Origin of the sequence: Kitasatospora sp. NPDC057223 (genome assembly GCF_042669755.1) — a bacterium.
In the GTDB taxonomy this organism is placed as follows: Bacteria; Actinomycetota; Actinomycetes; order Streptomycetales; family Streptomycetaceae; genus Kitasatospora.
Genome location: NZ_JBHUWW010000075.1, coordinates 1 through 43,520 on the forward strand (window position 1 = coordinate 1; position 43,520 = coordinate 43,520).

At 73.7% G+C, this 43,520-nt stretch carries 41 protein-coding genes; 22 read left to right on the forward strand and 19 right to left on the reverse strand.

Going from position 1 to position 43,520, the window contains the following annotated elements:
- Positions 1 to 368 precede the first annotated feature (368 nt).
- The gene (locus ACFUK0_RS24350; RefSeq protein ID WP_380253610.1) at positions 369 to 1,781 is read left to right on the forward strand and encodes a pyridoxal-phosphate dependent enzyme; all 1,413 of its coding nucleotides are present in this window, start codon (positions 369 to 371) and stop codon (positions 1,779 to 1,781) included.
- 26 nt (positions 1,782 to 1,807) lie between these two features.
- Here ACFUK0_RS24350 and ACFUK0_RS24355 read toward each other — a convergent pair whose 3' ends face one another.
- Entirely contained in the window at positions 1,808 to 2,668 is an 861-nt protein-coding gene (locus ACFUK0_RS24355) for an alpha/beta fold hydrolase (protein WP_380253612.1), read from the reverse strand.
- Positions 2,669 to 2,759: 91 nt separating this feature from the next.
- Between ACFUK0_RS24355 and ACFUK0_RS24360 the strand changes: the two genes are divergently transcribed.
- A complete protein-coding gene (locus ACFUK0_RS24360; protein WP_380253614.1) occupies positions 2,760 to 3,233 on the forward strand; it encodes a MarR family transcriptional regulator in 474 nt (157 codons plus the stop codon).
- A 45-nt stretch (positions 3,234 to 3,278) separates the two neighbouring features.
- On the opposite strand, the gene ACFUK0_RS24365 is transcribed toward ACFUK0_RS24360, so the two are convergent.
- Positions 3,279 to 3,716, reverse strand: a complete 438-nt coding sequence (locus ACFUK0_RS24365) for a winged helix-turn-helix transcriptional regulator (protein WP_380253616.1) — start codon at positions 3,714 to 3,716, stop codon at positions 3,279 to 3,281.
- Between the two features lie 79 nt (positions 3,717 to 3,795).
- Here ACFUK0_RS24365 and ACFUK0_RS24370 point away from each other — a divergent pair, with 79 nt between their 5' ends.
- The gene (locus tag ACFUK0_RS24370) at positions 3,796 to 4,653 is read left to right on the forward strand and encodes an NAD(P)H-binding protein (RefSeq protein ID WP_380253618.1); all 858 of its coding nucleotides are present in this window, start codon (positions 3,796 to 3,798) and stop codon (positions 4,651 to 4,653) included.
- A 12-nt stretch (positions 4,654 to 4,665) separates the two neighbouring features.
- Here ACFUK0_RS24370 and ACFUK0_RS24375 read toward each other — a convergent pair whose 3' ends face one another.
- Positions 4,666 to 6,234: an APC family permease gene (locus ACFUK0_RS24375; RefSeq protein WP_380253620.1), complete on the reverse strand. Its 1,569-nt coding sequence runs from the start codon at positions 6,232 to 6,234 to the stop codon at positions 4,666 to 4,668.
- 361 nt (positions 6,235 to 6,595) lie between these two features.
- Between ACFUK0_RS24375 and ACFUK0_RS24380 the strand changes: the two genes are divergently transcribed.
- The 3 genes from ACFUK0_RS24380 to ACFUK0_RS24390 all read left to right on the forward strand — a co-directional run bounded on the left by ACFUK0_RS24380 (position 6,596) and on the right by ACFUK0_RS24390 (position 9,894).
- Positions 6,596 to 7,696: a substrate-binding domain-containing protein gene (locus tag ACFUK0_RS24380; protein ID WP_380253686.1), complete on the forward strand. Its 1,101-nt coding sequence runs from the start codon at positions 6,596 to 6,598 to the stop codon at positions 7,694 to 7,696.
- An 81-nt stretch (positions 7,697 to 7,777) separates the two neighbouring features.
- Positions 7,778 to 8,557 carry an ATP-binding cassette domain-containing protein gene (locus tag ACFUK0_RS24385; RefSeq protein WP_380253622.1) on the forward strand — a complete coding sequence of 260 codons (780 nt, stop codon included), beginning with the start codon at positions 7,778 to 7,780 and terminating at the stop codon, positions 8,555 to 8,557.
- Positions 8,558 to 8,625: 68 nt separating this feature from the next.
- The gene (locus ACFUK0_RS24390) at positions 8,626 to 9,894 is read left to right on the forward strand and encodes a sugar ABC transporter permease (RefSeq protein WP_380253688.1); all 1,269 of its coding nucleotides are present in this window, start codon (positions 8,626 to 8,628) and stop codon (positions 9,892 to 9,894) included.
- A gap of 79 nt (positions 9,895 to 9,973) precedes the next feature.
- Here ACFUK0_RS24390 and ACFUK0_RS24395 read toward each other — a convergent pair whose 3' ends face one another.
- Genes ACFUK0_RS24395 through ACFUK0_RS24405 form a run of 3 tightly spaced genes read right to left on the reverse strand, consistent with a single transcriptional unit; the run spans position 9,974 to position 12,503 of the window.
- A complete protein-coding gene (locus ACFUK0_RS24395; protein ID WP_380253624.1) occupies positions 9,974 to 10,963 on the reverse strand; it encodes an NADPH:quinone oxidoreductase family protein in 990 nt (329 codons plus the stop codon).
- Positions 10,960 to 11,742 carry an SDR family NAD(P)-dependent oxidoreductase gene (locus ACFUK0_RS24400; RefSeq protein WP_380253690.1) on the reverse strand — a complete coding sequence of 261 codons (783 nt, stop codon included), beginning with the start codon at positions 11,740 to 11,742 and terminating at the stop codon, positions 10,960 to 10,962. Before ACFUK0_RS24400 ends, ACFUK0_RS24395 begins: the two co-directional genes overlap by 4 nt.
- A gap of 5 nt (positions 11,743 to 11,747) precedes the next feature.
- The gene (locus ACFUK0_RS24405) at positions 11,748 to 12,503 is read right to left on the reverse strand and encodes an SDR family oxidoreductase (RefSeq protein ID WP_380253626.1); all 756 of its coding nucleotides are present in this window, start codon (positions 12,501 to 12,503) and stop codon (positions 11,748 to 11,750) included.
- A gap of 180 nt (positions 12,504 to 12,683) precedes the next feature.
- Between ACFUK0_RS24405 and ACFUK0_RS24410 the strand changes: the two genes are divergently transcribed.
- Positions 12,684 to 13,313 carry a TetR/AcrR family transcriptional regulator gene (locus ACFUK0_RS24410; RefSeq protein WP_380253628.1) on the forward strand — a complete coding sequence of 210 codons (630 nt, stop codon included), beginning with the start codon at positions 12,684 to 12,686 and terminating at the stop codon, positions 13,311 to 13,313.
- Between the two features lie 67 nt (positions 13,314 to 13,380).
- On the opposite strand, the gene ACFUK0_RS24415 is transcribed toward ACFUK0_RS24410, so the two are convergent.
- Positions 13,381 to 13,755 carry a winged helix-turn-helix transcriptional regulator gene (locus ACFUK0_RS24415; protein WP_380253630.1) on the reverse strand — a complete coding sequence of 125 codons (375 nt, stop codon included), beginning with the start codon at positions 13,753 to 13,755 and terminating at the stop codon, positions 13,381 to 13,383.
- A 65-nt stretch (positions 13,756 to 13,820) separates the two neighbouring features.
- Between ACFUK0_RS24415 and ACFUK0_RS24420 the strand changes: the two genes are divergently transcribed.
- A complete protein-coding gene (locus ACFUK0_RS24420) occupies positions 13,821 to 14,756 on the forward strand; it encodes an NAD(P)-dependent oxidoreductase (protein WP_380253632.1) in 936 nt (311 codons plus the stop codon).
- Between the two features lie 33 nt (positions 14,757 to 14,789).
- Here the strand turns inward: ACFUK0_RS24420 and ACFUK0_RS24425 are convergent, their stop codons facing one another.
- Positions 14,790 to 15,611, reverse strand: a complete 822-nt coding sequence (locus tag ACFUK0_RS24425; protein WP_380253634.1) for a lysozyme — start codon at positions 15,609 to 15,611, stop codon at positions 14,790 to 14,792.
- A 308-nt stretch (positions 15,612 to 15,919) separates the two neighbouring features.
- Positions 15,920 to 16,804 (reverse strand): lysozyme, encoded by an 885-nt coding sequence (locus ACFUK0_RS24430; RefSeq protein WP_380253636.1) that lies wholly within the window; start codon positions 16,802 to 16,804, stop codon positions 15,920 to 15,922.
- Positions 16,805 to 17,075: 271 nt separating this feature from the next.
- Between ACFUK0_RS24430 and ACFUK0_RS24435 the strand changes: the two genes are divergently transcribed.
- The 3 genes from ACFUK0_RS24435 (at position 17,076) to ACFUK0_RS24445 (ending at position 21,728) form a co-directional block, all read left to right on the forward strand.
- Positions 17,076 to 17,618: a GNAT family N-acetyltransferase gene (locus tag ACFUK0_RS24435; protein ID WP_380253638.1), complete on the forward strand. Its 543-nt coding sequence runs from the start codon at positions 17,076 to 17,078 to the stop codon at positions 17,616 to 17,618.
- Positions 17,619 to 17,790: 172 nt separating this feature from the next.
- Positions 17,791 to 19,533: a glycosyltransferase family 2 protein gene (locus tag ACFUK0_RS24440; RefSeq protein ID WP_380253640.1), complete on the forward strand. Its 1,743-nt coding sequence runs from the start codon at positions 17,791 to 17,793 to the stop codon at positions 19,531 to 19,533.
- 119 nt (positions 19,534 to 19,652) lie between these two features.
- Positions 19,653 to 21,728 (forward strand): acyltransferase family protein, encoded by a 2,076-nt coding sequence (locus tag ACFUK0_RS24445; RefSeq protein ID WP_380253642.1) that lies wholly within the window; start codon positions 19,653 to 19,655, stop codon positions 21,726 to 21,728.
- A gap of 38 nt (positions 21,729 to 21,766) precedes the next feature.
- On the opposite strand, the gene ACFUK0_RS24450 is transcribed toward ACFUK0_RS24445, so the two are convergent.
- Positions 21,767 to 22,360, reverse strand: a complete 594-nt coding sequence (locus ACFUK0_RS24450) for a hypothetical protein (RefSeq protein WP_380253644.1) — start codon at positions 22,358 to 22,360, stop codon at positions 21,767 to 21,769.
- Positions 22,361 to 22,567: 207 nt separating this feature from the next.
- Here ACFUK0_RS24450 and ACFUK0_RS24455 point away from each other — a divergent pair, with 207 nt between their 5' ends.
- From ACFUK0_RS24455 to efeU, 6 genes are all read left to right on the forward strand, one after another.
- The gene (locus tag ACFUK0_RS24455; protein WP_380253646.1) at positions 22,568 to 22,945 is read left to right on the forward strand and encodes a YrdB family protein; all 378 of its coding nucleotides are present in this window, start codon (positions 22,568 to 22,570) and stop codon (positions 22,943 to 22,945) included.
- 142 nt (positions 22,946 to 23,087) lie between these two features.
- Positions 23,088 to 23,729 carry a class I SAM-dependent methyltransferase gene (locus ACFUK0_RS24460; protein WP_380253648.1) on the forward strand — a complete coding sequence of 214 codons (642 nt, stop codon included), beginning with the start codon at positions 23,088 to 23,090 and terminating at the stop codon, positions 23,727 to 23,729.
- Positions 23,730 to 23,957: 228 nt separating this feature from the next.
- A complete protein-coding gene (locus tag ACFUK0_RS24465) occupies positions 23,958 to 24,809 on the forward strand; it encodes an ABC transporter ATP-binding protein (RefSeq protein ID WP_380253650.1) in 852 nt (283 codons plus the stop codon).
- A 207-nt stretch (positions 24,810 to 25,016) separates the two neighbouring features.
- A complete protein-coding gene (gene efeO, locus ACFUK0_RS24470; RefSeq protein ID WP_380253652.1) occupies positions 25,017 to 26,153 on the forward strand; it encodes an iron uptake system protein EfeO in 1,137 nt (378 codons plus the stop codon).
- A gap of 118 nt (positions 26,154 to 26,271) precedes the next feature.
- Positions 26,272 to 27,594 carry an iron uptake transporter deferrochelatase/peroxidase subunit gene (efeB, locus tag ACFUK0_RS24475; RefSeq protein ID WP_380253654.1) on the forward strand — a complete coding sequence of 441 codons (1,323 nt, stop codon included), beginning with the start codon at positions 26,272 to 26,274 and terminating at the stop codon, positions 27,592 to 27,594.
- 54 nt (positions 27,595 to 27,648) lie between these two features.
- Positions 27,649 to 28,527: an iron uptake transporter permease EfeU gene (efeU, locus tag ACFUK0_RS24480; protein ID WP_380253656.1), complete on the forward strand. Its 879-nt coding sequence runs from the start codon at positions 27,649 to 27,651 to the stop codon at positions 28,525 to 28,527.
- Positions 28,528 to 28,619: 92 nt separating this feature from the next.
- On the opposite strand, the gene ACFUK0_RS24485 is transcribed toward efeU, so the two are convergent.
- Together ACFUK0_RS24485 and sigJ are read right to left on the reverse strand one after the other, a co-directional pair.
- Positions 28,620 to 29,825, reverse strand: a complete 1,206-nt coding sequence (locus ACFUK0_RS24485) for an NAD(P)/FAD-dependent oxidoreductase (RefSeq protein ID WP_380253658.1) — start codon at positions 29,823 to 29,825, stop codon at positions 28,620 to 28,622.
- 112 nt (positions 29,826 to 29,937) lie between these two features.
- Positions 29,938 to 30,879 carry an RNA polymerase sigma factor SigJ gene (sigJ, locus tag ACFUK0_RS24490; RefSeq protein ID WP_380253660.1) on the reverse strand — a complete coding sequence of 314 codons (942 nt, stop codon included), beginning with the start codon at positions 30,877 to 30,879 and terminating at the stop codon, positions 29,938 to 29,940.
- A 203-nt stretch (positions 30,880 to 31,082) separates the two neighbouring features.
- On the opposite strand from sigJ, the gene ACFUK0_RS24495 reads away from it, so the two are divergent.
- Complete coding sequence (locus tag ACFUK0_RS24495) at positions 31,083 to 31,850, forward strand: hypothetical protein (protein ID WP_380253662.1); 768 nt, start codon at positions 31,083 to 31,085, stop codon at positions 31,848 to 31,850.
- A 114-nt stretch (positions 31,851 to 31,964) separates the two neighbouring features.
- On the opposite strand, the gene ACFUK0_RS24500 is transcribed toward ACFUK0_RS24495, so the two are convergent.
- Positions 31,965 to 32,801, reverse strand: coding sequence for an enoyl-CoA hydratase/isomerase family protein (locus ACFUK0_RS24500; protein WP_380253664.1), 837 nt, complete (start codon positions 32,799 to 32,801; stop codon positions 31,965 to 31,967).
- Positions 32,802 to 32,885: 84 nt separating this feature from the next.
- Between ACFUK0_RS24500 and ACFUK0_RS24505 the strand changes: the two genes are divergently transcribed.
- On the forward strand, positions 32,886 to 33,359 hold the full coding sequence (locus tag ACFUK0_RS24505) for a winged helix-turn-helix transcriptional regulator (RefSeq protein WP_380253666.1): 474 nt from the start codon (positions 32,886 to 32,888) through the stop codon (positions 33,357 to 33,359).
- Positions 33,360 to 33,558: 199 nt separating this feature from the next.
- The gene (locus tag ACFUK0_RS24510; protein ID WP_380253668.1) at positions 33,559 to 34,206 is read left to right on the forward strand and encodes a DUF1524 domain-containing protein; all 648 of its coding nucleotides are present in this window, start codon (positions 33,559 to 33,561) and stop codon (positions 34,204 to 34,206) included.
- A gap of 72 nt (positions 34,207 to 34,278) precedes the next feature.
- Here ACFUK0_RS24510 and ACFUK0_RS24515 read toward each other — a convergent pair whose 3' ends face one another.
- Positions 34,279 to 36,414, reverse strand: coding sequence for a restriction endonuclease (locus tag ACFUK0_RS24515; protein WP_380253670.1), 2,136 nt, complete (start codon positions 36,412 to 36,414; stop codon positions 34,279 to 34,281).
- 326 nt (positions 36,415 to 36,740) lie between these two features.
- Between ACFUK0_RS24515 and ACFUK0_RS24520 the strand changes: the two genes are divergently transcribed.
- Positions 36,741 to 37,463, forward strand: a complete 723-nt coding sequence (locus ACFUK0_RS24520) for a hypothetical protein (protein WP_380253672.1) — start codon at positions 36,741 to 36,743, stop codon at positions 37,461 to 37,463.
- Between the two features lie 76 nt (positions 37,464 to 37,539).
- Here ACFUK0_RS24520 and ACFUK0_RS24525 read toward each other — a convergent pair whose 3' ends face one another.
- From ACFUK0_RS24525 to ACFUK0_RS24540, 4 genes are all read right to left on the reverse strand, one after another.
- Positions 37,540 to 38,280 (reverse strand): DUF4232 domain-containing protein, encoded by a 741-nt coding sequence (locus ACFUK0_RS24525; protein ID WP_380253674.1) that lies wholly within the window; start codon positions 38,278 to 38,280, stop codon positions 37,540 to 37,542.
- Between the two features lie 157 nt (positions 38,281 to 38,437).
- Positions 38,438 to 39,172, reverse strand: coding sequence for a succinate dehydrogenase/fumarate reductase iron-sulfur subunit (locus tag ACFUK0_RS24530; RefSeq protein ID WP_380253676.1), 735 nt, complete (start codon positions 39,170 to 39,172; stop codon positions 38,438 to 38,440).
- Positions 39,169 to 41,124 carry a fumarate reductase/succinate dehydrogenase flavoprotein subunit gene (locus ACFUK0_RS24535; protein ID WP_380253678.1) on the reverse strand — a complete coding sequence of 652 codons (1,956 nt, stop codon included), beginning with the start codon at positions 41,122 to 41,124 and terminating at the stop codon, positions 39,169 to 39,171. Before ACFUK0_RS24535 ends, ACFUK0_RS24530 begins: the two co-directional genes overlap by 4 nt.
- Positions 41,121 to 41,822 (reverse strand): succinate dehydrogenase cytochrome b subunit, encoded by a 702-nt coding sequence (locus tag ACFUK0_RS24540; RefSeq protein WP_380253680.1) that lies wholly within the window; start codon positions 41,820 to 41,822, stop codon positions 41,121 to 41,123. Before ACFUK0_RS24540 ends, ACFUK0_RS24535 begins: the two co-directional genes overlap by 4 nt.
- An 83-nt stretch (positions 41,823 to 41,905) precedes the next feature.
- On the opposite strand from ACFUK0_RS24540, the gene ACFUK0_RS24545 reads away from it, so the two are divergent.
- The gene (locus ACFUK0_RS24545) at positions 41,906 to 42,835 is read left to right on the forward strand and encodes a LysR family transcriptional regulator (RefSeq protein ID WP_380253682.1); all 930 of its coding nucleotides are present in this window, start codon (positions 41,906 to 41,908) and stop codon (positions 42,833 to 42,835) included.
- 113 nt (positions 42,836 to 42,948) lie between these two features.
- Here ACFUK0_RS24545 and ACFUK0_RS24550 read toward each other — a convergent pair whose 3' ends face one another.
- Positions 42,949 to 43,437, reverse strand: a complete 489-nt coding sequence (locus tag ACFUK0_RS24550) for a glutathione peroxidase (protein WP_380253684.1) — start codon at positions 43,435 to 43,437, stop codon at positions 42,949 to 42,951.
- Positions 43,438 to 43,520 lie beyond the last annotated feature (83 nt).

Sequence of the window (43,520 nt, forward strand, 5' to 3'; positions counted from 1 at the left end):
GGCCCCGTGACCGACGGGGCCCGGGGGCGCCTCCGCCCCTCGACGGCGCGCACCGCTCCGGACGCCCGCGATGATCGCCCCTTGCGCCGGGCGGCCGCTCCGGGAGAGGCTTCGGTGGAACGGACGGCGGGGGAGGGGTGACAGTGCGGCTGCGAGTGGCGAGACCGGTACCGGGCCCCGTGGATCCGCGTCGCGCGCCCGGCGCGCGCTGTCCGGCCTGACCGCCCCCGTACGGGCGTGGCGTCGACGCCGCCCGCGGGCACCCCTTGCGTACGGTGTTGCACACCGGCTGCCGTCACTGCGACGCGCCCGCCGGTGGGGCACCGCAGCTGTGCCAACTCCTCCGTATCGCTGGGAAGGAGGCCGCGATGGCGGTCTACGAATCGGTCACCGACGCCATCGGGCAGACGCCCCTGTTCCGGCTCACCCGCCTCGGGGAGGGAATCGCCGCACCGGTGTACGCGAAGGCGGAGTTCCTGAACATCGGCGGGAGCGTGAAGGACCGTGCCGCCCGCTCGATGATCCTGGCGGCGGAGCGCGACGGCCACCTGCGGCCGGGCGGCACGATCATCGAGGCGACCTCCGGGAACACCGGCATCGGACTGACCATCGTCGGCCGGCAGCGCGGCTACCGGGTGATCGCCTGTGTCTCGGACCGCTCCGCGCCGGAGAAGTCGGACATCCTGCGGGCCTACGGCGCCGAGGTCGTGCTCGCACCGACGACCCTTCCGGCGGAGCACCCGGACCACCTGTTCAACGTGGTCCGGCGGCTGACCGAGGAGATCCCCGGCGCCTGGCTCGCGAACCAGTACGACAACCCGGCCAACCCCGAGGCGCACGTGCACACCACCGGCCCGGAGATCTGGGAGCAGACCGGCGGCCGGATCACCCACTTCGTCGCGGGAGTCGGCACCGGCGGCACCATCAGCGGCACCGGCGGCTACCTCAAGAAGGTCTCCGGTTCGGCCGTCACCGTGGTGGGCGCCGACCCGGAGGCGTCGACCTACGGCGGCGGGGACGGCAGCCCGTGGTTCGTCGAGAGCATCGGCCACTTCGTCCACCCGGAGACCGTCGAGGACCTCTGGCCGGAGTCCTACCACCGGGACGTGGTGGACGCCTTCGAGCGGATCCCCGACCGGGAGTCGCTGCTCACCGCCCGGCGTCTCGCCCGCGAGGAGGGGCTGCTGGCCGGCCCGTCCTCGGGCACGGCCGTGGCGGCGGCCCTGCGGGTGGCCCGCCGGCTCGGCCCGGACGACCTCGTCGTCGTCCTGCTGCCCGACTCCGGCCGCTCCTACCTCTCCAAGCTGTTCAACGACGACTGGATGCGCGCCTGGGGCTTCCTGGAGGAGCCGCGCACCCCGCAGGACGACGAGCCGACCGTGCGCACCGTCCTGCGCACGCACCAGCTGGTCACCGTGCCCTCCGACGCCTCCCTCGCCGACGCCCTGGCCGTGCTGCGCACCGCGCCCGGCGGTGTCGCCCCGGTGGTCGTCGCCCGCCCGGCCCGCCCGTACGGCGTCGTGGCCGGCGAGATCGTCGGTTCGCTCTCCGCGGCCGCCGTGGAGAGCGCGATCGCCGCCGGCCGGGCCCGCCCGGGCGATCCCGTCACCGGCGAACTCGCCGCGCCGCTGCCGACGGTGGGCGTCGGGCAGCCGCTGTCCTCCGCGCACGGGGCGCTGGGCACCGAGCACGACGCCGCCCTGGTCCTGCTCGACGGCCGGGCGGTCTCCCTCGTCCACCGCGCGGAGCTGGACCCTGCCGCCGCAGGCGGCGGCCGCTGACGCCGGGCGGCGTCACTCGTCGGGCGTCACTCGTCCGGCGCTGCGAGGAACTCCAGGACGAGGCGGTCGAGTTCGGCGGCACCGGTGAACGGCAGTGCGTGGTGCGAGACGTCCGGGAGGACGGCTGTCCGGGCGTGCGGCAGGGCCTGCCGTGCCGCCGCCTCCACCCGGCGGCTGTCGTGCGCCCGGCTTTCGCCGGCGAGCAGCACCAGCGTGGGTACGGCCGACTCCCGCAGCAGCCGGGCGGCCGGGCGCCGGCCGATGACCACCGTGCCGCGCGGGAGCGCGGCACCCAGCGCGTACACCTCCAGCCAGCCCGGATCGACGGCGGCCGCGCTCCCACCGGTCTCCCAGCGGAGGAAGGCGCGGGCCCGCGCGGCGCTCGGGCGCAGCAGCACCGGCAGCGCGCGCAGCAGGTACCCGGCCCGGAAGCCGGCGAAGCACTGGGTGGGGTCGAGCAGGACGAGCCTGCGTACGCGCCGCGGTGCGTGCAGGGCGTAGGTGAGCGCCGTCCAGGCGCCGTAGGAGTGCCCGCAGAGGTCGGTGCGGTCCAGCTGCAGGCCGTCGAGGACGCCGCTGAGCCAGTCGTGCAGGTCGGCGACGGAGCGCGGGGGCCGCTCGCCGGGCCGGCTGCGGCCGGGTTCGCCGATCCGGTCGACGGCGTAGACGCGCCGGGTGCGGCCGAGTTCGGCGACGTTGGCGAACCAGACGGCGGCGGTGGCGCCGCCTCCGTGCAGCAGCACCAGGGGTTCGCCGTCGGCGGGGCCGCAGGCGGTGACCCGGGTGGTGCCGTGGGGCGAGACCAGGTCGATGCGTTCGACGGGCAGGGGCCAGCGGTCGACCAGGGCGTCGTACGCGGCGAGGAATCGGGCCGGCTCTTCGGTCATGGAACGCCCCCGGGATTCAGGTTGCCCAGCAAGTATCTCGTTCAACGAGATACTATGCCCGCCGAAGCGGATCGTGGAAAGGTGCGGCGGTATGGACGAGGCGGATCCCGGTCTCCAGGCGGTGCACCAGTTGCGCGCGATCACCGTCGAACTCGACCTGATGGGAGCTGAGTTCGCTCAGCAGAACGGCTTGCACCCGACCGACCTGCGGGCGCTGGTCCGTCTGCTGGACGCGGCGCGCGCGGGCACCCCCGCCACGCCCGGGTGGCTCGGCGGGCAGCTCGGCCTGAACTCCGCCGGCACCACGGCCGTGCTCGACCGGCTGGAGAAGCTCGGCCAGGTGCGGCGGGTGCGCGACACCCGGGACCGGCGCCGGGTGCTGCTGGAGGTCACCGAGCAGGCCGTCGCGCTCGGCCGGTCGTTCTTCGGCCCGCTGATCGGCGACGTCGTCACCGAACTGGGCACCTACTCCGATGCCGAGCTGGCGACCGTCCGGCGCTTCCTCGGCGAGGTGGGCCGGGCGGTCGCGGCGCGCCGCGCCCTCCGTCGCGGCGCAGGAGCGTGAGACCGCGCAGGCCTGTGGCAGAACCTGACGGGCGGTGCGGCCCGGTCAGTGGATCCCGGAGTCCGGGTTGGCCTCGTCCCAGGCGTGGCGGGAGCCGGCGATGGCCGCGCGGTGTTCGGCCGACCACTCGGTGAGCGCCCGCAGCAGGTGGGTGAGGCTGTGCCCCATGGCGGTCAGCTCGTAGTCGACCTGCGGCGGCACGGTGGCGTGGACGGTGCGGGTGACCAGGCCGTCCCGCTCCAGCCGGCGGACGGTCAGCGTCAGCATGCGCTGCGAGATGCCGTGCACCGCCCGCTGCAGCTCGCGGAACCGCCTGACGCCCTGGGCGAGTTCGACCACGACCAGGACGGACCACTTGTCGCCGATCCGGTCCAGGACGTCGCGGATACCGCAGTCGTCCTCGTAGCCCTCCGCGCCGCAGGCGGTGACGACGGGTCCGGTGACGACCGGTCCGGTGGTTACCGCGGTGTGCCCCACTGACATCGATGTGCCTCCTTACGCCGGGTGCCCAGGTTACCGAAGATGGTGCCAGTTACCGGAAAGAACCACCTGGAGGTCCATCATGCTTCTCGTCACCGGCGCCGGCGGCGGCCTGTCCCGCCTCGTCCTCGCCCGGCTGGCCGGCCGCGCCGACCTGGTCGCGGGCTCGCGCGACCCGGAGCGGGCCACGGCCGGTCCCGGCGCGCGCCGGGTCGACTTCGACGACCCGGCCTCGCTGCCGGCCGCCTTCGCCGGGGTGAGCACGCTGCTGCTGGTCTCGGCCGGCTACGGCGAGGACGACGTGGTGACCGCCCGTCACGGCGCGGCGATCGCGGCGGCGGAGCAGGCCGGCGTGCGGCACATCGTCTACACCAGCCTCACCGCGGCCGGCGACCACCTGGCGTACGCGGCGGCCCACCGCTGGACGGAGCGCAGGCTGCGGGAGTCCACCACCCGGTGGACCGTCCTGCGCAACGGCCTGTACGCCGAGCTGCTGGGTTTCCTGGCGGCTCCCGGCGCGGACGGCCGGATCACCGCCCCGCTGGGCACGGGCGGCCTCGCCGCCGTCGCGCGGACCGACCTCGCGGACGTCGCGGCGAAGGTCGCCGCGGAGGTGGCGGACGGCGTCACCCGGCATACCGGGCGGACGTACGAGCTGGTCGGCGACCGCGCGATCGGCGGAGCCGACCTGGCCCGCGCGCTCACCGCCGCGGGCATCGGCGAGGTGCGCTACGAACCGGGCACACTGGCCGGGGCCCGGGCGGACTTCGCGGCGTCCGGCGCGCAGGCGTTCCAGGTCCCCATGCTGGTGAGCACGTACGCCGCCGTCGCCGCGGGATTCCTCGACGGGGCGGGCGGCGACCTGGCGGGCCTGCTCGGACGCCCGGCGGCGTCCGCCCTGGACGTCATCGTGCGGGACGCGGTCGCCACCCGGGGGTGACGAGGCGCCGTCCTACGGAGCGTCCGCCGGGTCGGCGACGCTCACCGGGACGTCCGGGGCGCGGAACCACGAGCCCTGGACGGCCCACTGGACGGTCATCAGCACCGCGCCGATCAGCAGCGCCCCGATGCCGATCACCGTCACGCCGCCGGTCTCGCCGAACAGCGGCAGGTCGATCGTGGTGGTGCCGTAGTCCGGCTGGGCGTAGACGTCGAAGGCCGCGTAGCAGAAGAAGTAGAGCAGCATCAGCCCGCCGAGCGCCGGGAAGAGGCCCTTGAACACGAAGTCCTTCGCACTGCGGGTGAGCACCCGGCGGTAGTACCAGACACAGGCGAAGCCGGTGAGGCCGTAGTAGAACGCGATGCCCAGGCCCACCGACGCGATCGAGTCGGACAGCACGTTGTCGCTGATCAGCGTCAGCAGCACGTAGAACGCGATGGAGGCGATGCCCATGCCGACGGTCGACCAGGTCGGGGTGAGGTGCCTGGGGTGCACCCGGGCGAACTGGCGCGGGATCGCCTTGTGCGCGGCCATCGAGAAGGTGGTGCGGGCGGTCGGCAGGATGGTGGTCTGGGTGGAGGCGGCGGAGGAGGTCAGCACCATGAAGATCAGCAGTTTGGTGAGGAACCAGCCCACGCCCTGGTCGCCGAAGACGGCGCCGCCCAGCCCCGAGAGCACGTCCCCCTCGTTGTCCGGGTTGCCGAGCCCGATGCCGTCGGTGCCGACGCCCGCGAAGGCCTGCGCGGAGGTCGAGACCAGCGCGTAGATGGCGAGCAGCAGCACGGTGGAGATCACCGCCGCACGCCCCGGCGTGCGGGCGCTGTCGGCGGTCTCCTCGTTGACCGACACGGCGGTGTCCCAGCCCCAGTAGATGAAGACGGCGGCGAGGATGCCGGCGGTGAAGGCCCCGGTGGAGGTGACGCTGAACGGGTTGAACCAGGAGCCCGAGACGTGGAGCGCGGTGGCGGGGGGATTCGACCCGTACACCTTCACCAGTGCGGTGACCGAGAGGACCACGAGCATCACGACCTCGATGGTCAGCAGCCAGCGCTGGAGCGCGGCCGAGATCTCGATGCCGATGTAGCAGATGGCGGTCATCACGATGATCCAGGCGACGCCGGCCAGCGTGGTCCAGGTCTTGTTCTCCGCCAGCGAGTCGAGCCCGAACAGGCGGAAGCCGTAGATGCCGGCGATCTGGGCCAGGTTGGCCATCACGATGATGTCCGCGACGACGATGCCCCAGCCGCCCATCCACCCCGTCCGCGGGCCGAAGGCGCGGGCGGCCCAGGTGAAGGTGGTGCCGCAGTCCGGGTCGGAGGCGTTGAGCTCCTTGTAGGCGTAGGCGATCAGCAGCATCGGGACGAAGCCGAGGATGGTGATGATCGGTGCCTGGAGGCCCACTCCGGCCACGATGATGCCGAGCGTGGCGGCGAGGCTGTAGGCCGGTGCGGTGGAGGCCAGGCCGATCGCCACCGAGGAGACGAGGCCGAGGGCGCCGCCCTTGAGGCCCTTCTCACCCGCTCCCGAGCCGGTGACGAGGGGCGCTGCCGGGGGGCTGGGCCTGCCGGCGGGAGTGGACACGATCCCCACCTTCTTCACTCGTCGGGATCCCCGCGGAGCGCAGGGCTGGGCGGGGCGCCAGGATGTGGCAGGGGACGCTCCGACCGCGCTGCGCGCGGCGTCGCGTCCGTGCTGCGGCCCCGGCGGGCGGGACGAGGAGTCGGGCGCACCGGCGCCCCACAAGTTTCCCACCAGCACGCCGAAGGCTGCCAGAGCCAGGCGCGGGAGTGCGCCATCCACCGCCCGAAAGCGCCGGGCCTCACCCGGACGGACGCGCTTGGAGCGCATTCGGCCGACCTGGATAGCAGGGCGGAGCGGGCGGTCACAGACTCGGAGACCGGGGGTGTACTCGAGTCTGAGAGGCGTTCCAGTGAAGCCAGCCCTGTCCCGCATCGCCATCGCCGCCACGGCGGCAACCCTGACGTTCGCCCTCGCCTCCTGCGGCAGTGCGAAGCAGTCCACCGGATCTTCCTCGGGCGGTGGCGCCTCGGGCAGCGCCGGGGGTGCGATCAAGATCGGGCTGCTGCTGCCCGAGACCAAGACCACGCGCTACGAGCAGTTCGACCGTCCGCTGCTGGAGCAGAAGATCAAGGCGATCGCGCCGAACGCGCAGATCGACTACTACAACGCCAACCAGGACGCGACCACCCAGCAGACCCAGGTGGACACCGCCCTCACCAAGGGCAACCAGGTCCTGATCCTGGACGCGGTGGACGCCAAGTCGATCCAGTCCTCGGTGCAGAAGGCCCACGACGCGGGCGTGAAGGTGGTGGCGTACGACCGGCTGGCCCAGGGCCCGGTCGACGCGTACGTCTCGTTCGACAACCACAAGGTCGGTGAGCTGCAGGGCACCGCGCTGGTCGAGGCGGTCGGGGACAAGGCCTCGGCCGGCAAGATCATCATGATCAACGGCTCGCCGACCGACCCGAACGCCGCCGAGTTCAAGGCGGGCGCGCACGCCGCCATGGACGGCAAGCTCACCATCGGCAAGGAGTACGACACCCCGAACTGGGACCCGAACAACGCCAACCAGGAGGCCGCCGCCGCGATCACCGCGCTCGGCGCGCAGAACGTGGTCGGCGTCTACTCCGCCAACGACGGCATGGCGGCCGGTATCGCCACCGCCCTGAAGGCCGCCAACCTGTCCGTCCCGCTCACCGGCCAGGACGCCCAGCTGGACGCGGTGCAGCGGATCCTCGTCAACACCCAGACGATGTCGATCTACAAGCCGTACAAGCCGGAGGCCGAGGCGGCCGCCGTCATCGCGGTCGCGCTCGCCCAGGGCCAGGGCGTGCCCAGCGCCTCGGCGACGGCGACGTCCACCAGCGGCAGCGGCCACAAGGTGCCCTCGGTGCTGATCACCCCGATCGTCCTGGTCAAGGACAACATCAAGAGCACCGTGGTCGCCGACGGCCTCTACACCGTCGCGCAGATCTGCACCCCCGACTACGCCGCGGCCTGCACGGAGGTCGGCCTCACCTGACCGGGCCCCGGCCGGCCCCGCCCGGCCGGCGCAGGTCGTACGACAACAGGCGCGCGGTGCGAGACAAGGGAGTTGGTACCAGTGGCAGGTGAGCCCGTACTCGCGTTGCGCGGGGTCTCCAAACGGTTCGGCGCCGTGCAGGCGCTCACCGAGGTCGAGCTGGAGGTGTGTCCGGGGGAGGTGGTCGCCCTGGTGGGTGACAACGGCGCGGGCAAGTCCACGCTGGTCAAGACCATCGCCGGGGTGAACCAGCCGGACGAGGGGGTGATCGAGTGGGAGCACCGGCCGGTGTCCATCAACCGGCCGCAGGACGCCCAGCACCTCGGCATCGCGACCGTCTACCAGGACCTCGCGCTCTGCGACAACCTGGACGTGGTCGGCAACCTCTTCCTCGGCCGGGAGCTCCGGCGCTTCGCCGTGCTCGACGAAGTCGGTATGGAGAAGAAGTCCCGGGAGCTGCTCAGCACCCTGTCGATCCGCATCCCCAGCGTGCGGATCCCGATCGCCTCGCTCTCCGGCGGCCAGCGCCAGACCGTCGCGATCGCCCGCGCGCTGATCGGCGAACCCAAGGTCGTGATCCTCGACGAGCCCACCGCGGCGCTCGGCGTCGAGCAGACGGCGCAGGTCCTCGACCTGGTCGAGCGGCTCCGCGACCGCGGCCTCGGCGTCATCCTGATCAGCCACAACATGGCCGACGTGATGGCCGTGGCCGACCGGGTCGCGGTGCTGCGCCTGGGGCGCAACAACGGTTTCTTCGACCGCCGCTACACCACCAAGGAAGAGATCATCTCCGCCATCACCGGCGCCACGGACAACGCCGTGACCCGCCGTCAGGCCCGTGGCACGGAGGGTCAACAGTGACCGACGACAACAACCCGAACCCGGGCGGCGACGGCGAGTTCCACCGAAAGCCGCTGCCCGAGGACAGCATGCCCAAGGGCGGCGTGAACGCCGCCGTCCCGGTCGCGCCGGGAGCGGCGCCCGTCATCGACCCCCGCCTGATCGTCCGGGAACAGGGCGTGACCGGCTACCTCGGCGAGTTCAAACGACGGATCACCAGCGGCGAACTCGGCTCGCTGCCGGTGGTACTGGCCCTGATCATCATCTGGGCCGTCTTCGGCAGCCTGAACAGCACCTTCCTCTCCGCCCAGAACCTGTCGAACCTCTCCCAGCAGATCGTCGGCACCGGCATGATCGCCATCGGCGTCGTGTTCGTCCTGCTGCTCGGCGAGATCGACCTCTCGGTCGGCTCGGTCAGCGGACTCTGCGCGGCCATCTTCGCCGTCATGAACGTCACGCACGGCGTCAACCAGTGGGTCGCGCTGCTCTCCGCCATCGTCGGCGGCGCGCTCGTCGGCCTCATCCAGGGCCTCTTCTTCGCCAAGGTGGGCGTGCCGGCCTTCGTCGTCACCCTCGCCGGCAACCTGGCCTGGAACGGCCTGATGCTGCAGATCCTGGGCTCCTCCGGCACCGTCAACCTCTCCGGGAAGGACATCGTCTCCCGGCTGTACACCACGATCTACAGTCAGACCATCGCCGCCTACCTCGTCGCAGCGGTGGCCGTCCTGCTCTTCCTCGCCTCCAACGTGTTCGACGCCAGGCGCCGCAAGGCGGCCGGGGTGCCGTTCCGGCCACCGGCCGACATCGCGCTGCGCACGGTGGCACTCGCCGTCGTCGCCTTCGTGGTGGCCTACACGCTCAACCAGTACAAGGGCCTGCCGCTGGCGCTGCTGATCTTCCTGATCTTCCTGGTGGTGCTGGACTTCGTGCTGCGGCGCACCACCTACGGCCGGCAGATCTTCGCGCTCGGCGGGAACATCGAGGGCGCCCGCCGGGCCGGCATCAACGTCTCGTGGATCCGGATCTCGGTCTTCATGATCTGCTCCACGATGGCCGCGGTCGGCGGCCTGTTCCTCGCCGCCCAGATCCAGTCCGCCAGCCAGACCTCCGGCAGTGGCAACCTGCTGATGAACTGCATCGCCGCCGCCGTCATCGGCGGCACCAGCCTCTTCGGCGGACGCGGCAAGACCTGGTCCGCCCTGCTCGGTGCACTGGTGATCGGCTCGATCCAGTCCGGCATGAACATCATGGGCGTGAGCAACGCCATCCAGTTCATGATCACCGGCGCGGTGCTGCTCGCCGCGGTCGTCGTCGACTCGCTCTCCCGGCGCACCCAGAAGGCGGCCGGCCGCGCCTGACGCCGACCCGGGGGCCGACGGCTGCGGCCGTCGGCCCCCGGGGCGTGTGCGGGGCGGTCCGCCGTCCGCCCCCGAACGGCTACTCGCCGAGGACGACGACGCGGCCGGTGCTGCGGCCGTCGGCGACCAGCTGGACCCCGCCCGCCGCGTCGGCGAGCGGCAGCCTGGCACTCACCAGCGGGCGGACGACGCCCTGCTCGGCGAGCTTGGACAGCTCCTCGTGGGCGGCCCGGACGGCCTGCGGGTCGAGGGTGTTGTAGAGGCCCCAGTGCAGCCCGAGGATGCTGTAGTTCTTCACCAGCGCGTGGTTGAGGGCGGGCGCGGGGATCTGGCCGGCGGCGAAACCCACCACCACGATGCGGCCCTCGAAGGCGACGCACTTGGTGGAGCCGGTGTAGGCGTCGCCGCCGACCGGGTCGAACACGACGTCCGCACCGCGCCCGGCCGTGGCCTCCTTGACGGCGGCGACGAAGTCCCCGGCCGTCCGGTCGACCACCAGGTCCGCGCCGAGCCGCCGGGCCACCGCCGCCTTGTCGGCGCCGCCGACCACCCCGATCACCCGGGCGCCGGCCGCCTTCCCGAGCTGGACGGCCGCGCTGCCGACCCCGCCCGCCGCCGCGTGCACCAGCAGCGTCTCGCCGGGGCGCAGCACGGCCCGGCGGTGCAGGGCGAACCAGGCGGTCTGGTAGCCGATGTGCAGGGCCGCCGCCTCGGCGTCGTCCAGCGCGTCCGGCGCGCGGAACACCGCCGACGCCTCCAGCAGGGCGTACTCGGCGAACGCGCCACCCGGCAGCACCGGGTTGCCGATCACCCGCTCGCCCACCGCCCGGCCGTCCACGCCGTCGCCGAGGCCCTCGACCACGCCGCAGAGTTCGACGCCGGGCGTGAACGGCAGCGGCGGGCGGACCTGGTAGTGGCCGCGCACCATCAGCGCGTCCGGGAAGTTCACCGCGGCGGCCCGGACCCGTACGAGCACCTGGCCCGGTCCGGGCTCCGGCTGCGGCAGTCCGTCGCGCAGCCGCATCACCTCGGCGGGCTCACCGAGTTCGTCGACCTGCCAGGCCCTCATGCGCCACCGTCCTTCTCCAGTCCGCGCTGCAGCTTGTTCATTCCGGCGATCCAGCGGTCCGGGTCGGTCGCGCGGACGGCGTAGTAGTCGGCGACCTCGGGGTGCGGCAGGATCAGGAACCGCTCCTCGCGCAGCCCGGCGAGCACTGCCTCGGCGACCTCCCCGGCCTCGATCGCGCCCGGTGCGAGCAGGAGTTCGCCCATCCGGCCGGCCGAGGTGAGCATGTCGGTGCGCACCCCCTGCGGGCAGACGGCGTGCACCCGCAGGCCACGGTGCCGGTAGGTGGCGGACAGCCACTCGGCGAACGCGTACGCACCGTGCTTGGACACCGCGTACGGCGCGGAGCCGAGGCTGGTGAGCAGCCCGGCGGCGGAGACCGTGGCGACGAACCGGCCGCTGCCGCGCTCCAGCCAGCGGGGGAGCAGCAGGTCGGCGGCCCGGACGTGCGCCAGCACGTTGACCTCCCAGGCGAGCGCCCAGGCGGCGGCCGGCGCGTCGGCGCCGCCGCCGGGGGCGACGCCGGCGTTGGCGCACCACACGTCGATCTCGCCGAGCGCCGCGCGGGCCTGCGCCACCAGCGCGGCCAGGCCCTGCTCGCTCGCGGCGTCGCCCGGTACGGCGGTGCCTGCGCACTCCTCGGCGACGGCCTTCGCGGCGTCCGCGTCGAGGTCGTTGACGACCACCCGGGCGCCCGCGGCGGCGAAGGCCCGGGCCATCGCGGCGCCGATGCCGCGGCCGGCCCCGGTGACCACCACGCCCTGCCCGGCGAGGTCGTCCACGGGGCTCACAGGCCGCCGCCGAGGGTGACGCCGCCGTCGACGACCAGGGTCTGCCCGGTGATCCAGGCGGCGTCGGCGGACAGCAGGAAGGCGACGGCGCCCGCGACGTCCTCGGGCATCCCGAGCCGGCCGAGCGGGTAGGCGGCGGCGACCTGCTCCTCGCGGCCCTCGTACAGCGCCTCGGCGAACTTCGTCTTCACCACGGCGGGCGCGACGGCGTTGACCCGGATGCCGGGGCCGAGTTCGGCGGCCAGCTCCACGGTCAGGCGCATCAGCGCGGCCTTGCTGACGCCGTACATGCCGATGCCCCGGGAGGCCCGGATACCCGCGATCGAGGCGACGTTGACCACCGAGCCGCCGTGCTCGCCCATCCAGGCGGCGTGGGCACGGCGGGTCCAGGCGAGCGGGGCGAGCACGTTGACCGCGAGGATCTTCGCCGCGATGCCCTCCTCGGTGTCGAGCACCGGGCCGTATGCCGGGTTGATGCCGGTGTTGTTGACCAGGTGGTCGAGCCGTCCGAAGGCCTCGACGGTGCGGGCGACGGCCTCCTCCTGGTGGGCGGGGTCGTCGGCCTTGCCGGCCACGGCGATGGCGACCTCGGGCCCGCCGAGGTCCTGTACGGCCTCGGCGAGAGCCTCGGCGCCCCGGGCGGTGATGCAGACCTTGGCGCCCCGGGCGACCAGCTCCCGTGCGATGCCGAGGCCGATGCCGCGGCTGGCTCCGGTGACGACGGCCACCTGGCCCTTGAACGAGTGCACCACTGGGGGTCCTTTCGCGTCCGGCGGGCCGGGGGGTTTCGGCGCCCGCAGGGGTCGTTGCGGTGTGGAACAGGAGTGACTAAGCGCTTGCTTAGCATGGTGTCGGTGCGGGACGCTGTCAACAGTCCCGGTGGCTCGTGGGTGGGCCGCCGGTTCGCACGACCGTTCTGGGAGGATGGCGCCATGACCAGCACGCCGATCGCCGACCTCTGGACCACGCTGCCCGGCGGGGCCAACGCCCGCCCCGAGGCCGCGTACCGGCTGTTGGAGGCCGCCGTCGAGGCGTTCGCCGAGCGGGGCTACCACGCCACCACGACCCGCGACATCGCCACCGCCGCGGGGATGAGCCCCGCCGCGCTCTACATCCACTACCCGTCCAAGGCGGCGCTGCTCGCCGAGATCAGCCGGGGCGGCCACGCCGCCACCCTGGCACTCGTGCGCAAGGCCGCCGGCGGCGGCACCGACCCGGTCGCCCGGATGCGCCGCCTGGTCGAGGACTTCACCCGCTGGCACGCCCGGGGCAGCACGGTGGGCCGGGTCGTCAACTACGAACTGCACGCCCTGCGGCCGGAGGACTACGCGGTGGTGGCGGGCCTGCGGCTGGACATCGAGCGGGCGGTGAGCGAGATCATCGCCGACGGGCTCGCGGCCGGGGTCTTCGAGGTCGCGGAGGTGAAGACCGCCGCGCGCGCGGTCACCTCGCTGGGGATCGACGTGTCCCGCTGGTACACCGACCGCAGCAGCGAGTCACCGGAGGAGCTCGGCCGCCGCTACGGCGAGCTGGTGCTGCGGATGCTGGGCGCGCGGATCTGACCCCGGCCCCGGCGCCGCCGGGGCGACCGGCCTGCGGGTGACCACCCACTTCCAGGTACGTACTTGATCAGACCGCGGCCGGGGCCGAGTCTGGTGGAGGCGCGCCAAGCCCTCCGACCGACACCGATCCGACCTCCAGATGACGCCGGCCCCAGGCGTCCAGCAGCTCCAGCGCCTCGAAGAGCGACCGGCCCTTCGAGGTCAGGGAGTACTCGACCCTGGGCGGCACCTCCTCGAAGGCCTCGCGGTGGACGACCCCGTCCGCCTCCAGCTCGCGCAGCTGCTGGGTCAGCACCTTCTCGCTGATCCCCGGCAGCAGCCGTCTCGCCTCGCCGAAGCGGCGCGGGCCGTCTGCGAGCGTCCAGAGGATGAAGGTCTTCCACTTGCCCTCGATGACGTCCACCGCCGCGCCGACCCCGCAGACGTGTGAGTTCCGCTGCACGTTTCGACTCCTCGGCTCCGCGGCGGACCGTCGGCTGATCCCCAGTCACTCAACGGGAGTACCTGATGAGCCGTTCCCCTGCCCTTTCGCCCGCCGCCCCCACTGCCCCTGCGCCTTCCCTTTCGGGCACGCTTTCGTCCGTCACCGTGCTCGGCCTCGGCCCGATGGGCCGGGCGCTGGCCGCCGCCCTCCTGCGGGCGGGCCGTCCGACGACGGTCTGGAACCGGACGCCCGGAAAGGCCGCCGAGCTGGTCGCCCGGGGCGCCGTGCTCGCCGCCACGGCCGCCGAGGCGGTGGCGGCGAGCCCGCTCACCCTCGTCTGCGTCCTGGACTACGACGCCGTGCACGCCGTCGTCGGCCCGGCCGCCGAGGCCCTGCGGGGCCGGACGCTGGTCAACCTCACCGCGGGCTCGCCCGCCCGGGCCCGCGCGGCGGCGCTCCGGGCCGCCGAGCTCGGCATCGACTACCTCGACGGCGCGATCATGGTGCCGGTCGCCGCGATCGGCGGGCCCGCGGCCCTCGTCCTCTACAGCGGGCCGCAGGCCGTCTACGAGGCGCACCGGGGGGCACTGGCCCAGCTGGGCGGTACGGCCGTCCACCTGGGGGCCGATCCCGGCCGGGCGGCCGGCCACGAGGTGGCGCTGCTCGACATCTTCTGGACGGCGATGAGCGGCATCGTGCACGGTTTCGCGCTGGCCGCCGCCGAGGGCGTCACCGCCCCGGACCTCCTCCCGTACGCCCGGGGGATCGGCGGCCTGCTGCCCGGCATCATCGACGGGTTCGCCGGGCAGATCGCCGCCGGGCGGTACCCGGGCGAGGACTCCAGCCTGCTCTCGGCCGCCACCGCGATGGCCCACGTCCTCGACGCCGCGGCCCAGCACGGGCTGGACACCGGTGTGCTGACGGCCGCTCACGCCCTGGCCCGGCGTGCGGTGGACGCGGGCCACGGGGGAGACGGCTTCGCCCGCCTGGCCGAGGTGATCGGCGAGCGGGCGGCGTAGCCGGGGCCGGCGGCTGCCGGCCCCGGCCCGGGGTCAGCCGTTGGCGAGTGCCTGGACGCGGTCGTAGGCGCCGTTGAAGTAGTTCTGGTCGCCCGGCAGGGTGCCGGAGTCGGAGTACTGCCAGATGGTCTGGTAGCTCCAGCCGGCCGGCAGGGTGCCGACGGCGCTCGCGTAGCGGGCCACCCAGAGCGGGTTGGTGGCGCCGAAGCCGGCGTTGTTGCCGGTGCAGGTGGTCCACCAGTCGGTGGTGGTGTAGATGGTCGGATAGCGGCCCGTCCGGGTGTGGACGGTGTTGCTGAAGTCGCGGATCCAGCTGACCATCGCACTCTGGCCGAGGCCGTAGCAGGTGGCCCCGTACGGGTTGTACTCGATGTCGAGCGCGGGCGGGAGAGTGCGGCCGTCGCGGGACCAGCCGCCGCCGTGGCCGACGAACCAGTTGGCCTGGGCCGCGCCGGAGGAGACGTTCGGGAGCGCGAAGTGGTAGGCGCCGCGGATCAGTCCGGCGTTGTAGGAGCCGTTGTACTGCTGCGCGAAGTACGGGTTCGTGTAGGTGGTGCCCTCGGTCGCCTTGACGTAGGAGAACCGGGCGCCGTTCGCCGCCGCGGTGGTCCAGTTGACGTTGCCCTGGTAGCTGGAGACGTCCATGCCCCTGGTCTGGGCGGCCAGTGGGTGGGTGTCCGGGAGGCCCGACCTGCCCTCGTGCGCCGCGACGGTGGATCCGGCGAAGTCCTGCTCGGGGTGGAGCGGCGGTCCGGGCCGGGCGGCCTGGGCGGGGGCGGCGGCGGCACCCGTCAGGAGGGCGCCGGCCGCGAGTGCGGTGGCGGCGAGGCGGGCGGCGCGGGAAGTGCTGTGCATGAACACTCCTCTGGTCCTGCGGGCAGGATGCCGGGCGGGATCCGGGCATGGCGGGGTACGCCCCGCGCGGGCCCGCCCGGTCGGCTGGTTCGAGAGTAGCCATGTACCCGCCAGATCGTGAGGCTTCTGCCGACACTGCCGAACGATCGTCACGACCGGCCGCCCGGCCCCGTGACGTCCGAGGCCGCGAGCGGTCTACGGGCGTAGGCCGCGGCCGTGTTCGCGGTGCTGCTCACGGCCCTGCCCACGGCCCCGCAGGATCCTGCTCGCGGCCCCGGTCCGGTGCCGGGGAGGCCTCGCCGTTCGGCTCAGGCCCTGGCCAGTTCCTGCAGCCGGTCGTACGGACCGTTGAAGTAGTCCTGGTCCCCCGGCAGGGCGCCCGAGTCCGCGTACTGCCAGATGGTCTGGAAACTCCAGCCGGCCGGCAGGGCGCCGACGCTGCTCGCGTAGCGGGCCACCCAGAGCGGGTTGGTGGTGCCGAAGCCGGCGTTGTTGCCGGTGCAGGTGGTCCACCACGCGGTGGTGGTGTAGATGGCCGGGTAGCGCCCCGTCCGGTCGTGCACGGTGTCGCTGAACTCCCTGATCCAGTCGACCATCGCGCTCTGGCTCAGGCCGTAGCAGGACGCGCCGTACGGGTTGTACTCGATGTCCAGTGCGGGCGGCAGGGTGAGGCCGTCGGGTGTCCAGCCGCCGCCGTGGTCGACGAACCAGTTCGCCTGAGCGGTGCCGCCGGAGGTGTTCGGCAGGGCGAAGTGGTAGGCGCCACGGATCACGCCGGCCTCGAACGAGCCGCCGCTCTGCGACCAGAAGTACGGATTGGTGTAGGTCGTCCCCTCGGTGGCCTTCAGGTAGGCGAACCGGGCCCCGTTGGACACGGCCGCACCCCAGTCGACGTCGCCCTGGTAGGCGGAGACGTCCATGCCCTGGACCTGGGCGCCGCGCGGGCGGTGGCCGCCCATGCCCGACCTGCCCTCGTGGACGGCGACGGTCGAACCCGCGTAGTCCAGCTCCGGGTGCGGGATGATCGGCAGCGGCCGGGTCGTCCGCGCCTGCGCCGGCGCGACGGCGCAGGCGAGCAGCGCGGCGGCGGCGAGGGCGGTGGCGGTCGCCCGGCGCAGGCGCCGTGGGCGCGCGGGGCGGGCGGCCGGTGGTTCGGTGGTGGTTGCGCGGGCGGCACGGGACGTGCGGCGCATGAACACTCCTCTGGGGGGCAGGGGCCACGCGTCGTGCGCGCGGCCGGCTCGAAAGTGAGCTGGGAACGTTCCCGCCGGGAGCGCGAGGTACCCGGGGGCCCACCTGAACGGCGGCGAGGTACGCCCGCCCGGCGCAGTGGCCGCCGGCGGGCCGGCCCGGGTCCGCCCTGCTCAGGGCGCTGCCCCTGGCCCCGGCCGGGCCTGTGGCACGATGCCGGGAGGGGCGTGCCACCGCCGGCCCGAACGCGACGACGAGAGGACCGCAGTGTCCGTGGAACCCCAGCACCCCGACGACCGCACCGCCTACCGGGCGGCCACCGCGGCCGACGTCCCGGCGGTGGTCGAGCTGGTCGAGTCCGCCTACCGCGGTGACGCGAGCCGGGCCGGCTGGACCACCGAGGCCGACCTGCTCGACGGCCGGCGCACCGACGAGGCCCACGTCGCCGAGGTGATCGGCCAGCCGGACGGCGTCCTGCTGGTGGCCGAGCGGGGCGGCGAGATCCTCGCCTGCTGCCAGCTCGAACACCGGGGCGACCGCGCCTACTTCGGGATGTTCTCGGTCCGCCCCGGGCTGCAGGGCGGCGGGATCGGCCGCAGTGTGCTCGCCGAGGCGGAGCGCGTCGCCCGCGAGGAGTGGGGGGTCGGCGCGCTGGAGATGACGGTGATCGAGCAGCGGACCGACCTGATCGCCTGGTACGAGCGACGGGGATTCCACCGGACGGGCGTCCACTCGCCGTTCCCCTACGGCGACGGGCGATTCGGCATTCCGCGCCGGCCGGACCTGCGCTTCGAGACGCTGACGAAGACCCTCTGAACCCTTCCCCACCTGGTGACCGTCCGTCAAATCCGGTCGTGCGGGGGCGACCGGCATTCATGGGACGTTCATGAATGGTCTAGGCCAATATGAGATGGTGGGCGGGCAACGGCTCAGATCCGTCCATGCCCAGGGGGGCCACGTCCGCATGCCCGTTCACCATGGCACCGCCATGCCCGCGACCGACTCCGGCCGGGACACCGCACTCCGCACCGCGCTCGACACCGTGCCCCGCGGGGCACCCGGCACCACCGGCGGGGGGCCGTCCGTCCGGCTGCCCGCCCCGCCCGACGACCAGGAGCTCTACTGGTACTTCGGCCCGCAGCGACGCTGGGTCCCGCTGCTCGCGACCCTCTCGTACGCCGGCGCCACCGCGACCCTCGGCCTCTTCGCCCTCGGCCACCCGCTGCTCTGGCCCTTCCTGCTGCTGCTCGTGCTCAACGCCGCCACCTGGGCCCTCTCGCTGGGCGACGGCCAGCGCCAGCGCCGCTACACCCGCGACTCGCACGAACTCCTGCTGCGCGCCCGGACCGCACACCACCCGGGCGTCGACATCCTGCTGCCCACCTGCGGTGAACCCCTCACCGTGCTCGACAACGCCTACCGCCACACCGCCGCCGTCCGCTGGCCCGGCGCGCTCGCCGTCCTCGTGCTCGACGACGCCGACCGCCCGGAGGTGCGCCTGCTCGCCGAGTCCTACGGGTTCCGGTACCTGACCAGGCCCGACCGGGGCCGGTTCAAGAAGGCCGGCAACCTCAACCACGGCCTCGCGGCCGGCGAGGGCGACATCGTCGCCGTCCTCGACGCGGACTTCTGCCCCCGCGCCGACTTCCTGCACCACCTGGTGCCCTACCTGGACGCCCCCGACGTCGGCATCGTGCAGAGCCCGCAGTGCTTCGACACCGACGCCTCGATGTCCTGGCTGGAGCGCGCGGCCGGCGCCACCCAGGAGATCTTCTACCGCTGGATCCAGCCCTCCCGCGACGCCCAGGACGGTACCGTCTGCTGCGGTACCAACGCGCTCTACCGGCGCAGCGCCCTGGAGCGCACCGGCGGCTTCGCCGAGTACGACCACAGTGAGGACCTCTACACCGGCCTCGCCCTCGCCCGGCAGGGCTTCAGCACCCGCTACGTGCCGGTACTGGTCGCCAAGGGCATGTCGCCCACCGGCCTGCCCGCCTTCATCAGCCAGCAGTACCGCTGGTGCCTCGGCTCGCTCGCCCTGCTGCGCGATCCCGCGTTCCGGAGCGGTCCGCTGCCGCGCTCCGCCCGGCTCTGCTTCTGGAACGGCATCCTCGGCTACCTCAGCAGCGCCGTGAACGTCTTCGCGGTCCCGCTGCCCGCCCTCATCATGCTGTTCTTCGCCCCCGGCCAGATCGCCCCCTGGCAGATCCTGCCGTTCCTCCCGCCGCTCTGGGTCACCCTCGTCCTGCTGCCCGCCGCCTCGCGCACCCGCTGGCGCTTCGAGGTCACCAGGGTCCAACTCCTGGGCGGGCTCTGCCACGTGGTCGCCCTCGCGCACGCGCTGCGCCGCCGCAGCGCCGACTGGGTGCCCACCGGCGCGGTCTCCGGCAGCACCGCCCTGGCCCGGACGGTCGCCCGGATCGGCGTCGGCTGGCTCAGCCTCTGCCTGCTCGCCGCCGCCGTCGGCCTCGGCCGGGCCGTCGCCGCCCACGGCTGGCAGCCGTACTGGGCACTGGCCGGCCTGCTCGGCCTCACCGCGTACACCGTGGTGCCGCTGATCCGCGCCCTGCGGCCGCTCGTCCGGGCCACCGGCGCCGACAGCGGCGAGGTCGCCGCTCCCGCCCGCCGGCCCGCCGGGAGCAGCTTCGGCCGGCCGGAGGCCGTCGCCGTCAGCGCCGTCCTCACGCTCGGTGGCCTGCTCGCCTCCGGCTGGGCCAACCCGCTCTTCTGACAACACAGTTCACCTCTCCGCTTCCCTGCGCGTCGCCCCACCGGCGCGGCCCACGCCGCCAGGCCCCCCACGGCCCGGGCGGCCGTCCGACCGCTGCCAGCCCTGCAAGGAGCACCGCCGTGTCCACGGCCGTACCACCCAGCCCTGCCCGCACTCCAGCCCGCACGCCCGCCGGCACCGCCGTCCGCACCGAGGGCGCGACACCGGCCCCGGCGCCGGCCTTCCGGCCCGACATCGAGGGCCTGCGCGGCGTCGCCGTGCTCGCCGTCCTCGGCTTCCACGCCGCGATACCGCGACTGACCGGCGGATACGTCGGCGTCGACGTCTTCTTCGTCATCTCCGGCTTCCTGATCACCGGCCTCCTCCTCTCCCGGGACATCGGCCTGCTCGACTTCGCCGCCCGCCGGGCCCGGCGGATCCTCCCCGCCGCCGCCGTCGTACTGGTCGCCACCGCCCTCGCCGGCGGCCTGCTGCTCGACCCGCTGCGCGGCACCGACCTGGCCCGCGACCTGCTGGCCGCCGCCGGCCAGTACGCCAACTGGCGCTTCGTCGGCGAGCAGACCGACTACCTCGCCGCCGGGCGGGACCCGAGCGCCGTCCAGCACTTCTGGTCACTCGGCGTGGAGAACCAGTTCTACCTCCTGTGGGGCGTCCTGCTGCTCGGCCTCGGCCGCCTGCTGCCGCGCCACCGACCCCTGGTGGCCGGGCTGGTCGCGGCGGCCGTCGGCGCCGGCTCGCTGGCGCTCTGCCTGCGCTGGACGGCGCAGTCCGCAGCACTCGGCTACTTCTCCACCGCGACCCGGCTCTGGGAGTTCGCCGTCGGCGCGGCCGTCGCACTCGCCGCGAAGCGGCTGGCCGGCCGCCGCGGATCGGCGCTGACCACCGGGGCGCTGCGCGTCCTGGGCTGGGCCGGCGGCGCCGCCGTGCTGACCGCCGTCCTGCGCTACGACCGGAGCACGCCCTTCCCCGGCGCCGCCGCGCTGCTCCCCGTCCTGGGAGCGGCGGCCGTCCTGCTCGCCGCCTCGCACGGACGCCCGCCCGGCGTGCTCGACTCGGGCCGCCTGCTCGCCACCCGCCCGCTGCGGGCGGCCGGACGCCTCTCGTACAGCTGGTACCTCTGGCACTGGCCCGTCCTGACGATCGCCCAGGCCAGGTACGGCCCGCTGCCGTGGACGACCGCGCTGGCCCTGACCGCCGCCGCCGCGCTGCCGGCCTGGCTGACCGGGCGCCTGGTGGAGAACCCGCTGCGCCGCGGCTCCGCGGCGCCCCGCCGGGGCCTGGCGATCGCCGCCGCCGCACTGACCATCCCGCTGATCGCCGGGCTGACGCTCGGCGGCGGCACCGTCCGCGCCCTGGGCAGTGCCGAGGCGGGCGTCACCCCGGCCGGCGCACCGGCCGGCCCCGAGCTGCTGGCCCCCGGCAGCCGGGTGCTGACGCTGACGCCCTCGCTCGCCCGGGCCAGGACGGACTTCCCGCCCGGCCGGGACTGCGAGATCCCGCTCGCCGCGGAGAACAGCCCGCGCTGCCTGTTCGGCGACCAGGAGAGCCGCGACCGGGTCGTCCTGATCGGCGACTCGCACGCCGGCCAGTGGATCGCCGGGCTGCTGCCACTGGTCGAGCACCGGCACTGGGCCCTGGAGGTGCTGGTCAAGCCGGGCTGCCCGCTGCCGGGTCTGACCGTCCGCAACGACGTCCTCGGCCGTGTCTACACCGAGTGCGACCGCTGGCGGGAGAACACCCTGGCCCGGATCGCGGCCGGCCCGGCGCCCCGCCTGATCGTGATGGCGGGCCTCAACCGCTACGGCGGCCAGGAGGAGCGGTCCGAGGGCTGGGTCCGCACGCTGGACGCGCTGCGCGCGGTGGGAGCACCGCTCGCCTACCTGGCCGACACCCCGATGCCCGGCAAGGACATCCCGACCTGCCTGGCCGCCTCCGACGGGCGCTCCGACGCCTGCTTCTTCCCCCGCGCGTCCGCCTTCGAGCCGGACCCGCTGACCGACGGCGGCCTCGCCGACCGGTACGGCGTGCGGGTGCTGGACCTCGGGCCGCTGCTCTGCCCCGGCACCGGCCCGGACTGCCCGGCCGTCCTGGACGGCGTACTGCTCTACCGGGACAGCGGGCACATCACGAACACCCTGGCGACGGTCCTGGCACCCAGGCTGGAGTACGGGCTGGCGCCGAGCCTGCGGAAGTAGCCGCCCACCGCAGGCGCCCGGCACTGGCGGCCGCTGCCTCAGCCGTGGACGCGGTGGCAGAGGTCGGACTCCGTGGAGCCGGCCGACCACTGGCCGAGCCGCTCGGCCCGTTCGCAGAGCGAGCCGGCGGTCAGCGGCGGGCCGGCCTCCTCGGCCGGTGCCGGTGCCGGTGCGGGTGCGGGCGGCCGGGCCGGAGCAGGTGCGGGAGTCCGGGCCGGCCGGGGGCGGGTCTTCTGCTGCTGCGGCCGGTGCTCCTGCGCCTCCTGCTCCTCGTCGGGGCCGGCTTCGTCGGGGCCGGCCGCCGCCTCGGCCGGGGCCGCCGTGGGCGCCGCCGGCGCTGCCGGTGCGGGTTCCGGCAGCGGGGCCGGGGTGGGCGTCGGCGACTGCAGCCAGGGTGGTGGCGGCAGGCTGTCCAGACTCGGCCAGGCCTGGCCGGGGCCGGGCGCGGGGGAGGGCAGCGCCTCGTGCGCGGGTGCGGTCCGGCCACCGCCGGCTCCCGGGCCGCACATCACCAGGGCGGCCGCCATCACCACCAGCAGCCCCGTGGCGGGCAGCGCCACCGGCCACCGCCGCCGGGGCCGCGCATCCGGCTCGGGCTCCGGCCCGTCCTGCTCCTGCGGTTGCCCGTTCATCGCCTCGTCCTCCCGTACGGGCCCGCGCGGCCCCTCGGACTGTTCAACGAGCGCGACGCGAACCGGACATGACCTGGCGCCAAGTGGTCGCAACCGGCCCGTACCCGGACGGCGGCCGGTCGGCGCCCGGTGCTTGCGGTGGTGATCGCCGCGCTGCCACACTCCGCGCGTGGCCGGGACCAGCGCCGGCCGGGGAGGGGAACGGACATGAGGATCGTCAGACCGGGGCCGGTGTCCGGCCGCAGCTGGACGCCGGTCACCGTCGTCAACGCCGGGCTCGCCTTCGCACTGGAACTGGGGCTGCTCGCCGCGCTCGGCTACTGGGGCGCGTGCACCGGCGCCGGCCCGGCCGTCAGCGTCCTGTCGGCGATCGCCGCACCGGCCCTCGCGGCCACCGTGTGGGGGCTGTTCCTCGCGGCCGGCGGCCCGAGGTTCCCGCTGCCGGTGGCCGGCGAGATCGCGCTCAAGCTGGCCGTGCTCGGTACCGGCGCCCTCGCGCTGTACGCGGCGGGGCACCCGGCGCCGGGCGTGGTCTTCGGCGGGCTCGCCCTGCTCAGCGTGGCGGTGGAGTACACCGAGCGGTGAGTCCGGTGCCGGCTTCCGGCCTTCTTGCCGGATCAGCAAGAAGGTTTGCCGGGCCCCGGCCGGCAGACGGAAGATCGAACCGGGCCGCCGTCCGGAACGCGTCGGAGGCCCGGCCGACCGACCGCTGTGAAAGGACACCGCCATGACCGCGAGCACCACCTCGGACGCGAAGTTCTGGGACGACCGCTACCGCGAGAGCGAGCGGATCTGGAGCGGCAACCCCAACTCCGGCCTGGTCGGCGAGGTCACCGGCCTGGCGCCCGGCACCGCGTTGGACCTGGGCTGCGGCGAGGGCGGCGACGCGATCTGGCTCGCCCGCCAGGGCTGGCGGGTCACCGCCACCGACATCTCCCGGGTCGCCCTCGACCGTGCGGCCGGGCACGCGGAGCAGGCGGGCGTCGGCGAGCGCATCGACTGGCAGCAGCACGACCTCGGGGTGTCCTTCCCCGCCGGCAGCTTCGACCTGGTGTCCGCCGCGTTCCTGCACTCCTTCGGCGACCTGCCGCGCGAGCAGATCCTGCGCGACGCCGCCGCGGCCGTCGCCCCCGGCGGGGTGCTCCTGATCGTCGGCCACGCGGCCAAGCCCTCCTGGGGCGACGGGCACCCGCACCACGACGTGCACCTCCCGTCGGCGGCCGAGGTGCTCGCGAGCCTCGAACTCGCCGAGGGCGGGTGGGAGGTGCTGGTCAGCGAGGAGTACGAGCGGAGCCAGCCCGCCCCCGACGGGCAGCCCGGCACCCGCGTCGACAACACCGTCAAGGTCCGCCGCCTCGCCGTCGGCTGACCGCCGCACCCGCCCCCGGGCCGCCCGGGCGGCACCGGCCCGCAGCCGCCCCGGACCGGCTTGCTAGTCTGCACGCGGACGGTCGGCCCGGAGCCGCCGGCCCGGAGCCGCGCGGCGCCCCACGACGGCCCGCCCGCGGCGCAGACGCGACGGACCCGTCAGTGCGCCCCTCCGGCAGGCCCGCCGCCGTCCGGCCCAGTCCCGCCGCGCACCCAGGAGCAGTCCGCGATGAGCACGTCCACCCTCCCCCTCCCCGACGGCCCCCTGCTGCGCACCCGGGAGGTGGACGTCGTCCGGGACGGCCGGTACCTGCTGCGGGGAATCAACCTGACCATCGAGCCCGGTGAGCACTGGGCGCTGCTCGGCGCCAACGGCGCGGGCAAGAGCACCCTGCTCGGCCTGCTCGGCGCGGTCTCCCACCCCACCAGGGGCGAGGTCGACGTGCTCGGCCGCCGGCTCGGCCGGGTCGACATCAGGGGCCTGCGCGCCCACCTCGGGCACGTCAACCCGCGCCACCCGCTGCGCTCGCCGCTGACCGTCCGGGAGGTTGTGCTCACCGGTCTGACCAACAGCATCGAGCCCGACCTGCGGAGGGAGCCGACCGCGGCCGAGCTGGCCCGTGCCGACCGGGTGATCGACACCCTCGGCATGGCGGCGGTCGCCGGGGCCACCTGGCCGAACCTCTCGCAGGGTGAGCGCGGGCGGGCCCTGATCGCCCGCGCACTGATGCCCAGCCCGCGCCTGCTGCTGCTCGACGAGCCCGCCACCGGGCTGGACCTGACGGCCCGTGAGCAGCTGCTCGACAGCCTCGACCTGCTGCGCCACCAGCACCCCGAGCTGGCCAGCGTGCTGGTGACGCACCACTTGGAGGAGCTGCCGGAGAGCACCACGCACGCGCTGCTGCTGCGTGACGGCGAGTGCATCGCGGCCGGCAAGGTCGACGACGTGGTGACCACCGAGCTGATCAGCGCCTGCTTCGGGCACCCGATCAGGATCGCCCGCCACGACGGCCGGTGGACGGCGCGGGCGGCGGCCCGCCGGGTGCCGACGGGCGAACGGGGCGGGCAGCGGGCGCTCTGACGGAGCGGGTACGGAGGGGGCGTGTCCGCAGCGGCGGGCGCGCCCCCTCGGCGTGTCGCGCCGCAGGTGGGGCGGGGGGCGGTGTAGACGGGAAAATCAGAAATCCCTAAGGTATGCCTTAGCTAAGTGGGTGGGGGGCCGGTTCCGCCGGTTCCACCACCTGTGCCTTGCCCTGCCCTCGTACACCTGCCTTCCCGTGGAGCCCTCATGTCCGCCCGTCGTTCGACCGCAGCCACGCTGCTCACTCTCGCTGTCGCGGCCGCCGCGCTGGCCGGCTGCTCGCAGAAGAAGGACGACAAGGCCTCCGCGGACGCCGTCAAGGTCACCGCCTCCGACAGCGCCTGCGAGCTGTCGAAGACCAGCTTCCCGGCCGGCCACGTCAGCATCGAGGTGCAGAACAAGGGCTCCAAGGCCACCGAGGTCTACGTCTACGCCCCCGGCGACAAGATCGTCACCGAGCGCGAGAACATCGGCCCCGGCACCAAGGCCACCATCGCCGCCGAGATCAAGGCCGGCGAGTACGAGGTCGCCTGCAAGCCGGGCATGGTCGGCGACGGCATCCGCCAGAAGATCACCGTGACCGGCGACGGCGCCGCGGCCAAGAACGACCCGCGGCTCGACGCGGCCGTGGCCTCCTACCGCAAGTACGCCCAGGAGCAGGCCGACGCGACCATCCCCGTGGTCGAGCAGTTCGCCGCCGCCATCAAGGCCGGCGACGCCGAGAAGGCCAAGGCGCTGTTCGCCCCGTCCCGGATCGGCTGGGAGCGCACCGAGCCGGTCGCCGAGAGCTTCGGTGACATCGACCCGAAGACGGACGTCCGCGAGGACGGCCTGGAGCCCGGCCAGGAGTGGACCGGCTGGCACAAGCTGGAGAAGTCCCTGTGGGCCGACAACACGATCGGTGACGCGGAGAAGAAGCTCGCCGACCAGCTCGTCACCGACCTGAAGGACTGGCAGGGCAAGGTCGGCACCGCCGACATCACCGCCACCAGCATGGCGAACGGCGCCAAGGAGCTGCTCGACGAGGTCGCGACCGGCAAGGTCACCGGCGAGGAGGACCGCTACAGCCACACCGACCTGTCCGACTTCGCGGGCAACGTCGAGGGCGCCAAGTACGCGTACGAGCTGCTCAAGCCCGTCGCCGCCGAGAAGGACACGGAGCTGGCGAAGACGCTGGACACCGAGTTCGCCGACCTGCAGGCCCTGCTCGCCAAGTACAAGCAGGGTGACGTCTACGTCTCCTACGACAAGGTGACCGACGCCGAGCGCAAGACCTTCTCCGACGCGGTGAACGCGCTGGCCGAGCCGCTCTCCAAGCTCGCCGCCGCCGTCGTCGTCCAGTAGGACCGGCAGCTCCCGGACGTTCGCCAGCCCCGCACCACCCACCCTCCAGCACACCGCCGTGGCGGCCCCAGTGGCCGCCACGGCATCCGTGAGTCAGCACACAGAAGGGCCCCGATCCATGGACGCCGACAGCGCTCAGCCGACCCAGCAGCCGACCGGGCAGCCGACCGACCAGCCGTCCGCGCAGGACGGCGGGGGCAAGGCCCCGCTGAGCCGGCGCGCCGTCATCGGCTGGGCGGGCGCGGGCGTGGCGATCGGCGCGGCCGCGATGGGATCGGTCGCGGCCGCCACCATGGAGGAGAAGGGCGACCCCGCCCCCGCCGCGGGCGCCGGCGCTGACATCCCGTTCTACGGCGACCACCAGTCCGGCATCGCCACCCCGGTGCAGGACCGCCTGCACTTCGCCGCGTTCGACGTCTCCACCACCGACCGCGACGCGCTGGTGAAGATGCTCAAGGAGTGGACGAAGGCGGCCGCCGCGATGACCGGCGGCCGCGAGGTCGGCACCGGCGCGGCCAGCGGCCTGCCCGAGGCACCGCCGGACGACACCGGTGAGGCCCTCGGCCTGCCGGCCTCCCGACTCACCCTCACCGTCGGCTTCGGCCCCACCCTGTTCGAGAAGGACGGCGTGGACCGCTTCGGTCTGAAGGCCAAGCGCCCCGAGGGCCTGATCGACCTGCCGAAGTTCCCGCACGACAACCTGGACCCGGCCCGCAGCGGCGGCGACATCTGCGTGCAGGCCTGCGCGGACGACCCGCAGGTCGCCGTGCACGCGATCCGCAACCTGGCCCGGATCGGCATGGGCGTGGTCAGCGTCCGCTGGTCGCAGCTCGGCTTCGGCAAGACCTCCTCCACCACGCCGGACGCGCAGACCCCGCGCAACCTGATGGGCTTCAAGGACGGCACCCACAACATCGCGGGCACCGACGCGGCCGCCCTGGCGGACCACGTGTGGGCCGCTCCCGGCGACGGTCCGGAGTGGATGACCGGCGGCTCGTACCTGGTGGCCCGCCGGATCCGGATGCACATCGAGACCTGGGACCGCACCCCGCTGAAGGAGCAGGAGGACATCTTCGGCCGCAACAAGGGCGAGGGCGCTCCGTACGGCAAGCAGAAGGAGCGCGACACCCCGGACCTCAAGGCGATGCCGGCGGACTCCCACGTCCGTCTCGCCCACCCGGACTCCAACAACGGCCTGATGATCCTGCGCCGCGGTTTCTCCTTCACCGACGGCACCGACGGCCTCGGCCGGCTCGACGCGGGCCTGTTCTTCCTCGCCTACCAGCGCGACACCCGCAAGGCGTTCGTCCCGCTCCAGCAGCGCCTCGCGGGCAGTGACGCGCTCAACGAGTACATCCAGCACGTCGGCTCCGCCCACTTCGCCTGCCCGGCGGGCGTCCGCAAGCCCGGCGAGTGGTGGGGCCAGGCCCTGTTCGGCTGAACAGCGTCCGGCCCTCCCCGCCCGTACCACCTCCCCACCCCACAGGAGCACCCCGTGTTCGGCAACTACCTGATCGGTCTGCGTGAAGGCCTCGAAGCGAGCCTCGTCGTCTGCATCCTGATCGCCTACCTGGTCAAGACCGGCCGACGGGACAGGCTCGCTCCGGTCTGGACGGGGATCGCCGCCGCCGTGGTGCTGAGCATGGCGTTCGGCGCGGTGCTCCAGTTCGGCTCCACCCAGCTCACCTTCGAGGCCCAGGAGGCGCTCGGCGGCTCGCTGTCGATCATCGCCGTCGGCCTGGTGACCTGGATGGTCTTCTGGATGCGCCGCACCGCCCGGCACCTGAGGAGCGAACTGCACGGCAAGCTGGACGCGGCCATCGCGATGGGGACGTTCGCCCTGGTGACCACCGCCTTCCTGGCGGTGGGCCGGGAGGGCCTGGAGACCGCGCTGTTCATCTGGTCCGCCGTCCAGGCGACCGGTGACGGCTACAACCCGCTGATCGGCGCGACCCTGGGCCTGCTCACCTCGGTCGTCCTCGGCTGGCTCTTCTACCGCGGCGCGCTGAAGATCAACCTTGCCAAGTTCTTCACCTGGACGGGCGCCATGCTGGTGGTCGTCGCGGCCGGCGTGCTCGCCTACGGCGTGCACGACCTCCAGGAGGCCGGCTGGCTGCCCGGGCTGCACAACCAGGCCTTCGACATCAGCAGCACCATCCCGAAGGACAGCTGGTACGGCACGCTGCTCAAGGGCGTCTTCAACTTCCAGCCGGACCCGACCGTGTTCCAGGTCGTGGTGTGGGCGGCGTACCTGGTGCCGACGCTGGTGCTGTTCCTCGGACTCTTCACCCGGGGCACCGCCACGCCGGCCACGCCGGGCGCCGGTGCCCCCTCGGGCGCCCCGGGTGCGGGTTCCGCGAAGCCGACCGCCTGATCCGCGGCTTCGCCGCTCTGCCGCGAACGCCCTGCCCGCCCCGCCCGGACTGCTCCGGGCGGGGCGTTCCGCGTCCGGTGGATGCGGCGGGGTCAGGCCGCTGCCCCGGCCGGGGTGCCGTCGGCCCGGGCCTGCCGCGCGGCGACGCGTCGGCGGCGGGCGGGCAGGCCCGCCGTCGGGTTGGCCACCACCCAGGCCGCGCCCTTGCAGATCAGCTCCTTGTAGAGGGCGGCCGTACGGCCGGTCAGGGCGCCGTCCTTCGCCCGGTCGTCGGCGGTGACGAACTGGATCAGGCCCTCCTTGCGGCCGAGCGAGACGCACTGCTGGAAGTACCGGATCGGCACGCGGGGGACCTTCACGCCGGTGAGGCGGGCGGCGAGGGCGTCGGCGGCCTGCCAGGCCATCGGGATGCCCGAGGCGCAGGACATCCGCAGCGGCTTGTCGTTCGGGCCCATCGCCATCGCCGTGTCGCCCACGGCGTACACGTCCGGGTGGGAGACCGAGCGCATGGTGCTGTCGACGACGATCTGGCCGTGGTCGGTGAGCTCCAGGGTGGTGGCCCGGGCGATGGGGTTGACGGCGAAGCCGGTGGTCCAGACGGTGACGTCGGCGGGGATGCTCCGGCCGTCGCCGGTCGTCACGGCGTCCGCCGACACGGCGGTGACGGCGGCCTGTTCGTGGACCGTGATGCCGAGCCGGTCCGCCACCTTCCGCAGGTGGGCGCGGCCCCTGTCCGAGAGCCAGTCGCCGAAGGCGCCGCGGACGGCGAGTGCGACGCGGAGGTCCGGGCGGGCCTCGGCGATCTCGGTCGCGGCCTCCAGGCCGGTCAGGCCGCCACCGACCACGACCACGGGCCGGCCGGCGTCGAGGGCGGCCAGGCGGTCGCGCAGACGCAGGGCGCCCGCGCGGCCGGCGACCTGGTGGGCGTGGTCGGCGACACCGGGGACGCCCCCGTCGTTCCAACCGCTGCCGAGGGCGTGCACGAGGGTGTCGTACGCCAGTTCCTCCCGCCCGGTCCCGTTCGCGGCGGTGACCGTCACCGTCCGGCGGTCCACGTCCACGGCGGTGACCGCGGCGAGCCTCAGTTCCACGCCGGTGCCCGCGAACATCTCGCGCAGCGGCCGGGGCGTGAGGTCCTTGCCGGTGGCGAGCTGGTGCAGCCGGACGCGCTCGACGAAGTCGGGCTCGGGGTTGACGAGGGTGATGGCGACGTCCTCGCGGTGCAGCCGCTTGGCGAGGCGGCCGGCGGCGACGGCTCCGGTGTATCCGGCTCCGATGACGACGATGCGGTGCTGCATGGGCCTGCTCCTGTCTGCGAGGTTCCGCCGCTCTCTTACGCGGTTTCGCCCCCTGAACCGGACAGCCCGGCGATTCCTGACAGGATCGGGATGTGAAGCACGCCACACCGGGTCAGAGGATGTGGAGCGGGCTCCCGTGGTCCGCGGCGGCCCACTGCTCGGTCGCGCGGACGAGCTTGTCGGGGTTGACCTGGCTGCGCACCGCGGTGACACCGTCCGCGGTGACCTCCAGGCACGAGATCCCGACGACCCGGCCGTCCACGACCGCCACGATGGCGGGCCCGCCGTTCGCGGTCGTGGCGTAGATGCCGGGCGCGCCGCCGACGTAGGCCCGCTTGGCGTCGCCGGGCTTGAAGAGGCCGCGCAGGAACGTGGCGACCGCGAGCGCGCCCTCGAACGCCTTCGCGCGGGCCGGGACCTTCCCGCCGCCGTCGCCGACCGAGACGGCGTCCTGGGCGAGCAGGCGGACGAGGGGTTCGGTCCGGCCGCTGGTCGCGGCGACGAGGAACTCCTCGACGATCCTGCGGGCGGCGGCGTCGTCGACCTCGATCCGGGCCTTGCCGTCCGCGACGTGCTTCTTGGCCCGGTGGTAGGTCTGCTGGCTGGCGGCCTCGGTGATGTCCAGCAGTTCGGCGATGTCCCGGTGCGGGTAGTCGAAGGCCTCGCGGAGCACGTACACCGCCCGCTCGCCCGGTGACAGGCGCTCCAGCAGGACGAGGACGGCGTACGACACCGACTCGCGCTGCTCGGCGGTGTCGGCCGGGCCGAGCATGCGGTCCCCGGCGAGCAGCGGCTCGGGCAGCCACCGGCCGACGTAGGTCTCGCGCCGGGCGCGGGCCGAAGTGAGCTGGTTGAGGCAGTAGTTGGTGAGGACCTTGGTCAGCCAGGCCTCGGGCACCTCGATCCGGGCGACGTCGGCCGCCTGCCAGCGCAGGAACGTCTCCTGCACGGCGTCCTCCGCCTCGCTCGCCGAACCGAGCAGCCGGTAGCCGATGGCCTCCAGCCGGGGCCTGGCCGCCTCGAACCGGGCCACGTCACTCATGATCAGCGCCATGCCCGTGATGGTATCCGACCGGGGCCGGCGGCGACCCTGAGCGGATGCCGATGTCATGACGGTTCATCAGTTGTGTCACCGCTTCGTGCGATCCGCCGGTCGTCGCCACGGGCTGTGCCAGCATGACAGCCGAGCGCGGACGACGACCACTGCCGAGTCCCGGCGGCCGGCGTCAGTACCGCAGCCCGGACGGAGAGATGTTGATGCGAGGCAGTAACGCTGTGCTGGCGGCGCTCGGCCTGTCGGTGGCCCTGACGGTCACGGCCTGCGGCAGCAGCGGGACGGGTGCGGCGCCGACGGCTGCCGGGAGCGCGTCGACCCCGGCCGCCGGCGCCCCCGCCCCGGCGGCCGCACCGAGCACCTCCGCCCCGGCGGCCGCCGCGCCCACCGGCGCCCCGGCCCCGGCCCCGGCCGGACCCTCGCGGGTGCTCGGCAAGGCGGAGTTGCAGGCCGCCCTGGTCGCCACCGGCGACCTGAACGGCTACACCATGATGGAAATGCCGATGGAGATCGGCAAGGCCGTACTCAGCACCCGCCCGGCGGACTGCCAGCCGATCGAGGGCATCCGTACCGGGAAGATCAAGCCGGACCCGGCGGCCTACGTGATCACCGGCGCCGCCGCCGGGAGCTCGCCGACCGCCCTCACCCAGATCATGCTGGCCAGCATCGACGGAGACGGTGCGCACCAGGTGCTGGCCGCTCTGAAGAGCGCTCTCACCACCTGCACCGGCTACGAGGGCAGCATCCCCAAGCGGGGCACCGTCGCGGCGCTGCCCGCGCCGGCGCTCGGCGAGGAGGCGGTCTCCTACACCCTCACCTCGGACGGTCAGGCGCAGGAGCTGACCGTGGTGCGGCTGGGGAGCGTCGTCGCGGTGTTCTCGCCCAGCACCGTCCCCGGCGGCGGCCCGGCGAAGACGCCGCAGGAGCTCGTGGCCCGCCAGCTCGACAAGATCAGGACGACGGCCGGCTGACGCCTACGGGACTTCCCGGTGGCTCACTGGCACGGCCGCGCCCTTGCCGGCGGCCCGCTGCCGCTGGCGGGGCTCTCGGACGGCCCGGCGGCGTGCCCGAGCCGCCCGGAGGGGTCATCGGCTCCCGGCGAGCAGGCCCTCCAGGTCGAGTTCGCCCTCGCGGGTCTGCGCGCCGGCGGCGAGGGCGTCCTTGACCCGGCGGGTGGTCTCCGGGGTGAAGAAGACCTGCTGGATCAGCTCGTTCTCCACCAGCAGCCCCTCCGGTACCGGCAGGTGCGCGGCGTCCACCGCGGCCCTGGCGGCGGCGACGGCGGCTGCGGGGTAGGAGGCGATCCGCCGTGCGAGCCGTTCGACGAAGCCGTCGAGCTCGGCGGCGGGCAGCGCCCGGTTCACCCACCCGTAGCGCTCGGCGAGTTCGGCGTCGAAGCCGTCGGAGCCGAGGATGATCTCCAGGGCGCGGGCCCGGCCGGTGAGCCGGGGCAGGTACTGCGTCCCGCCGCCGCCGGGAATCATCCCGAGGCTGACCTCGGGGAGCCCGAGCCAGGCCCGCCCGGTGGCGGCGAAGCGCATGTCGAGGGCGAGCAGGAACTCGGCGCCGCCGCCGCGGGCCCGCCCGGCCAGCTTGCCGATGGTGACCTGCGGCAGCGTCCGGAACCGCTCGTGCAGAGCCTGGCCGGGGTTGGGGGTGTCCGTCCCGGCCTGGGCCAGCAGCTCCTGGAGGCCCGGGTCCAGGGCGAGCGACATGTCGCCGTGCGCGAGGAAGAAGTCCGGGTCGGCGCTCTCCAGCACGATCACCCGGACGTCCTCGTCGGTCCGGACGGCGGTGCTGAACCTGTCCAGGTCGGCGGCCACCTCCTGGTCGGCGAGGTTGACCGGGGGGTGGTCGATCGTCACGAGCGCGACTCCGTCGTCGACTCGGACGGTGAGCGTGCGGTAGCCGTCGTAGGGCATCCGGATTTCCCCTCTGGGTTTCTGATGAGAACTCAGACGGTAGCTGAGTTCCTGATCCGAACTCAAGGGCGGTAGGCTGCGGATGTGAAATGGACGTCGGTCGACCTCGGCAACTGCTCGGTGCTCCGCGCGCTCGGCGTCATCGGGAAGCCCTGGGCGATCGCCGTGCTCCGCGAAGTCTTCAACGACGTACGGCGGTTCGAGGACTTCCAGCAGCACCTCGGCGTGTCCCGCTCCGTCCTCAGCCGACGCCTGAACGAGCTGGTGGACGACGGCCTGCTCGACCGCACGCCCTACCGGGAGGACGGCGGGCGCGAGCGCTACGAGTACCGGCCGACCGAGAAGGCCTGGGGGCTCTATCCCGTCATGGTCGGTCTCATGCAGTGGGGCGACCGCTACCTCGCGGACGGCGACGGCCCGCCCGTGCACCTGGTCGACCGCAGAACGGGCCGGCCGGTCATCACCGCGCTCGTCACCGACGACTCCGACGTGTGCGCTCCGTCGGACATCGCGATGCTGCCCGGGCCCTCGCTCCGTACGCTGCCGGACGGCGGCTGAGGCGGGCGCTCCGTACCGCTCCGAAGGTCGTGCCGGCCTGCGTTCACCAGCCCACGTCCTGCTGATTGTTGAGGAGCGGTCAAAAGTTAACCTCCAGGGTCTACCCGCGTAAACCCCAACGGCTGCAAGCTGGTTGTCCACCCGGACGGTGCACTGGTCCGGGAGCTCCCGCCTGCCCGTCACCCCCCTGGAGTTCCGCATGCCCGAGATACGTTCGCTCCGCCGTGCCCTGATGGCCGCCGTCGGCGCCCTCCTGCTCGCCGTCACCACGCTGCTGACCGGCGCCGGCTCCGCCCAGGCCGCCCTGCCGACGCCCGTCTCGGGCGCGACCGCCCGCAGCTACCTGGCCGCCCTCACCGTCGCGGCGGAGGCCCACGCCGACACCTACGACCGGGCGCTCTTCCCGCACTGGATCACCATCTCCGGTACCTGTAACACCCGCGAGACCGTCCTCAAGCGCGACGGCAGCAACGTCGTCACCGACTCCGCCTGCGCCTCCGTCAGCGGCAACTGGACGTCCGCCTACGACAACGCGACCACCACCAGCGCCTCCAGCTTCGACATCGACCACCTCATCCCGCTGGCCGAGGCCTGGCGCTCCGGCGCCTGGGCCTGGACGACCGCGCAGCGCCAGGCGCTCGCCAACGACCTGACCCGCCCGCAGCTGATCGCCGTCTCCGCCAGCTCCAACCGCAGCAAGGGCGACCAGGACCCGGCCCACTGGCTGCCGCAGACCTCGTACCGCTGCGTCTACAGCCGCGCCTGGGTGCAGGTGAAGTACTACTACGGCCTGACCGTCGACAGTGCCGAGAAGAGCGCCCTCACCTCCCTCCTCGCGGGCTGCTGACCGCCCGCCGCAGGGCTCCGGCGGTGTCCGTGCCGGAGCCCTGCGGCGTCGGGTGTGCTCCCGGCCGACCGCCTACTCGACCGACACGCCCCACCGGGCCGCCAGGCCCGCCAGCCCGCCGCGCACCGGGGCCGGGGCGGCCGAGAACTGCCAGCCGCCGCCCGCCGCGCGGCGGATCGAGCCCACCCGCATCGCGCTGTCGGAGATCCCGTCCGTTCCGTCCGCCCAGCGGTCCTGGCCGGTGGCGGCGCTGCCCGGTGCGGCCGTCAGCGCCAGTCCGTGCACCTGGCCCAGCGGCAGGGCGGGCGGCGCCTCCTCCTCGGTGGAGACGGCGATCACCACCTCGTCGACCCCCGGTGCGAGGCGGGCCAGGTCGACGGTCAGCGCGGCGCCCCGGGCCGGCTCACCGGGCACCGAGTGGGTGGGGTGCAGGCGCACCGCGCCCTCCGGATCCTGCGGGTTGTTGAAGAAGACGAAGTGCTCGTCGCTCAGCACCCGGCCGGACGCGCAGAGGAACGCCGAGACGTCCAGCTCCACCGCATCCCCCGCCGCCGTCCGGCTCTGCCAGCTGACGTCCAGGCGGACCGTCCCGTCCGGGGTCGCGGCCGTCGCCCCGTCGGGCTTCGGGGCCGCCGGGCCGAGCCGGCCGCGCAGTCCCTGCTCGGCCAGCAGCTCCACCAGCTCCGGCCCGGTGACCAGGCTCAGCGGCTTGTTGCGGATGTAGTCGTAACTGCCCGGCCCGAAACCCGCCGTCGTCACCAGGATGCCCTTGATCGCGCCGTGGTGGCGCACCGTGCTGTCGAGGTCGCGGACGGCGGTGGGGGAGACCGTGGAGCGGTAGCGCTTGGCCTGGATGACGATCCGTCCGCCCGTCACCGGGTCGAGGTCCTCGGCGACCACGTCCACCCCGGCGTCGCCGCTGCGGGCCGTCGTCATCACCCGGTACCCGCGGGCCCGGAACAGCTCGGCGATCAGCTCCTCGAACTCGATCGGGTCCATCTCGAAGAGGTCCGGCTCGTCCTCGCCGCCCTGTCCGGCAAGGCTGCCGCCGACCGTCTCCGGCAGCCTGTCCGGCCGCACCTCGTCCAGCCGCTCGGGCCGGGCCGAGAGCCGCCCGCCGAGGCCCAACAGGCACTCGACGGCGGCCACCCGGTCCAGCGACAGGGCCGAGAACTCCGCCCGCGACACCGTCACCGTCAGCAGGAACCGCTCCGCCTCACGCCCGGTGGCCGGGTCGATGCCCCGCACGAAGCCGTTCAGCACCACCGAGGCCAGCAGCCCGTCGGCGTCCGCCCGGAACAGCTCGGTGATCACCCGCAGCGCGCTCTGCGCCAGCAACTCCCGGTACAGCGACTTGCGTTCGGTGGCCGGCCGGGCCACCTCCGCCTCCCGGTCGTCCGACTTCACGTACCGCACCCGGGCACTGGCCGGCACCACGTCCGCAGCCGGCAGCTCCCAGTTCACCACCAGTTCGCGGGTCGACGCCTCCCACGCGGCCACCAGGTTGTGCGGGAACCCCTCCGGCCAGCGCGCCGACGCGTACAGCACCGCCGTGAAGTACTCCTGCACGGCGTCCGCCTCACCGGACCGCAGGCGCTGCAGCAACTCCTGGGTACGCGCGGCGCGTTCGTCGTCCTGCCGACGGTGGTCGGCGACCCACGCCAGGTACTGCCCGTGGTACTCGGCGAGCTGGCGTTGGCGGTCGGCCTCGGCGGCCTGCGCCCGGTACCAGTCCTGCTCGAAGCGGGCCCGCGCCTGCGTCAGGTACTCCTCGTACTGGCGGCGGATCGCCGGATTGCGGGCCTGCACCGCGTCCGGCGGCTGCACGTGGTACTGCGCCTGGTCGGGCATCGGCACCGGCACGCCGAGCCGCCCCGGCTCGAACGGCGGCAGGCCCGCCGGTGCGAGCAGCGCGGCCGGCCGGAACGGCGGCTGCTCCAGCCCGGCCCGCAGGACGTCCCGCAACTCCGCCGCCCGGGCGTCCAGTTCCGCCGTCCGCCGGGCCGCCTCCGCCTCCCGGGACTGCTGGTACGCCCTCAGCGCCTCACGCTCGCCCCGGGCCGCCGTGCGCTGCGCCTCCCGGGCCTCGCGCTCCTGCCGACGCTGGTCGGCGGCCTGCGCCCGCCACTGGGCCTCCTCGCGGCGCTGCTGCTGCCGCTGCGCCTCCGCCCAGACCGCCAGCACTCCGCTGTTCCGCCGCCCCGCCACGTCCACCCCTTCGCTCCACGGCCGCCTGCGCCCCGTCCGGCCGCCCGGCCGCGGTGTGGCCGCGCGGCAACAATAGAACGTGGACGGGTGGATCACCCAAGTGGCCGCCGCAGCCGTGCCCGCCGACCCCGGTCGGAGCCCGGCGCGCCCGGCGTCGGGGGCAGGTCGGGACCTGGTCCGGACCCGGTCGGGGCCCGCTCGGGGACCGGTCGGGACCGGAACCTCAGGGTTCGCTCAAGACCGCCGCCGAGGCCGCCCGTCGTCTGCCAGCATGGCCACGCGCCGTCGGCACGACGCGTCGACCGGCACCACACAGGGGGGGCTTCATGGCAGCGAACGAGGACGCCGGACCACCGATGCTGCAGCCGTGCCCGAGCTGCGGCCGCACTGATCGGGTGGCCGGCGTTCCGGCCGTCTACCACGCAGGACGGGACAGCGTCAGGATCACGACTCCGGCCCGCTTCGACGACCCGGCGCAGACCGTCACCCGCTCGGTCACCACGTCGCTGTCCTCCGCCCTGGCACCGGCGCCGGCCGACCGGCCCTCGCAGCTCGGGGCTCTGGCCGCGGTCTTCCTGACAATTCTGTCCGTCGGCACCTTCGCCGGGGGTGCGGCAGCCGGCCACTGGTTCAGCGAGGACAGCACGCCGACGCCCTCCCGGGACCGCCCTTTCGGCAACTACCCCTTCGACACCAACCCGTTCGACCCCGCGCCGGTGACGGACGCACCGCAGTCCGTCTTCTCCTTCCTGGGGTGGATCTCCGCGCTCGCGCTCCTGACGGCGATCGTGCTGTTCGTCCGGGCCGCCCGGCGCGGGTCGGCGAGACGACGGCTCCTCGCGGGCCGGGCCACCGCCGAGCGGCTGTGGTCCCAGGGCTGGTACTGCGGGCGCTGCGCCACCGTCCACTTCCGCGCCGCGTCGGGCACGGTGCCCACGGCGCTCACCCTCCAGGAATTCCGGGCGGTGGTCTGGGAGGCCGGCGGCTACGGCCACCTGGCTCACGTGGTGTCCGGGGACGTGCGTCAGGACGGGTACGGCCCGGCCTGACGGAGCGGGGTCGGGCCCGGTCTGACGGACCGGGGCCGGGGCCGGGGCCGGTCGGGGCGGAGCGGGGTCGGGCCGGTCAGGCGTTGACCCCGGGCACGCCCTGGAACGGCTGCACACTGAGCTTGCCGCAGATGTTCAGCGTGTTGTTGTCGACGCCGCCGGTCACCTTGACCTGCTTGGGCTGGGTCTCGTCCGGCAGGATCACCTGGGCCCTGGACGCCGTCAACCCGCAGGTGCGCCGACCGGAGGCGGAGCCCTCGGTGTTCACGTCGCTGTACTCCAGGTTGGCATTGGCCAGTTGCTTCGGCTTGAGCGTGACGGCCGTCGCCGGGAACCCGGTGTCGCGGTCGGCGGTCAGCGGGGTGGGGGTCCGGCCGGAGTCGTCGGTGACCTGGATCCCCGGGAACCCGGTCAGCGTGCACGTCCGGGCGGAGGTGTTCACCACGTGGAGGGCGGCGTAGGCGGGCTGCTCGGCGTCCGCGAGCAGCTCCGGGCCGAGCAGGCTGATCTCCAGGTCGGCGGCGGTGCAGCGGGCGCCGGCCGGGGTGGCTGTGGTACCCGCTGCGGAGCCGCTCGGCCTGGCGGCGCCGGACGGGGCGGCGGCGGGTGCGGGCGAGGCCTTCCCCGTCGGGGTGATCCCGTCCGTGGGCACGATCCCGCCACCCGTCGTGGTGGCGGGCGTGGTCGCGGCGAGCGGCGGCGCGGACGCGGGCGGGGCTGCCGCACCCGCACCGCCGCCGCTGCCGCCGCAGGCGGTGAGGGCCAGCCCGGCGGCGACTGCGGCGGTGACGGCGAAAGTGACCTTGCGGACGTGCATGAGTTCTCCTCCCGGAGAATCCGGCGGGGCTCGGCGAGCCCCGGACGGTGATTCCGGAGCCTGGGACACGGGATCACGGCTGCCGGTTGCAGCCCGTCCCGTTCCCTGCCCGAAAGGGCAGCCCGCCGTGGCACCGCCGCCCACCGCCGCCCACCGACTACCGCAGGCTTCGCAGGTACTCCCGGTTCATCGCCGCGATGCTGGGGAGCGGGATGCCCTTGGGGCAGGCGGTGGCGCACTCGCCGGTGTTGGTGCAGCCGCCGAAGCCCTCGGCGTCCATGGCGGCGACCATCGACTGCACCCGGTTGGCACGTTCGGGCGCGCCCTGCGGCAGGATGTTGAGGTGGACCACCTTCGCCGAGGTGAAGAGCATCGCCGAGCCGTTCGGGCAGGCGGCCACGCAGGCGCCGCAGCCGATGCACTCGGCGTGCTCGAAGGCGGTGTCCGCCGCCTCCTTCGGGACGGGGGTGGCGTGCGCCTCGGGGGCACTGCCGGTGGGCGCGGTGATGTAGCCGCCGGAGCCGATGATCCGGTCGAAGGCGGTGCGGTCCACCACCAGGTCCTTGACCACGGGGAAGGCGGCGGCGCGCCACGGTTCGACATCGATGGTGTCGCCGTCCTGGAAGTGCCGCATGTGCAGTTGGCAGGTGGTGGTCCGTTCGGGGCCGTGGGCCTGGCCGTTGATGACCATGCCGCAGGCGCCGCAGATCCCCTCGCGGCAGTCGTGGTCGAAGGCGACGGGTGTGTCGCCGCGCAGGATCAGTTCCTCGTTGAGGGTGTCCAGCATCTCCAGGAAGGACATGTCGGGGCTGATGCCGGTGACCTGGTAGGTGGTCATCGAGCCGGCGGTGTCGGGGCCCGCCTGGCGCCAGATCCGCAGGGTGAGGTTCATGCGTAGCTCCGCTGGGTGGGGTGGACGTGCTCGAATTCCAGGTGTTCGCGGTGCAGCACGGGCGCGGTGCCCGTCCCGGTGAACTCCCAGGCGGCGGCGTAGGAGAACTCCTCGTCCTTGCGGGCCGCCTCGCCCTCCGGGGTGCGGCTCTCCTCGCGGAAGTGGCCGCCGCAGGACTCGGTGCGGTGCAGGGCGTCCAGGCACATGAGCTCGGCGAGTTCGAAGTAGTCGACGAGCCGGTTGGCCTTCTCCAGGGACTGGTTGAGTTCCAGGCCCGTCCCCGGCACCTTGATCCGGCGCCAGAACTCCTCGCGCAGCTGCGGGATCCGCTCCAGGGCCCGGCGCAGACCGGCTTCGTCACGGGCCATCCCGCACTCCTCCCAGAGGAGTTCGCCGAGTTCGCGGTGGAAGGAGTCGGGGGTGCGGTCGCCGTCCACCGCGAGGATCAGGTTCAGCCGGTCGGTGACGTCGGCGGTCGCCTCCTGGATCGCCGGGTGGTCCTCGGGCACGGGCTCAGCGCGGTGCCGGGCCAGGTAGTCGTTGAGGGTGGCCGGCAGGACGAAGTAGCCGTCGGCGAGACCCTGCATCAGCGCGCTGGCGCCGAGCCGGTTGGCGCCGTGGTCGGAGAAGTTGGCCTCGCCGATCGCGAACAGGCCCGGCAGGCTGGTCTGCAGGTCGTAGTCGACCCAGAGTCCGCCCATCGTGTAGTGGATCGCGGGGTAGATCCGCATCGGCACCCTGTACGGGTCCTCGGCGGTGATCCGCGCGTACATCTCGAACAGGTTGCCGTACTTCGCCTCGACCTGGTCGCGGCCGAGCCGGGCGATGGCGTCGGCGAAGTCCAGGTAGACGCCCTGCCCGCCGGGGCCGACGCCGCGTCCCTCGTCGCAGACGTTCTTGGCGGCCCGGGAGGCGATGTCGCGCGGCACCAGGTTGCCGAACGCGGGGTAGATCCGCTCCAGGTAGTAGTCCCGCTCCGGCTCGGGGATCTCGGCCGGCGGGCGGGTGTCGCCCTTGGCCTTCGGCACCCAGATCCGGCCGTCGTTGCGCAGCGACTCGCTCATCAGGGTCAGCTTCGACTGGTGGTCTCCGCTGCGCGGGATGCAGGTCGGGTGGATCTGGGTGAAGCACGGGTTGGCGAAGTACGCGCCGCGGCGGTGGGCCCGCCAGACGGCCGTCGCGTTGGAGTTCTTGGCGTTGGTGGAGAGGTAGAAGACGTTGCCGTAGCCGCCGCTGGCGAGCACCACGGCGTCCGCCAGGTAGGTCGAGATCTCTCCGGTGACCAGGTCACGGGCGATGATGCCGCGGGCCCGTCCGTCGATCACGACCAGGTCGAGCATCTCGGTGCGCGGGTGCATCTCCACGTTGCCGGCCGCGATCTGGCGCGAGAGCGCCTGGTAGGCGCCGAGCAGGAGCTGCTGGCCGGTCTGGCCGCGGGCGTAGAACGTCCGGGAGACCTGGACGCCGCCGAACGAGCGGGTGTCCAGCAGCCCGCCGTACTCGCGGGCGAACGGGACGCCCTGCGCGACGCACTGGTCGATGATCTCCACCGAGACCTGCGCGAGCCGGTGCACGTTGGACTCGCGCGCCCGGAAGTCGCCGCCCTTGACGGTGTCGTAGAACAGCCGGCGGATCGAGTCGCCGTCGTTGCGGTAGTTCTTCGCGGCGTTGATGCCGCCCTGCGCGGCGATCGAGTGCGCCCGGCGCGGCGAGTCCTGGAAGCAGAACTGCACCACGTGGTAGCCCTGTTCGGCCAGCGTGGCACCCGCCGCGCCGCCGGCCAGGCCGGTGCCGACCACGATCACGGTGTGCTTGCGACGGTTCGCCGGGTTGACCAGCTTGGCGTCGAACCGCCGCTGGTCCCAACGCTGTTCGATCGGCCCGGCGGGGGCCTTGGCGTCGGCGATCGGGGCGCCGACGCCGTAGTCCGAGAACGTGCTCTGGGTGCTCAACTCACCACTCCGGTCATGACGGCCACGGGTACGGACAGGAAGCCGGCGGTCAGGACGAGCGCCAGGCCGTTGGCGACGGCCTTCAACGCCTTGTCCCGGCGGGCGTTGTTGGCGCCGAGGGTCTGCGCGGCGCTCCAGAACCCGTGCCGGATGTGCAGCCCGAGGGCCAGCATCGCGAGGACGTAGATCCCGCCGCCGTACCAGGTCGAGAACGAGGCCACGATGTTCTGGTACGGGTGCCCCTCCTCGGCCAGCGGGTTCACGGTGAGGGTGGTCAGGTCGAGGATGTGCCAGACGATGAACAGGCCGAGGATGACCCCGCCCCAGCGCATCGTCCGGGTCGCGTAGCTCGCCCGCCGCCGCCGGTGGGCGTACTTGGCCGGCCGGGCGGCCAGGTCGCGCCGGCTCAGCTGGTAGGCGCAGACACCGTGCAGGACGGCGGCGGCCAGCAGGGCGAAGCGGGCGATCCAGAGGAACCAGCCGTGCCCGAGGAAGGGCTGCCCGAGGGTCCGCAGCCAGGCCGCGTACCCGTTGATGTCGTCGGGGCCGAAGAAGACCTTGAGGTTTCCGAGCATGTGGAAGACCAGGTAGAGCAGCATGGCCAGGCCGCTGACGGCCATGACCGCCTTCTTGCCGACGGTCGACCGCCACAGGGTCACCAAGGTGGACGAATGCCCCGTCCGAGTCGCCGATGTCATGGGCACCACCGTAGAAAGTCGCGGACGGTACGTCCAAGACATGCTGCGGCTCGCCACGATAGGACTGCTCTATGGTGGGAGGCGTGCAGCTCCAGCAACTCCGCTACTTCGTCGCGGTCGCCGACGCCCGCCACTTCACCCGGGCCGCCGACGCCGTGCACGTGGCCCAGCCCTCGCTCTCCCAGCAGATCCGTTCACTGGAGCGGGAGCTGGGCGCCGAACTGTTCCACCGCACGCGCGGCAACATCGCTCTCACCGACGCGGGCGACGCCCTGCTGCCGCTCGCCCGGCGCATCCTCGCCGACACCGAGAGCGCCCGGCTCGCCGTCCAGGAGACCGTCCAGCTGCGGCGCGGCAGAGTCCGGCTCGGCGCCCCGCCGAGCCTGTGCACCAGCCTGGTGCCGGACGTGCTGCGGGTGTTCCGCGACCGCTACCCGGAGGTCGCGCTGCTGGTCCGCGAGGGCGGCTCCCGCGATCTGGTGCGCAGCCTCGGCGCCGGAGAGCTGGACCTCGCGCTGATCATCACCCCGCAGCCCGAGGACGCCCCGGCGCTCGCCGTCACCGAGCTGCTGCACGAGGAACTCGTGCTGGTCTCGGCCGGCCCCCCGTCGCGTGGGCGGCGGGTGCGGGTCGAGGAGCTGCAGGGCCGGCCGCTGGTGATGTTCCGCGAGGGCTACGACCTGCGCGAGGCGACCATCGGGGCCTGCCGGGCGGCCGGCTTCGACCCGGTCTTCGCCGTCGAGGGCGGCGAGATGGACGCGGTGCTCGGCTTCGTCCGGGCGGGCCTGGGCCCCGCCGTACTGCCCGGCATGGTCGCCGCGCGCTCCGGCCTGGCCGTCACCCCGTTCGCCGGGCCGGGGCTGGGGCGGACGATCGCCCTCGCGCACGGCGCCGAGGTGCCGTCGACCCGGGCCGCCACCGCCCTGCGCGCCACCCTGCTCGCCCACCTGCGCGGCGCCGCCCGGGCCGGCGAGCTGCCGCCCGGAACCGAACTGCTGCTCCCGCTGCTCTGACCGCGTCACGCGTCACGGGACACGCGCTACGCGTCACGGGACACGGGCGCGGCCCGGGGCGGGCACTGCGCTCGGCAGTGCCCGCCCCGGGCCGTACGGCGGTCCTGGGCCGACTACGCCGGCAGCAGGGCCTCGATCGCCTCGACGACCTCGGCCGCCTCCGGCTCGGTGCGCGGGCGGATCCGGGCGGCCACCGTGCCGTCCGGGCTGATCAGGAACTTCTCGAAGTTCCAGCTGACGTCACCGGCCTGGCCCTCGGCGTCGGCGGCCTTGGTCAGCTCGGCGTACAGCGGGTGCTGGTCGTCGCCGTTCACGTCCGTCTTCTCGAACAGCGGGAAGGAGACGCCGTAGGTGGTCGAGCAGAAGGTCTGGATCTCCTCCGAGCTGCCCGGCTCCTGCCCGGCGAACTGGTTCGAGGGGAAGCCCAGCACGCTGAAACCACGCGCCGCGAACCGCTCCTGGAGGCGCTCCAGGCCCGCGTACTGCGGGGTCAGGCCGCACTTGGAGGCGACGTTGACGATCAGCAGCGCCTTGCCCTTGTAGTCGGCCAGCGAGGCGGCCTCACCGGACAGGGTGCGCAGCGGGATGTCGTAGAGACTCACGAGGGTGTCCTTCGATCGGTTGGTTGACACAACGGATGCTGCCACAGCGGACAACCACCGCGGGCCCGGAGCTGTTCCGGGCC

Excerpts from the sequence above, each read along its gene's own strand:
- ACFUK0_RS24350 (WP_380253610.1), top strand. The coding sequence starts at position 369 with ATGGCGGTCTACGAATCGGTCACCGACGCCATCGGGCAGACGCCCCTG.
- ACFUK0_RS24355 (WP_380253612.1), bottom strand. The coding sequence starts at position 2,668 with ATGACCGAAGAGCCGGCCCGATTCCTCGCCGCGTACGACGCCCTGGTC.
- ACFUK0_RS24360 (WP_380253614.1), top strand. The coding sequence starts at position 2,760 with ATGGACGAGGCGGATCCCGGTCTCCAGGCGGTGCACCAGTTGCGCGCG.
- ACFUK0_RS24365 (WP_380253616.1), bottom strand. The coding sequence starts at position 3,716 with ATGTCAGTGGGGCACACCGCGGTAACCACCGGACCGGTCGTCACCGGA.
- ACFUK0_RS24370 (WP_380253618.1), top strand. The coding sequence starts at position 3,796 with ATGCTTCTCGTCACCGGCGCCGGCGGCGGCCTGTCCCGCCTCGTCCTC.
- ACFUK0_RS24390 (WP_380253688.1), top strand. The coding sequence starts at position 8,626 with ATGCCCAAGGGCGGCGTGAACGCCGCCGTCCCGGTCGCGCCGGGAGCG.
- ACFUK0_RS24395 (WP_380253624.1), bottom strand. The coding sequence starts at position 10,963 with ATGAGGGCCTGGCAGGTCGACGAACTCGGTGAGCCCGCCGAGGTGATG.
- ACFUK0_RS24410 (WP_380253628.1), top strand. The coding sequence starts at position 12,684 with ATGACCAGCACGCCGATCGCCGACCTCTGGACCACGCTGCCCGGCGGG.
- ACFUK0_RS24420 (WP_380253632.1), top strand. The coding sequence starts at position 13,821 with ATGAGCCGTTCCCCTGCCCTTTCGCCCGCCGCCCCCACTGCCCCTGCG.
- ACFUK0_RS24425 (WP_380253634.1), bottom strand. The coding sequence starts at position 15,611 with ATGCACAGCACTTCCCGCGCCGCCCGCCTCGCCGCCACCGCACTCGCG.
- ACFUK0_RS24430 (WP_380253636.1), bottom strand. The coding sequence starts at position 16,804 with ATGCGCCGCACGTCCCGTGCCGCCCGCGCAACCACCACCGAACCACCG.
- ACFUK0_RS24440 (WP_380253640.1), top strand. The coding sequence starts at position 17,791 with ATGCCCGCGACCGACTCCGGCCGGGACACCGCACTCCGCACCGCGCTC.
- ACFUK0_RS24450 (WP_380253644.1), bottom strand. The coding sequence starts at position 22,360 with ATGAACGGGCAACCGCAGGAGCAGGACGGGCCGGAGCCCGAGCCGGAT.
- ACFUK0_RS24455 (WP_380253646.1), top strand. The coding sequence starts at position 22,568 with ATGAGGATCGTCAGACCGGGGCCGGTGTCCGGCCGCAGCTGGACGCCG.
- ACFUK0_RS24460 (WP_380253648.1), top strand. The coding sequence starts at position 23,088 with ATGACCGCGAGCACCACCTCGGACGCGAAGTTCTGGGACGACCGCTAC.
- ACFUK0_RS24465 (WP_380253650.1), top strand. The coding sequence starts at position 23,958 with ATGAGCACGTCCACCCTCCCCCTCCCCGACGGCCCCCTGCTGCGCACC.
- efeO (WP_380253652.1), top strand. The coding sequence starts at position 25,017 with ATGTCCGCCCGTCGTTCGACCGCAGCCACGCTGCTCACTCTCGCTGTC.
- efeB (WP_380253654.1), top strand. The coding sequence starts at position 26,272 with ATGGACGCCGACAGCGCTCAGCCGACCCAGCAGCCGACCGGGCAGCCG.
- ACFUK0_RS24485 (WP_380253658.1), bottom strand. The coding sequence starts at position 29,825 with ATGCAGCACCGCATCGTCGTCATCGGAGCCGGATACACCGGAGCCGTC.
- sigJ (WP_380253660.1), bottom strand. The coding sequence starts at position 30,879 with ATGGCGCTGATCATGAGTGACGTGGCCCGGTTCGAGGCGGCCAGGCCC.
- ACFUK0_RS24495 (WP_380253662.1), top strand. The coding sequence starts at position 31,083 with ATGCGAGGCAGTAACGCTGTGCTGGCGGCGCTCGGCCTGTCGGTGGCC.
- ACFUK0_RS24500 (WP_380253664.1), bottom strand. The coding sequence starts at position 32,801 with ATGCCCTACGACGGCTACCGCACGCTCACCGTCCGAGTCGACGACGGA.
- ACFUK0_RS24510 (WP_380253668.1), top strand. The coding sequence starts at position 33,559 with ATGCCCGAGATACGTTCGCTCCGCCGTGCCCTGATGGCCGCCGTCGGC.
- ACFUK0_RS24520 (WP_380253672.1), top strand. The coding sequence starts at position 36,741 with ATGGCAGCGAACGAGGACGCCGGACCACCGATGCTGCAGCCGTGCCCG.
- ACFUK0_RS24525 (WP_380253674.1), bottom strand. The coding sequence starts at position 38,280 with ATGCACGTCCGCAAGGTCACTTTCGCCGTCACCGCCGCAGTCGCCGCC.
- ACFUK0_RS24530 (WP_380253676.1), bottom strand. The coding sequence starts at position 39,172 with ATGAACCTCACCCTGCGGATCTGGCGCCAGGCGGGCCCCGACACCGCC.
- ACFUK0_RS24540 (WP_380253680.1), bottom strand. The coding sequence starts at position 41,822 with ATGACATCGGCGACTCGGACGGGGCATTCGTCCACCTTGGTGACCCTG.